A 57,671-nucleotide genomic window follows, 5' to 3' on the forward strand; every position below is an offset into this window, starting at 1 on the left:
GCAAGTTCAGAGGCTAATTGTTTTTGTTCTTTCCCTTGTCTAATCCCCTCTTTGACATACTCCAATACTTGAGAATCGCTCATATTTTGAGCCATCAAAGGAGAAAAAACGGCTCAGTTGTAATTCTTGGGGGATTAAGTTTAGTCAATTCCCTTCATGCATATACCTTTGCTAGCCTAAAAAGGAAGAAGCTCATATCCACTACTCCTCTAAATGATGCCCTAAATGCTTTGATTTTAGCATTAAATGCTTCCGCTGCTGCATTTGTACTCCTGTTCACAAAGAAGTTCAGAATCCTTTCATAATGATTCTCAATAGAGTTTGCTACTGTTGTGAATGTATCGTATCCATATTCTTCAATCTTATTATACCATAGTGCCAGCTTTGCTCTTGCTACATCCTTGTCATAGTTTGTGGAAAAGATCTTTCCCAACTCCAATGAGTAGTAATATACGTGCTTAATATCTTCAAACTGCTTGAAAAGTAATTCTGCCCTGATTTTCTGACTCTTGGTCCATTTATCAGGTGATTTAAATAATAAATATCTGCTTCTGGCCAATAATTGCCTGAGTGTATCTCCGTTTTCGAGTTCTTCTGCTTTATATACTTCCCCCTTCTCTTTTGCCGCTTTCATAGCTTTATTCTCCTCTTTTATCACTTGCCATCTATATGTAATGCGCAACTCTTGTACAGCTTCGTATACAAGTTTTTGTACATGAAACCTATCAATCACCTGCATGGCACGTGGAAAGCACGTTTTGGCAATCTTTTGCATGCCCCCTGCCATATCCAGTGTAATTTCTTTGACCTGATTACGCAGCTCCTGTGGCATCTTTGTAAGTACCGCAATGATATCATCGGTTTTAGTGCCCTGAATTACAGCTATAATAGAACCTTTCCTACCTCGCTTATCTCTATTTATTAAGATGGTATAAAGATCTCCCTTACTTAAAGCCGTTTCGTCAATACATAGGTGATAACCCATATTCTTTGGATAAAGGATATACTCTTGGGCATGTGCTCTCTGATCCCAATTCTGGAAGTCACTCAGGTGGTCTTTATATTGGCTTTGAAGCTGTTTGCCATCCATACAGTAATGCTCAGCTACACTTTGGCAGCTAACGGCGTGATTATCTAAGTAATTCTTTTAAAAAAGCACCGAACTCAGCGGTTATGCGAGTACCGGTGGCTACCAAACTCCAGTCACGACTATATGTCTGCCCAGTGGATGGATCTTCCCAGCGACGACGCTTGATACGTAAATAAACGGCTTTACCACGGATAGGGAAGTCCTGAACTTCAATCTCAGGGAGGAAACCTTTTGAGTGAAGATGGAGATCAGAGTACTCAGCAGGAATAGTGGCTTTCTCCTCTAAATAAAGAATAAAGCAAGTATCCTGAGAAACATGATTGACTAGGGTAAAGTAATCAAGGATTCCTGAAGGCAAGAACAAGCTTAAAGAAGCAACAGGATCAATCGTTTGGGAAGAGGATGTTTTCATGATGCAAAAATAAGAATTTTAACGCAATCCCCCAAGGTTTCAGACTGAGCCGAAAAAACTCCTAACAGTAGAATGAATAGAAATACGTTAAAGTTTTTTTGTGTCGTCATTACTAATCTTTGTGGGTTCTACATAACCGATTGGCATATCTACACAGGCACAGCCAAGCATATTTAAACGAACGGCAATCTTACTCTTCCCCCCAACAGTCACGAGTTCGCCGACAAGGCCGCTCAAAGGACCTTTTATCACACGAACTTTCTCACCACGCGCCAGTGGAGTATCATTCATACAGACTGTTTCATCGGAATAATCGAGCATGAAACGGAAACGCGCCATTTGCTCGTCAGGAATAACGGCAGGAGTGCTTTCACCACGCATCACCATATAACGGCTGACCGTGGAGAAGCTTAGGACTTCCATACGCTCTTTTGGATTGACATGAACAAAAACCATCATGGGAAGCAAGACTGTATCAACCATCTTTCGACGGTCGCTCCATTGATGGATCTGTTGCTGAACGGGAACAAAAGAATCAATTCCCATCTTAGACAAACGCTCGGATACCTTCTTCTCGTGATGCATTCGAACGAGTGCTACATACCAGCGTTTTGAGTGTGCTACGCCTTCCCCTGTCCCACTAATAGGCCCGGCATTTACTGATTTTGGTTTCGTTAAAATCATATTTTTTTACCCCATGTGATTCCGTTACTTCTTAGGTAACGGATAACACATACACGAAACGTACATTATGATGAAAATAGAAATCACGCACATGACAAAGGCGTAGAATGTGGAAAGGCCTAATACTCAACGGGGAAAATCTAGAGATTAGGCAATAAAAAGTATAGAGCATGGAAATAAGGTTATTTCATGTTCGGATAGTTTTTTGCTCTATGTTTCAGATAAAACTAAAAAAAGTGGAGGAATATTTGCTTTCTATTCGTGTTTTTGTCTATCTTTGCGTCAAATTTAATTCCGTTACCTAAGAAGTAACACACATATTTTAATTCTGATTATTAGCACTTTACTATTTTCACACTGCCTGTACAGCAATTTCTTACGTAAGATAAATTCCCTTTATTCACCTCCGTACGTTCTTTTAGCTCAAAGCCTTTCAAGTAGATTTGTGTCGTTTTTATAGATTTGTGCCCCAATGATTCACTAATCATTTCAATGGAAACTCCCCGATACTTCGCAGTCGTTGCCCAAGAATGACGAAGCGTATAGGAAGTGACAGGAGATTGCAAATGCAAGGTTCTTGCCAGGTCCTTCAGAGAATTATTAAATCGACGGAGAGCGGACTGATATTCCCGGTAACCTCTTTCATCCGTCCGTTTTTTATCCCCACGAAGAATATCAAACAGATAATCCGGACAGTCAGGATGAGAATCTTCTTTGCTACGGAGCTGGTTAATCATTTCCTTTGCCGTATTCAGCACTTCCACGCTCATTGGAGTTTTAGTTTTGATACGATTGTATCGCAACACATTCTGATCGAGTGCCGATTTCTCCAGATGGGCTAAATCAGCGAATGACATTCCGCAAAACTGGAACATCAGGGCGGCAATAGCTTGCGTACGGCGTAAACGTTCCGATTTGGGATCCTCATACAGAAGCTTATACAATTCCGTAGCAGGCAAAGCCTTTTTCTGGCGGACATCCACACCTGTATAGACATCATGAAACAGTCGCGGAACGTATGGCGCACTGCCCGCTTCCACTCCACGGTTATAAATACTACGAAGCATACGCATGTACGTAGAAATCGTATTGGGCTTCAAGCCACACTCATAAAGATACTGACCGTAACGTCGTAAACGCTCGCGGGTGATCTGTCTGAACGACACATTAGACGTGCCACAAAATTTGCTGAAAGAAAAGAGGGCATTCTTGTAGACATGCGCCGTAGAATACCGTCCCTCCTTCCGCAAACGACCGATGTAGAATTCCGCACATCGGCTAAATCCATTTTTGTTCATCATTTGCATCACTAATAATTTTATATATTATACCATTTGGCAAACAACAAAAAAACAAATCTTTTTGCAGACTTGAAGTACACTTGACAAATGCGATATTATTTTTTTAGATTATTAACCTATAAAAAAATATCCGGATGCTCACTAAACGGACATCCGGATATCACTCTCTTTCTACCTTCTGACTAATTACCTCTCTGAATAGTTTGCCAGATTGTAACATACCGGCTTCGTGCTATTACCTACACGGTAGATACCGAACTTAAAGTAATAACCATCATCGTCGTTACGTCCAATCATGATTTTCTCATTGTCCACAATGTGTTTCTTAACCTTTTTCCCTTTTTCCTGATAGTCCATCTGTACATCGAGCATACCCGGCTTTACAATTGTTTCTGCCTCTTTGCCATAGACTGTCCAATCGATATGAATACGGAATGTAATCCAACAATCTTTCGGAAAATCGGCGAAAGGCATTTTGTAAGCAATGGTCGATGCTTTATATGTAGATGTCACAGGTTTCATAACCGGTGTCTTTTCCGGATTTGAGTTGCAACGGTCGTCTTTATCAGTCAGCCATTTACGATCGGAGTTTGCTTTGATGTAAAACCATCCGCCGGAAAATCCGAATGCCAATGGAGGATAGCCACCTTGTTCCACCAGCCATCCGTTGGCCTTTCCGGCTTGATAAACGGGATTGCCTTGTTTGTCTTTCACCGGATTACCTTGCTTGTCCAGCTTGGGTTTCTTTTCGTATCCCATGTTTTTCTTAAAAATAGTAGTCTTGTCCAGTTCCATGAACTCATCAGCTGTCAGTTTCTTCACTTCACCCTGTGGAGTCTGTACCAAAGTACGATCCGGCATTCCATGCCATTGAGCAAAAATGGTGGAAACATCACTGCCTAATGTAGAAGGGATATATACCGAAAACTCATAATCGCGGGAAGCACCCTGCGGACAAATACCTTTTCCATGATGATATACAGTTTTCATTATTTGTGCTTTCTTATATGTATCGGCTGGTTTGCCTTTGAAATCATCGGAAGTTGCATAACAATAAGAAAATTCCGCACGCCCTTTTGTTTCCCCCGCTGCATATCCGGATAATGTGTTATCATCTTCTTTCAGTTCAAAACGATAAGAAGGTTTTCCGTTGAACATAAGGTTGAAATCACGTTGAATGGCATGCGCTTTTTTAGCTCCGACTGCTACCCAGCAACCATCTATAATCTGATTGACACATGCCGAATCTGCCTGTACATTTACACGCTCGGTCAGTGGCACCAAAGTCTGTGTTTCTATAGCCGGACCGGGTTTCTCGACTTGTTCAGCCATCGCCGTGCATCCTGATGCCAGCACGCAAATAATAAAAATGCTTTTCTTCATTCTATTCGATATTAAGTTTGTTGACGGTGCAAAAATACGAAAGGCAACCTCATCAGTTGCCTTTCGTTTGTCTCAAATGCTTTCACATTTGTGTAATTTTGCTGTCAACACCTGCCTGGAGGCTTAATTCGGTGCTTCATCGTTCAAATCTTCTTCAAGCATATCGACTTTCCGTATACTCATTTTTCCATCGGCGGTGATCGTTATAGAAAGCGGCATATACAAATCTGTCTGCGGATAACAAACACTTGCGGCATATACAATGCCCTGCGGAGTGGTCTTGTCGTATACAATTCCTTCCAATATAGATTTCGAGAGAAATTTTGCATCGACTACGGATGAAAAATCATTCTTAGTAAATGTCTTGTTCAATACCGTTTCGTTACCGCGTGTCAGGTGCAGCACTATTTTATTGTCGACATAAGTATCTCCCATCTCATTTGTTACATGAGGCAGACTTTCGTCCGGAGTACGTGAAACAAAGGAATGATAATCTTTTCCTTTGAACTTAAAGTTAGTTTCGCTCTTAGACGTCTGCATACGCTGCAATCCGTGAGCATCTATACTGTCTATTCTTGCCAGTAGCGACTGATTATCTGAAGTTCCTTTTTTACCGCCACATGCACTCACAGCCACTGCCAACGGCAATAAAAGCCAATAAACTAGTTTTCTCATACGTAAGTTTTCTGTTTATAAATAGATGGCAAAGGAACAAAAAGAGCGGGATATTTACAAGTGTAACCGACATTTTTCCTACATTTGAAGGAAAGAAGGAATGGAAAGGCTATCACAAAGGGGGGCTTGACAACAGTGGCAAACCGGCCAGTGCATTTAATGCTTTCAAGAGATAAGATTATTGAATCCTTTTTTATAACTTTACGCCGAATCCAAAATATTTTATACCTGAAAAGTAAAAATGAACATGAAACACCCCAAACAGTTATTAGCTGTACTTTTGATGGCCGCCGCCTGCACTATGCAAGCGCAACGCAGTGAGGCACTGCTGGAGAAGAACTGGAAATTCAGTAAAGGAGATTTTAAAGAGGCCAGTCAGCCGGAGTTCAATGATACTAAATGGGAATCGGTTGTTATTCCACACGACTGGGCGATTTTTGGTCCATTCGACATGAACAATGACCTCCAAAACGTAGCAGTGACACAGAACTTTGAGAAAAAAGCTTCCTTGAAGACAGGACGTACCGGCGGTCTTCCTTATGTAGGTACCGGATGGTATCGTACCAGTTTTGACGCCCCTGCCGACAAAGAAGTGACACTACTTTTTGATGGTGCCATGAGTGAAGCGCGTGTCTACATCAACGGAAAAGAAGCTTGTTTCTGGCCTTTCGGCTACAATTCTTTTCACTGTAATGTGACTTCCTTATTGAATAAAGACGGTAAAAACAATACGCTTTCCGTGCGTTTGGAAAACCGTCCGCAATCTTCGCGTTGGTATCCGGGAGCAGGTCTGTATCGCAATGTACACCTGATTGTGACTGACAAAATCCATGTGCCTGTATGGGGAACGCAAATCACGACTCCTCACGTCAACAAGGATTTTGCAGCCGTACGTCTCCAAACGAAGATAGACAATGCCGGTGAGAAAACAGCCATCCGTGTAGAGACGGAAATTCTTTCTCCGGAAGGTAAAGTTGTTACCCGGAAAGAGAATACAAGCCGCATCAATCACGGACAACCTTTTGAACAAAATTTTATTGTAAACGCGCCCGAACTCTGGTCGCCGGAAAGTCCGTCGCTTTACAAGGCTGTCTCTAAAATTTATGCGGATGATAAACTGGTAGATACTTACACCACACGTTTCGGTATCCGCAGCATTGAATACATTGCCGACAAAGGGTTCTACCTGAACGGGGAGCACCGCAAATTTCAGGGTGTATGCAATCACCACGATTTAGGTCCGTTGGGCGCCGCTATCAATGTTGCAGCACTGCGTCATCAGCTTACGCTATTGAAAGATATGGGATGCGACGCGATCCGTACTTCTCATAATATGCCGACTCCCGAACTCGTTGCGTTGTGTGACGAAATGGGATTTATGATGATGATCGAACCGTTCGATGAATGGGATATCGCCAAATGTGAAAATGGTTATCACCGCTACTTCGATGAATGGGCGGAACGTGATATGATAAATATGCTTCATAATTACCGGAATAACCCTTGCGTCGTTATGTGGAGTATCGGCAACGAAGTACCGACTCAATGCAGTCCTGTCGGTTATAAAGTGGCCAAATTCCTGCAGGATATCTGCCATCGTGAAGATCCTACCCGTCCTGTCACTTGCGGAATGGACCAGGTGACTTGTGTACTTGCCAACGGATTTGCAGCGATGATTGACATTCCGGGACTTAATTACCGTACGCAACGCTATCAGGAGTCATACGACCAACTCCCGCAGAATCTGATTCTGGGAAGCGAAACGGCTTCTACTGTCAGTTCACGTGGCGTGTACAAGTTCCCGGTGGAGGATAAGAAAGGTGCAAAATATGAAGATCATCAATGCTCTTCATACGATGTGGAGGTTTGTCCTTGGTCGAATATTCCGGACGAGGACTTTGCATTAGCTGACGATCATCATTGGACCATCGGACAGTTCGTATGGACCGGATTCGATTATCTGGGTGAACCGTCACCATACGATACGGATTCATGGCCTAACCACAGTTCAATGTTTGGTATCATCGACCTTGCCAGTTTACCTAAAGACCGCTATTATCTTTACCGTAGCGTGTGGAACAAGAAAGCGGAAACCTTGCATATCCTGCCTCACTGGACCTGGCCGGGACGTGAAGGTGAAGTGACTCCCGTTTTTGTGTACACTAATTATCCTACTGCCGAATTGTTTATCAATGGCAAAAGCTATGGAAAACAAAGCAAGAATAATAGTTCGCTAAAGAACCGCTATCGCCTGATGTGGATGGATACAAAGTACGAACCGGGTGAAGTGAAAGTAGTAGCCTACGACAAAAACGGAAAAGCGGTAGCTGAAAAAGTAGTCCGTACTGCCGGAAAGCCTCATCACATCGAACTGGTAAGCAACCGTAACGAACTGACTGCAGATGGAAAAGATCTGGCTTATGTGACTGTTAAAGTAGTAGACAAAGACGGTAACCTCTGCCCAGCCGATAATCGTCAGATAAATTTCTCGGTAAAGGGAACAGGTAAATATCGTGCTGCCGCCAATGGCGATCCGACGAACCTTGAACAATTCCATCTTCCGAAGATGCATGCTTTCAACGGCATGTTGACAGCTATCCTGCAAGCCGGTGAAACTGCCGGAGAGATTGTATTTACAGCAAAAGCAAACGGAGTGAAAGCCGGAAATATTCGTATTCAGACGAAATAAGGCATACGCTTCAGCATATAACAAACCCACCGGATTTCTTCACTGAAAAGAAGTCCGATGGGTTTCTTCATACAACTATCTCCGAAACTTGCTCACTTGTGCTCAATAAAAGCGACGTTATAAGTACTCTAGCTAAATAGCTTTCCAGAAGGCCTGAAAATCACGATACCTGCCGTAGCAGACCAATTCGTCTCCTTCTTCCACTTTCTCATTTCCCGGTAATTCATTCTTCACATGAAGCTCGGTCAGAGAGATACCCAGGCAGTTGGTGACCTTATTCGCCCGTTTCAAGCCTATCATTTTTAAATGAAACTCTTCATCCAGGTTTAACTCATTCACAAAATATCCTACAAATTTCTCCGGAACCGTGAACTTCACCACATAATAATCCTGATCGATGCGGAATCCTTCCATGTTAGTACCGAAGTCGAGCAGTTGTACCAGGCTGCGGGCAGCATCTTCTTCCGGAGTCAGGATTCGTTCCAGATCAAAAGCTTCAAGCACTGCTTTATGTACGGCATCAATAGCACGGGCAAAAATACGGGGAACCTTTTTCTGCTTCAACAGGGCAACGACTCGTATCGACGCACCAAAATTCTCTCCAATCGCTACAATAACTATATCCACACTATTCAATGGCAACACTGATAATGATTGTTCGTCAGTGGCATCAATGACAAAAGCTGTAGCAATCTTATCTTTGATGGAGTCTACACGACTTTCGCTTATATCCGCACCTATAATTTCGTGTCCCAAGGCGGACAGTTCTTCCGCCAACACATGGCCGTAATTTCCTAAACCAATAATAATATACTTCATAGCTTTAGTTTATTATGATGTTATCACTTGGATAACGGTATTTTGTATTCTTTTTCTGTTTGACGATTCCCAACATCAATGTTATTAACCCCACACGACCAATAAACATCAACAAAGACACCAATAGTTTGCTTGCGTCGCACAAATGAGGGGTCAGATTCAGACTGGAACCTACGGTACTAAGCGCAGAGACACATTCGAAAGTCAATGCCATAATGGAAACACCCGGTTCGAGTATGCTCAATGTGAAAATAAAAATGAATAAGACTCCCAATGACATGACTACTGTTGCATTGGAACGCCGGATTGAATCGTAAGACAATTCCCTGCCGAACACTTCCACTCGTTCAGTGCCACGCAATACGGCTACAAGATTCAGAACTACGACCGCAAAAGCATTCACTTTCACACCACCTGCCGTGGACTGTGATCCACCGCCCACCCACATCAGGAATAGATAAACCAACAATGTCTGCACGCTCAATGATGCCAGGTCGACACTGCTGAAACCGGCTGTTCGCGGACAAGTGGCATTAAAGAAAGCTTGTGTCCACTTATCTGCCACAGGCATACCGGCAAAAGAACCATTCCACTCAAAAGCAGCAATAGCCAATGTGCCGATTAATAAAAGCAGGAAAGTCATGATTAACACGATTTTCGTATTCAGGTTATAGAGGTGCTGCATTTTATGCCGATCCAGTTTGCGGGTACGAATCAATTTCCAGAAACGACGGAGGTGATACAATACAATATCCTTGAAATTGACAAGGATGGGGAAACCGATACCACCAAATATAATCAATAGAGAAACGGTAATAAACAGCCAATTGTGGTTAGTCATCACCATCGGATTTCCTAAATTGCCGGAAAGCGTAGAAAAGCCCGCATTGCAAAAAGCTGAAATAGAATGGAAAGCAGCAAAACCCAACTCTCCTTCCAGAGTCATTCCCAACGTTCCGTGAATACTAAACCAAATCGAAACCATGCCGATCCCTTCAATCACTAAAGTGAAACCTAATATATATAATAAAGTAGACAGCAAAGAACCTAATGAATTGGAACTAACCATATCACGCACAACAAGCTGGTTGTAAATGGAGGTATTCCCCATGAAGAACATGGCGAAGAAACTGGTTAATGTCATCACTCCCAATCCGCCAATCTGAATCAACAGGATAATGACAACTAATCCCGAAGTGGTGAATGTAGTAGACACGTCTACCGGTACCAAGCCCGTAACGCATACGGCACTGGTAGCCGTAAATAAAGAGTCTACCCAGGTGATACCATTTACCGTGCAGCGCGGAAGCATCAACAAGCCTGCTCCAATCAGAATAATAGCCATAAAACTGACTGCCAATATCAAAGACGGATTGGTACGCCGTCCCAACAGACGCACCAGCCCATTAGACAGATTGAGGAAAGAAAGAACTAACAATAACAGAAGATGATAAAACTTCCCATGTAAGAATTCCCAAATATGCAAAATAGCTCCTTCTTCTTCCGGACGATGGAATATAACAGGTACTAAAGTGAGATATAACAATCCACTCAATATCCAGGCTAATCGCCGGTATTGCTTTTTAGTATTCCGGTATTCCAGCGAGATATGTAAAGTGACATCAATCAGAAAAATGATCCAGACAGTTTTATACAATGTCTGCAAATTCGCCACTTCATCAATAGACAAGGGAAAGCCATGTTCATATACTACTCCGACAATCAATGATAAAGACGCCAGATAAGTGAGTGCTTCTATCAGCCCTAACAAAATACGTACATAGGGTTTTAGCAGTTTATTCTGATACAATAAAAACTTATGATAAATCTTCATATCATCTTTTTTAACGGGGTCGTGCAAACTTAACTAAAATAACAATCAAATGCGATTCTTTGTTGACAAAATTTTCTGAATATTAAAAATTTGAGTACTTTTGGCAACAGAAAACTAAAAAACTACAATATTATGAGTGAAAAAAGAAAACGGTATATTCTACCGGAAGAAGAAATTCCACATTACTGGTACAACATTCAGGCCGATATGGTGAACAAACCTATGCCTCCGTTGCACCCGGGAACCAAACAACCGCTGAAAGCAGAAGATTTATATCCGATTTTCGCAAAAGAGCTGTGTCATCAGGAGCTGAATCAGACGGATGCATGGATCGAAATACCGGAAGAAGTGCGTGAAATGTACAAGTACTATCGTAGCACTCCGCTGGTTCGTGCTTATGGTTTGGAAAAAGCACTCGGCACTCCGGCTCATATCTATTTTAAGAACGAAAGCGTAAGCCCTATCGGTTCGCATAAGTTGAACTCTGCATTGGCACAAGCTTATTATTGCAAAGAAGAAGGAGTTACCAACATTACCACTGAAACCGGTGCCGGACAATGGGGAGCCGCTCTTTCTTACGCAGCCAAGGTTTTCGGTCTGGAAGCTGCCGTTTATCAGGTAAAAATCAGTTATGAACAAAAACCATACCGCCGCAGCATCATGCAGACTTTCGGAGCACAGGTCACTCCTTCTCCATCTATGTCTACCCGTGCCGGTAAGGATATTCTGACTAAACACCCCACTTATCAAGGTTCATTGGGAACTGCTATTTCGGAAGCTATCGAACTGGCACAAATGACTCCCAACTGTAAATATACACTCGGTTCCGTACTTAGCCACGTGACTCTCCACCAGACTATTATCGGACTGGAAGCTGAAAAACAGATGGAAATGGCAGGCGAGTATCCGGATATCGTGATCGGTTGTTTCGGAGGTGGTTCCAACTTCGGAGGTATCTCTTTCCCGTTCATGCGCCACACCATACAGGAAGGGAAAAAGACTCGTTTCGTTGCTGCCGAACCTGCTTCTTGTCCGAAACTGACACGTGGTAAGTTCCAGTATGACTTCGGTGATGAAGCCGGATATACTCCGTTGCTGCCGATGTTTACTTTGGGACACAATTTTGCTCCTGCTCATATCCATGCCGGTGGACTTCGTTATCACGGCGCAGGTGTAATCGTTTCACAGTTGCTCAAAGATAATCTGATGGAAGCGGTAGATATACAGCAATTGGAATCTTTCGAAGCCGGTTGTCTGTTTGCGCAGTCTGAAGGTATTATTCCGGCTCCCGAATCCAGCCACGCTATTGCAGCGGCTATCCGCGAAGCTAACAAATGTAAGGAAACCGGAGAAGAGAAAGTGATTCTGTTCAATCTTTCGGGACATGGCCTGATCGATATGGCTTCTTATGACAAGTATTTGGCCGGTGATCTGGTGAATTATACATTGAATGACGAAGATATTCAGAAGAATTTAGACGAGATAGGAGATTTAGCTAAATAATAAATTACCTACCAGTTTCAAGTTTCACCACCGATTACACAGATTAACACAGATTTAATTGTAATTCGAAGATTGTCGATATAAAAATCCGTGCTAATCTGTATAATCGGTGGTATTTTTTCATTCCCTATATTTACTTTCTCTCTATTGAATACCTCCATATAAAAGATTTTGCTATCTTTGATGCCATTATTAATCTTATGAACTAATAATGAACAGCCTTAAAAAAACAACAATCTGTCTACTCTTTCTATGTATAGGGGTTAATTGCGTTTTTTCTGAAGTTCCGGAGCAAATTAACTTCTCTCATATTTCTATTAACGAAGGATTGTCACAAAGCACCGTATTCTCTATCGATCAGGACCAAAGAGGTAATATGTGGTTCGCTACCTATGATGGAGTAAACAAGTATGACGGGTATTCATTTACAGTTTATCAACATAATGAAGAGGATCCGAACAGTATTGCTAATGACATTTCACGAATCGTAAAGACTGACAGTCAGGGACGTGTCTGGATCGGTACGCGGGATGGTTTGTCATATTATGACGAAGAAAAAGACAAATTCAGAAATTTCTTCTACGAGAAAAAGGGCAAACGGCAACAAATCAACGGCATTGCAGAAATCTCACCGGAACAACTGCTTATAAGTACACAAGAAGGTCTGACTATGTTCGATATTAAAGAATCACGATTCGTTGATGATTCTTTTAGTACCGCTATGCACAAGCTTATAGCTTCAGCTCTTTACAGACAGGGGGATATTATCTATATCGGTACCCCGGTCGACGGGCTTTACAGCTATTCCATTCCTCAAAAGAAACTGGAAAAGATTACTCCGATAACGGAAACGAAACAGATTCAGGCCATTTTGCAGCAATCTCCTACCCGTATATGGGTAGCTACCGAAGGAGCCGGTCTGCTTCTGCTCAACCCGAAAACGAAAGAGGTCAAGGCTTACCATCATTCTTCTTCCAATCCTAAAAGTATCAGTTCCAATTATATCCGCTCTCTGGCACTGGATTCGCAAAATCGCTTATGGATAGGAACGTTCAATGATCTAAACATTTATCATGAAGGAAGCGATTCTTTCGTTTCCTATAGTAGCAGTCCGGTAGAAAACGGCAGTTTGTCACAACGTTCGGTTCGCAGTATCTTTATGGATTCGCAAGGAGGTATGTGGCTTGGGACCTATTTCGGGGGATTGAACTATTACCATCCTATCCGCAACAGATTCAAGAATATCCAGCGTATTCCCTATAAGAATTCTCTAAGCGATAACGTAGTCAGCTGCATTACGGAAGATAAGGATAAGAATTTATGGATAGGAACGAATGATGGTGGTTTGAATCTGTATAATACAAAGACACAACAGTTTACGCACTATATCTTACAGGAAGACGAACGGGAAATCGGTATTGGTTCCAATAATATCAAAGCCGTATATGTAGATGAACAAAAATCACTTGTATATATAGGGACACATGCCGGCGGACTGACTGTCCTCCATCGAAACAGTGGAAAAATGGAAAGTTTCAATCAGCTGAACAGCCAGTTGGTGAATGAGAATGTATATGCAATTCTTCCTGATAAAGGGGGAAATCTCTTATTGGGGACATTAAGTGCTCTGGTTAGTTTTAACCCGGAAAAAAAGAGTTTTACCACCATTGATAAGGAAAAGGACGGTACTCCATTTACTTCACAACGAATCACAATCCTGTTCAGAGATTCCCATAAACGGCTTTGGGTCGGGGGTGAGGAAGGTATATCTGTCTTTCAGCAGGAAGGAATCGAGATAGAAAAGGTGCCTATTCTGCCGGAATCATCTGTAACAAAGACGTTTACCAATTGCATTTACGAGGCTGCCAACGGTATCATTTGGGTAGGTACGCGTGAAGGCTTCTACTGTTTTAATGAGAAAGAAAAGAAAATCAAACGATATACTACGGCTAACGGTTTGCCTAATAATGTGGTATATGGTATTCTGGAAGATACTTTCGGACGTCTTTGGGTAAGTACCAACCGTGGTATTTCCTGTTTCAATCCGGAAACAGAGAGGTTCCGTAATTTTACGGAATCCGACGGATTACAGAGTAATCAGTTTAATACTTCTTCGTTCTGCCGTACTTCAAGCGGTCAAATGTATTTCGGGGGTATCAACGGGATCACTACTTTCCGCCCGGAACTGTTGCTGGATAACCCTTATACGCCTCCGGTAGTTATCACTAAACTTCAACTGTTTAACAAGACAGTTCGTCCGGATGATGAAACTGGTATCCTGACTAAAAATATCAATGAAACAGAAAGTATCACCCTGAAATCATGGCAAACTGCTTTCACGATTGAATTTGTAGTATCCAATTATATTTCCGGACAACATAACACTTTCGCTTATAAACTGGAAGGATATGACAAAGAGTGGTATTATCTGACAGATAAACGTACTGTCTCCTACTCCAACCTGCCACAAGGCACTTATCACTTTTTGGTAAAAGCTGCCAATAGTGACGGAAAATGGAATACTGTACCTACAATGTTGGAAATCATAGTTCTCCCTATCTGGTACAAGACCTGGTGGGCAATCATGATTTTCCTCGCCACTTTTATCGGGTTTATCACTTTCGTCTTCCGCTTCTTCTGGATGCGTAAGAGTATGGAAGCGGAACTGGAACTTGAACGCAGGGACAAGGAGCATCAAGAAGAAATCAACCAGATGAAGATGCGTTTCTTCATCAATATTTCGCACGAGCTTCGCACGCCGTTAACTCTCATCTTAGCTCCTTTACAAGAAATAATCAATAAGATTAGTGATCGCTGGACTCGTAACCAACTGGAATATATCCAACGCAACGCCAATCGTCTGTTGCATCTTGTCAACCAGTTGATGGATTATCGCCGTGCCGAATTGGGAGTTTTCGAGCTGAAAGTAAAGAAAGAGAATGCGCATCAACTGATACAGGATAATTTCTTGTTCTACGATAAACTGGCACGCCACAAGAAGATTACTTATACTCTCCACTCCGAACTGGAAGAAAAAGAGGAACTTTTCGATCCGAATTATCTGGAACTGATTGTTAATAACCTGCTTTCAAATGCTTTCAAATATACAGAAAGCGGGCAAAGCATTACTGTTACGTTGAAAGAGGAAAACAACTGGCTGGTACTGCAAGTTAGTGATACTGGTATTGGTATTCCTATCAACAAGCAGGGGAAAATATTCGAACGTTTCTATCAGATAGAGAGTGAGCACGTAGGAAGTGGTATCGGACTGTCATTGGTACAACGTTTGGTGGAACTGCATCACGGACGTATTGAGTTAGACAGTGAAGAAGGCAAAGGCAGTACTTTCTCTGTTTATCTGCCACAGGATATAAACATCTACAAATCTTCCGAATTAGCTTCTAATGACGCTAAAAATGAGGAGGACTAAGTTTATTCTACCAACTCGAAAGAGATGTATTTCATTGATACGGAAAAAGTAGAAAACGAAACGATCGAAACCGGTGACAAGAAACGTGGTACGATTCTTATCGTAGAAGACAATAATGAAATCCGCCATTATCTAAGTAGCGGACTTGCCGAACTTTTCAATACACTGGAAGCTGGAAATGGTGAAGAAGCCCTGGAAAAGCTGAAAGAGAATGAAGTGGACATTATTGTGACTGATGTCATGATGCCTGTGATGGATGGTATCAAGCTATGCAAGAATGTGAAGCAGAATATTCGTACCTGTCACATTCCTGTGATTATCCTGTCTGCCAAAAGCGAAACCAAAGATCAGATGGAAGGTCTGCAAATGGGAGCAGATGATTATATCCCGAAACCATTCTCGCTGGCTATCCTGACTACGAAGATACAGAATATGATGCGTACCCGCAGGCGTATGCTTGAACGGTATTCCAAATCTCTGGAAGTGGAACCGGAAAAGATTACGTTCAACGCCATGGATGAAGCTTTGTTGAAACGTGCCGTTGCCATCGTAGAAAAGAATATGGATAATATTGAATTCTCTACCGACGAGTTCGCCAGAGAAATGAATATGAGCCGTTCTAATCTGCACCTCAAATTGAAAGCTATCACAGGTGAATCGACTATCGACTTTATACGCAAGATTCGTTTCAATGAAGCGGCAAAACTACTGAAGGATGGCCGTTATACAATAGCAGAAGTCAGCACAATGGTAGGATTTAATACGCCGTCTTACTTTGCTACGAGTTTCAAAAAGTATTTCGGATGTTTGCCTACAGAGTATATTAAGAAGGCAAAGGGATAAACAACTAGAGAGGTAAATCCAAAAATATTATGATTTTTACGGATTGGATTCCATAAAAATCATAATATTTTTGGATTTGAAGAGAGTTTATACATAACAAACAACCCCAATGTATAAAACAGTACTTTTCTTTTTTCAGTAGGGTTTTGAGCTAAATTCATAGTTACAAGGATTAATCTAGCACAATAGTCTTTTTAATAATTCTTCTTGGAGCTATTATTTTCTTCGTTCCCTAATAAATTTGCGTTCCACTTAAGTGGAGCGATAGTTCAAATTAAGTAGTTCTATCGTTCGACTTAAGTGGAACGCAAATTAGAATGTAGAGCTAATTATTATTTATAGAAGATAGGAAACTAAACACAGTATTAAGACAACTTATCTCTTATTGACAACTAGCGTTTAGTTCGTCTCCGTACCGTTTCCCTCCCGTATCAAAATGAATTAGTTCATTTCATAAAAGAATAGGATGAAAGTTACATTATGATGTATAAAAAGCTTAATATCAGCCTAAAAACCGTTTTTCTAAACATTATTAATATATGATTCAACAATATTAATATCAAAAAATCATTTTTTGAACAAAGTGTGAACAGGACAAATCATCATTTCTAAATAAACAGATTACATTTGCAAACAGTAAAATATAACTTTTAATAATTAAAACCTAATAAAGTATGAAGAACATCTTTATTTGTTTATTCGCAATGTTCTTTCTGTCTAATTGCACAGACGACAAAGACGAATTAATCATTGGAGAACCCAACAACGACAAAGAAAACATTCTTCCCGATGAAGGTGAAGGAATTGAAAAAAAACTATTTGAAGTTATCAATCTAGATTATAAAGGTCTAGAAAAAGTAAAACAGTACTATGAAGCAGGAAACTATCAATTAGCTGCTAATGCATTACTAGATTATTATCGCATGCGTACAGATGTAGTAAACCCGAATGTAACTCTTTTAGGAACTACAGCATCAGCAGTGGAACTAAACATTGCAAATCAAGCTCTGGACTATCGCTTTTATGTAAGGAACTTCCCTGAAACTAGAGGAGAAACCGATGGAGTTAGAGACGAGTCGAAAGATATTTACTATTCTTTCAAAAATAGTGATGGAACAATAAATTGGGACTTAAAAGTTGACGGCATAACAGATAATGAGTTCAAATATCAGCGTCATCGTCATCAGTGGATGGTACCTCAAGCTAAAGCGTATTACATGACTAAAGACGAGAAATACATACTGTCTTGGAAAGAAGTTTTCACCGATTGGATGAAAAATTATCCATGTCCGGAAGTTATTAAGGATGAATATTTTCCATGGTCCGGATTACAAATCGCAGAGCGAGTTAGCTCACAAGCAGATTTAATGACCTATTATATACATTCTGCCAATTTCACTCCTGAATGGTTATCCATCTTTCTCACTCAGTATGTAGATCAAGTGGAGAGCATCCGCAAACTCTATAAACCGGAAGGTAATATATTAGTAACACAGTTATATTCACTTACTTTAGCTGGTGTTTTATTCCCGGAACTAAAGAAAGCAGAAGAATGGGTGGAAGAAGGTACCCGCAAATTAAACGAACAAATAAAAGAACAGTTCAATCCCGACGGTATACAAAACGAGCTTGACCCGAGTTATCATGTAGGTGCTATTTCAGACTTCTATAACGCCTACGAAGTGGCTAAAGAGAATAATAAAGCACATTATTTTTCAGCCGATTATATGCCGTCCTTACGTAAAGCAACAGAATTTGTGATGGACTTAGTTTATCCGAACTACTCTGTAGAAAATTTTAACGACACTCGTTCAGGACGTATGCAAAAGAGTATGTTGATAAAGAATTTCACACGCTATGCACAGATGTTTCCGGACAACGAAGGTATGAAATGGATGGCTACCCAAGGTAAAGAAGGTAAAAAACCAACTTATACATTAAAAGCATACGAATATTCCGGTTATTACATGCTACGTAATGGATGGGATCAAGACCCTAGTAAAGTGTCCATGTTCATTTTAAAGAACAACTATAATCCTAAAAAGAAATGGCATTGTCAAGCGGATAATAATACATTCAGCTTATTCCATAAAGGACGTAACTTCTTCCCTGATGCAGGTGTATATGCATATAGTGGTGATCCCGCCAGAGATAAATATAACCAAAGTTTCTGGCATAATACAATGACGATTACGACCACAAATATCAATAAGATGGAAGGCCATTATGTCCATAAAGGAACACAAGACAATACAAATTACATAGTTACAGAGAATGAACCATACGAAAATTCATCTCTAACCCATAGACGTTCTGTATTCCACGCCAACAAAGAGTTCTTTGTGCTTGTTGATGAATTATACATGAAAAATCCTGAAGAAGCGTATAATACAGGCAAATACAATTTGAATTTCAATCTTTGTGCACCTGAAAATGAAATAACTTTCGACAATTCGAATTCCAAAGCAGCCCATGGCATACATACTAACTACAGTGATAATAACAATATTGTTATTTATACATCATCTGAAGATTATGATTCATCTGCAACTTTTAAAAGCAACGTATCCAATGATCATGGTGTGGTTAATATTGAAAATCGTTTAGGATATAAAATTTCACTTAGAAAGAACAAAGATAGAAAAACAATTCGTGCTATTACCGTCATATACCCGACTTCCAATCCAACAGGTACCACAATTAATGCTGAATTTACCGATGGAGGTTACACAGGAAAAGCTGTTGCTATCAAAGTCACGGTAAATGGTACTCCTTATGAGTTAAGCTATACAATACCAGAAAATAATAACTAATATCATAACACTATGAATTTAAAAAAACTAACCTCTAGATTCCTGGCAATCTTATCTATAGTAGTCCTGACTCTTACAGGCTTCTCATGCACGGATACAGAGACTACCAACACAACTGGCTTTGCCATCTATTATTACAGCCTCACTGATATAGGTCCATCAATGAATGCAGTGATTGAAAAGCCTACATATACAGGAGGTGAACCGACAGATTTCGTTATCACCGGAATCACTTTTAATGGTGAACCATACACATCCGAATCATTTATCATTGACAGCAAGGATGGTAGTGTTCGAATTGTTAACTCTGATAATCTACCGGTGGGATTATATTCCATCTCTGTAGGATGTAATAGCAATGGCAACTACCATGAATTCAAAGATGCCATACAAGTAAAAATGTTGCCCAGCGTTCCCGATGGAATTAAAGTAGAACCTGATTATATTGAAATCGACTTTGAAGAAATTGGAGAATCGAAAGCTACTGCAAAAGTAATAACAGAAGGTGAACACGTCACAATCCCCAGCGGCGGTTATGCAATAGCAGATGGTCCGGAGAAAGAATTCTTCAAGATTTCTCAAAGTGGAGTTATTTCTATTAATCCAGATGAAGAGGCTATAAAGAAGATGAAACCGGGTTTGCACAAAGTATCATTAAAACTGACTACTTTAGCAGGAGAAGGTATATTTGCTGATGCTATCACATTCAATCTGACTTCCAAACCAATAGATGTAACATATAACGCTACCAATAAAGGTATCATGGAGAAAGAGTCTGAAACGAACGGACAAACTGAATATATCAGTCCTATACCTGTCATTGAAGGTTCAACAGAGGAAGCTAAGTTCAGTATAGCTAACATTATTCCGGAAATAGCAGAAGGAAAAGTGACTATCAATGAAACAACCGGAGCTATATCAATCGCTAAAGGACATGGTATCACAGAAGCCGGAAACTATGAAATCACTATAAAAGTTTCCAACAAATTCGCTCCTGAAGGTGTAGAAATGCCAACTAAATTCACAATTCAAGTAGTTGATGAAATCACTCCTATATCAGGATTTGAATACGCAGCTTTAGAGATAGCACAATACGCGCCTATATCAGCTCAACCCAAAGAAGGAATGCAAGGAAACTATGTCACCTATTCATTCGTAGACCTTGACCAAAAGCTTGAAGGACAATTGACTATCAATCCGAGTAATGGTAAGATCACTGCAAAAAAAGGAAATAGTATACCAGAAGGCAGATATGAAGTTAAGGTACAAGCTGATAACAGTAAGGGAAATCCGACTATCACAACTTTCTTATTAACAGTTACTCCAAATCCTAATAATATAGTGTATGTATATTACGGTAATAACCTCGGATTGGATAAGGCAACAGAAGCTTCACAATATCGTATTAGAAGTGCAGCAGAATTGGGTAGTTTGGTTTTAACTCCAGAAACGAATTTAGATGATAAAGGTATTGTTTTCAAATGGAAGATAGCCACTAAATTCAATTTAGACGATCCTAATCAAACAGGATATCCTATGATTGATGAAGCAACAGGTGTAATCCGATTCTCCCCGGATAATTTCAAAGAAGCTGATGCTCCTATGGCTTATCTAATAGTAGAAGCCACAGCCGGAGAAGGTGATCTTGCAAGAACTTTTAAAACTTTCATTGCATTTGACTTTAATCCTAGTACAAATTCTATTAGAATAGAATATACTCCATTTGTATTCAAAGTAAATCCAAGAAAGGGAGGAATTTCTGTAGAACCTACGTTAGTCGGAGTAACAGATGTTTCACAATTTGTAATGGATTATCGTCGTTCATTCCGTTATCAAAATCTGGAAGGACCTAAAACACATAAATCGGGGGCAATCAGCACCAACAATAACAATACAAATCCTCCAACTCCAGCTGATCCAACCTATTTTATGAACCAAGTATGGCGTAATTATTACGGATCAACAGCACCCAATTATGGGGCAAGAGCACCTATGTCCTATTATGATGGAATTTCTAACAAAATTAATAAGAAGTTATCAGATGCATTAGGTTATGTCGACCCGACCAAAGGATGGGCTGTTACCATTAATCCCAACAAATGGTTTGGTGATCCTACGTATGGAGAAGAAAACGGACAATTTGCCAATGGTATTATGACTGGTCAAATGACCTATAGAACAGATGGAGATTCAGGCAAATTAAGCTCTGATAAGAATTGTCCCAAAGCATTCCCATTATTGATATGGTTTGATGAAAATTTCTAAATTAAAAGACATTACAATTATGTACAATATATCTACAAAAGCAATAAGCAAAAGAGGGTGGTTCACCCTCTTAGCTCTCATAGCTACAATCTGTGTTTCGGCACAAAACGTCAAAGGTGTGGTAGTAGACGAAACAGACATGCCTATGATTGGTGCTACCGTCATGGTAAAAGGAAGTCAAACCGGAACGACAACTGATTTTGATGGTAACTTCACTATCCAAGCCCAAAAAGGTTCAACACTGGTATTCAGCTATATTGGTTATAAAAATCAAGAAGTGAAAATTGCGCAAACAGACAAAAAGTTAAACATTAAAATGGAACCGGACAATGCAGTGCTTGATGAAGTTATTGTAGTGGGTTATGGTTCTATGAAAAAAAGTGACTTGACTGGTTCTGTAGCTTCTGTTGCCGCCAAGGATATAGAAGAATTTAAAAGTAGTTCTGTTATGGCAGCTTTAGGAGGTCAAGTGGCCGGTGTACAAATTACCCAAACTGACGGAACTCCAGGCGCAGGATTTGATATTAAGATTCGTGGTGTAGGAACATTAAACGGTGACGCTACTCCCCTTTACATTGTTGACGGTTTCCAAGTTGACAACATTGACTACTTGGCAAACTCTGATATTGAATCTATTCAAATTCTAAAAGATGCTTCTTCATCAGCTATTTACGGTGCGCGCGCAGCTAATGGTGTAGTGATGGTAACCACTAAATCAGGTAAGGTAGGTAGACCAGTAGTCAGCTACAATGGTTCTGCTACTTATCGTAAAATCACCAAACAATTAGACTTGCTCAACGCCTATGAATTTGTAAAACTACAGGGAGAACTAGATACCAAGTTTATCCCCGGTTATTACCGCAACGAAATCAATCCCGAAACAGGGGAGTATTACAAATATCGTACTTTGGACGACTATATTGGAGTAGAATCTGTAGATTGGCAAGGAGAAACTTTCAGTCCTACTTGGTCGCAAGATCATAACATTTCCGTAACAGGAGGTAATGACGGTACCAAATACTCTGCTTCTTTCTCTCATTACAAAGAAAACGGTATTTTCAGAAATAGCGGTTTTACTAAAACAACCGGTAAAGTTCGTATCAATCAGAAGATTAATAAGTATATTACAGCCGATGCTACTATCAATTATTCCAATACATTGAAAGAAGGTGCCGGAACTTCCGGTGATGGAGGACGTTTCAATATGTTAGGACAGATATTAAGATCACGTCCTACAGGAGGTCTGGCTAAAACCAATGAAGAATTACTAGCCAGTGCCATCGACCCGGCTATGTTGGAAACAGGCGAAAGTCTGGCACAGGTGAACCCCATCCTACAAGCTGAAAATACGACAGACAACAAGCGCTCTGAAATGTGGAGTGCCAATTTGTCTCTTACTGCAAAAATCACTAAGAAATTAACATTTAAGACAGCTGGTACATACAATACGACCAACACCCGTAGAGATGTATTCTACAAAACTCAGACAAGACAGGCCTACACTAATGGTCAAATGCCTTATGGAGAAACTCAGATGGGACGCGAAAAACGTTGGACCAATTACAACCAGTTAACATGGGTAGAAAAAATAAAGCAACATCGTTATGAAATAATGTTAGGTGAGGAACTCGCATACAGAAGTTCCGAATTCTTATTGGGACAAGCAAAAAATTTCCCTTCAGATAATATCGGTAATGACAATCTAGGTCTAGGTGCAGTTCCCAGTAAAGTAAACACCTCGTTTGGAGATAAAACCATGTTATCATTTTTTGCGCGAGGAAATTATTCATTCAACGACAAATATATGCTGACAGCTACTGTACGTGCGGATGGTTCTACTGTTTTCTCATACAAAAATAAATGGGGATTTTTCCCGGCTTTCTCCGCTGCATGGCGTATCTCGGAAGAAAAATTCATGAAACAGAATCTTCCTTTTGTATCTAACATGAAACTTCGTTTAGGATGGGGTATTGTAGGTAACGACCGTATTGCTAATTTCCTGTCATTAGACCTCTATACACAAAGTAAATATGGTATTGGTAACACAACTTCCACTGTACTGACTCAATCTCACCTAAAGAATAAAAATTTGAAATGGGAAGGTTCAAGTACTACCAATCTAGGTGTTGACCTTGGGTTCTTTGATAATCGCCTGAATGTTACAGCTGATTTCTTTATCAAGAATACCAAAGACTTGCTACTTGCACAAAACCTAGCGTATGTTACCGGATTCTCATCACAAATGCAGAATATTGGTAAAATCCAGAATCGCGGTATCGAATTGGCTATTAATAGCACTAATATCCAAAATCGTAATTTCACCTGGAGTACAGACTTCAATATTTCATTCATTCGCAATGAACTGAAAGCTTTATCTTCCGGTGCCAATTATGCAGAAGCATATTCTAACTTCGATAGAACCAATTATACTCAATCAGACTATCGTGCCATAGTAGGCGAATCATTAGGATTGATTTACGGTTATGAATTCGATGGTATTTATCAAGTAGACGATTTCTACACTTCAGCCGCTACAGGAAAACTCATCTTGAAGCCGGGTATTACAAACAACACACGTTATGATGGTGGGGCTGCTCCGGGCGTAGTAAAATACAAAGACCAAAACGGTGACGGAAAGATCACTACCGCCGACCGCACAGTCATCGGTAATGCCATGCCGAAATGGTTTGGAGGTATCACCAACTCTTTTAGTTTCAAAGGAATAGATTTTAGTTTCATGTTACAATACAGCTATGGCAATGATGTGTTCAACGCAACCCGTCAGTTTGCAACCGGTTCACAAGACCAGCGCTACAATATGCTGGCAGAAGTTGCCGATCGTTGGAGTCCTACCAATGCATCTAACAAAGTACCCTCAACGAAAGGGTATGTAAAGGGAGACGTGTACTCACGCTTCGTAGAAGACGGTTCGTTCCTACGACTGAAGAACATGACATTAGGATACAGCCTGCCGAAAAAATGGATTAACAAAATCCACATATCCAAACTACGTATATATGGTACTGCACAGAACTTGTTCTGCATCAGCGGATATAGCGGATATGATCCGGAAGTCAGCACAGCAGCCAGCAATCCTATGACTCCCGGTCTGGATTGGGGTGCATATCCAAAGAGCAGAGTATTTACATTCGGACTTGATGTTCAATTTTAAACGAGTATAACAATGAAAAAACTAATATATTATATATCAGCATTGGCTTTATGCACATTGTCTTTCACTTCATGTTCCGATTTATTGGATGAAGATCCGAAATCAGATATTAGAAAGAACCAATATATGAACAATGCATCTGAAGCCAACAATGTATTGTTAGGAGTTTACCGCAACATGGTGGCAGATAACCTTTATGGTATGAACCTATCATGCATATTTGATTTAACTAATGACCTGGCACAATGTGAAGGAAACAGTACCAGTAGTTTCCGTGAATATCCGGCTAATGCATTCAATCCCAACAATTCGTATGTACAAAATACATGGGCATCCTTATATAGTGCTATTTATAGCGCCAACGACTTTATAGAGCGTCTGGAAGTTAAAATGGTTACATACAATCTAAACGATCAAGCACTCGCCACTATGTATTTAGCGGAAGCAAGAGCATTGAGAGCATTATATTATTTTGAGTTGGTACGTTGGTATGGTAACATTGCATTAATTACTAACACATCCGAATCATCTAAAAATCCGTCAGAGTTCGTTCAAGCAGATCCTCGCGACGTATACAAGTTCATTGAAGAAGATCTTAAATTTGCTATCGAAAATTTACCGTTTGAATCGGATGACACCCTGCGTGCTAACACTCGATTCCGTTTTTCTAAAGGCGGTGCATTGGGATTGCTGACTCGTGTATATGTCACCTGGGCAGGCGAACCCATTAAAGATACCGAGAAATGGAAACAAGCTGCATTGACGGCAGAGAAGCTTATCAACTCCGGTAAACATCGTATGTTGGATAATTATGAACAACTTTGGGAAAATACATGTAATGGCACATGGGATCCGGCGGAAAGTTTAATTGAGGTAAGTTTCTATGCAAATTCTGTTACTGGTACAGCCAGCGAAGACCCGGTAGGGCGTATTGGTAAATGGAATGGAGTCAGAGTTACCGAAATTCCAGGAACACGAGGACGTAATGCTGCCAACGTTAAAGTAGTACATACATTCTTCCTAGATTGGTTAAACAAAGAAAAAGGAGATAAACGCCGTGATCTTTCCATAGCCAATTACAAATATGATCCAGATAAATCTTTCTGGGCAAAACCGGAGGAAGTAGACAAACCTACAGCCGGCCAAAAAAATAAGCAAAATTATACTCCGGCAAAATGGGACACTGAAAAGTATGTAAAAGAATACAACTTCTTACTGAATAACGATAAATCAAATGTCAATTGGTATATATTACGCTATGCAGACGTATTACTCATGTATGCAGAAGCACTTAACGAATGGCATCATGGTCCCAACAATGCAGCATTAGCAGCTCTTAATATGGTTCGCCGCCGCGGATATGGACTTCCCTATAATGAAGCTAATGCAACTGTTGATTTAAAATCAACATCATACGAAGGATTCCAGGAATATATCCGTAATGAACGTGCCTACGAACTTGCTTTCGAAGGAAATCGCCGCCAAGATTTAATACGTTGGGGGATGTATTATGAAACAATAGTAAATACTTATATAAAATTAATTGGTTGGTATCCGGAAGCAAACTATGTAGCTTACCAATATACCCAAAAGAATAAACACGAACTACTCCCTATCCCAGCTCGTGACATGAGTTTGATGGAAAACTTCAAGCAGAACCAAGGATGGGGCGACTAATCTTTTTCTGATAAAAAATTCTATAATTTCTCTCCAATATGCCCAATTAAAGGCATATTGGAGAAAATTAAAACCTTTTTCAACAAAATCAAAACTTAAAAAGCAGAGTTCAAACACCTTTTGGACAATCCTGCAACGGAAAGTTTTGCCTTTCGGTTACTTTTGCATCAGTTACAAAACTTCTAAAAACAATCACTTAAAATGAATAACATGAAAATGAAACTTGTTCTCTTTGCTTCGGTTAGTATTGCACTCGCGTCGTGCCAGACAACCTCAAAGGAAGACTACAGTTGGATAAAAAAAGGACTGGATGTAGCTTCTGCCCAATTACAACTTTCTGCTGAAGAGGTTAGTGGTACGGGAATGTTGCCACGCTCCATCCGTACCGGCTATGACATGGATTTCCTTTGCCGTCAGTTGGAAAGAGATTCATTAACATTCAAAGATTCACTACGCGCACAACCCGCTGCTGACCAACTAGGCAAACGCCGCCTCTGCAACGTTTATGACTGGACGAGTGGTTTCTTCCCCGGTTCATTGTGGTATGCATACGAACTGACAGGAAACGATACACTGAAAACTCAAGCCATCCAATATACAAATCTGCTGAATCCGGTACGCTATTATAAAGGTACACATGATTTGGGATTCATGGTCAACTGCAGCTATGGCAATGCAGAACGTCTTTCACCCAACGACACTATTGCCGCTGTAATGAGAGAAACTGCCGATAACCTCTGCGGTCGTTTCAACGACTCTATCGGCGCTATACGTTCATGGGATTTCGGAACATGGAATTTCCCGGTTATTATCGACAATATGATGAACCTTGATCTTCTGTTTAATGTAGCAAAAGCGACAGGTGACAATAAATACAAAGACATTGCTATCAAGCATGCTATGACTACCATGCATAATCACTTCCGTCCGGATTATACCTGCTGGCATGTAATAAGCTATAACAACGACGGCACAGTGGAAAGCAAACAAACTTTCCAAGGAAAGAACGATGATTCTTCATGGGCACGCGGACAAGCGTGGGCTATATATGGATATACCGCTTGCTTCCGTGAAACCAATGACAGCATTTTCCTGAACTTTGCAAAGGATATAGCCGATATGATTATGGACCGCGTAAAAACGGAGGATGCCATTCCCTACTGGGATTATGATGCTCCTGTAACTAAAGAAACTCCACGTGACGCTTCTGCCGCTTCTGTTACCGCTTCAGCATTGATCGAACTAAGCACAATGGTTCCCGACGGACAAAAATATCTGGATTATGCGGAAAAGATTCTGAAGAGTTTGTCAAGCGACGCATATCTTGCAAAAGTGGGTGACAACCAAGGATTCATTCTGATGCACTCTGTCGGCTCACTGCCCAACGGTTCTGAAATCGACACTCCACTGAACTATGCTGACTATTACTATCTGGAAGCATTGAAGAGATTCATGGAATTGAAGAAGTTGAGGGTTGAGCATGGAGAGTTGAGAATGATCCAATAATACAAAAGCAAGAGTGTTCTCAATCGTAAATAGTAAATCGTAAAATCGTAAATTATATCATGAATAAAACTTTAAAGTATATCGTTCTGCTGGCAATCGCTTGTTTTGTAGGCAAAGCTAGTGCCCAAGAACTGAAAAGCGAAGTCTTTTCAATTCTTAACCTGGACTATCCGGGATTGGAAAAAGTGAAAGCTTTGCATCAGGAAGGTAAAGATGAGGATGCTGCCAAAGCATTATTAGACTATTACCGTGCACGTACCAATGTAAAAACTCCGGATATCAATCTGAACAAAGTGACTATCAGCAAAGAAGAACAGCAGTGGGCAGATGACGGATTGAAACATACATTCTTCGTACATAAAGGTTATCAGCCTTCTTACAACTACGGAGAAGACATCAACTGGCAATACTGGCCGGTGAAAGACAATGAACTCCGTTGGCAATTGCACCGCCACAAATGGTTCACTCCGATGGGAAAGGCTTATCGCATATCCGGTGACGAGAAATATGCTAAAGAATGGGCACATCAGTATATCGACTGGATTAAAAAGAATCCGTTGGTAAAGATGGACAAAAAAGAATATGAGCTGTTAAGTGATGGAAAAATCAAAGGTGAAATAGAAAACGTACGTTTCGCATGGCGCCCGCTGGAAGTTAGTAATCGTCTGCAAGACCAGACTTCACAGTTCCAGTTATTCCTCCCTTCTCCTTCTTTCACTCCGGACTTCCTGACAGAATTCCTGGTAAACTATCACAAACATGCTATACATATCCTTGCTAATTATTCCGATCAAGGTAACCACTTGCTGTTTGAAGCTCAACGTATGATCTACGCCGGTGCTTTCTTCCCTGAATTCAAAGATGCTCCGGCATGGAGAAAAAGCGGTATCGATATTCTGAACCGTGAAATTCATGTACAGGTATACGAAGACGGCGGACAGTTCGAACTCGACCCACATTATCATCTGGCAGCTATTAACATTTTCTGTAAAGCTTTAGGTATCGCAGATGCCAACGGATTCCGTAAGGAATTCCCTCAAGATTATTTGGATACCATTGAAAGCATGATTATGTTCTATGCAAACATTTCTTTCCCTGATTATACCAATCCATGTTTCAGCGATGCTAAGTTGACAACAAAGAAAGAAATGGTGAAAAACTACAAAGCATGGGGTAAACTATTCCCGAAAAACCAAGCTATCAAATACTTCGCAACCGAAGGTAAAGAAGGCGCATTGCCGGATTATATGTCTAAAGGTTTTCAGAAAACTGGTTTCTTTGTATTCCGCAATTCATGGGGAATGGATGCCACTCAAATGGTAGTAAAAGCCGGCCCGAAAGGAGAATGGCACTGTCAGCCGGATAATGGTACATTCGAACTTTGGTTCAACGGCAAGAATTTGTTCCCGGATTCAGGTTCGTATGTATATGCAGGTGAAGGCGAAGTGATGGAACAACGCAACTGGCACCGTCAGACTTGTGTTCACAACACGGTAACGCTGAACAACAAAAACTTGGAAACTACAGAATCCGTTACTAGATTGTGGCAACCGGAAGGTACTATCCAAACTTTAGTGACCGAAAATCCTAGTTACAAAAACTTGAAACACCGTCGTTCCGTTTTCTTCGTTGACAACACTTACTTTGTCATTGTAGACGAAATGATCGGTAGCGCCAAAGGTTCCATCAATCTTCATTATCAAATGCCAAAAGGAGAAATAGCCAACAGCCGCGAAGACATGACATTCCTGACACAATTTGAAGACGGAAGCAACATGAAACTGCAATGTTTCGGTCCCGACGGTATGACGATGAAGAAAGAACCGGGTTGGTGCTCAACTGCTTATCGCAAACGTTACAAACGTATGAATGTATCTTTCAACGTGAAGAAAGACGGCGAAGAAGCTGTTCGTTACATCACAGTTATCTATCCAGTTAAGAAAAGCGCAGATGCCCCTAAATTTGCAGCTAAGTTCAAGAACAAAGCGTTCGATGAAAACGGACTGGAAGTAGAAGTGAAAGTAAACGGAAAGAAACAGTCATTAAAATACAAACTATAATAAAGCTGACTAAAAAGTCGGTCGCATCTCAATTTCTCCTCCTTCCGGAAGTGAAGGGAATTGGAGATGCAACCGACTTTTTAGTCACTCTCCTTCATCATTATGGAAAACTATTACACCCCCTCTGCCCTACTCCTCCCACTAGCTGCACTAAGTCTCGCTTCCTGCGGCAATCAAAAGAAAGAAGAGACCAGACAACCGAACATCATCTTCATGATGACGGATGACCATACCACCCAAGCAATGTCCTGCTACGGAGGAAATTTGATTCAGACTCCTAACATGGATCGGATTGCCAACGAAGGTATCCGTTTTGACAACTGTTATGCTGTCAACGCTCTTTCAGGACCTTCACGTGCGTGCATCCTCACCGGTAAGTTCAGCCACGAGAATGGTTTTACCGATAACGCCAGTACGTTCAACGGAGACCAGCAGACATTCCCCAAACTGCTTCAACAAGCCGGATATCAGACTGCAATAATTGGTAAATGGCATCTTATCAGTGAACCGCAAGGATTCGATCATTGGAGCATCCTTAGCGGCCAACACGAACAAGGTGACTATTACGATCCTGATTTTTGGGAAAACGGGAAGCATATTGTAGAAAAAGGATACGCCACGGATATTATTACTGATAAAGCCATTGAATTCCTCGAAGGTCGCGACAAGAACAAACCTTTCTGCATGATGTATCATCAGAAAGCTCCGCACCGCAACTGGATGCCTGCTCCCCGTCATCTGGGTATATTCAACAATACTACTTTCCCGGAACCGGCTAATCTGTTCGACGACTATGAAGGCCGCGGAAGAGCAGCCCGTGAACAGGACATGTCTATCGAACATACACTGACAAACGACTGGGACCTCAAATTGCTGACTCGTGAAGAAATGCTGAAAGATACCACCAACCGTCTTTACAGTGTATACAAACGTATGCCTGTTGAAGTTCAGGATAAATGGGACTCTGTATATGCCGGGCGCATTGCCGAATACCGCAAAGGTGATCTGAAAGGCAAATCATTAATCAGCTGGAAATATCAGCAATATATGCGTGATTATCTGGCAACAGTTCTGGCAGTAGACGAAAATATCGGCCGCCTGCTGAATTACCTCGAAAAAATTGGTGAGCTGGACAACACAATCATTGTCTACACCTCCGACCAAGGTTTCTTCCTTGGCGAACATGGCTGGTTTGACAAACGCTTCATGTATGAAGAATGTCAACGCATGCCGCTTATTATCCGTTATCCGAAAGCAATTAAAGCAGGAAGTACCAGTAATGCCATCAGCATGAATGTGGACTTTGCTCCTACTTTCCTCGACTTTGCCGGAATAGAGATTCCATCAGATATTCAAGGGGCCTCCCTGAAACCCGTATTGGTGAATGAAGGCAAAACTCCTGCCGATTGGCGCAAAGCTGCTTATTATCATTACTACGAATACCCTGCTGAACATTCTGTGAAGCGTCATTATGGTATACGCACGCAAGACTTCAAATTGATTCATTTCTACAACGACATCGATGAATGGGAAATGTATGACATAAAAGCTGACCCAAGAGAAATGAACAATGTCTTCGGCAAACCGGAATATGCTGAAAAGCAAAAAGAGCTGATGCAACTGCTTCAGGAAACTCAAAAACAGTATAAAGATACAGACCCGGATGAAAAGGAAAAGGTTCTTTTCAAAGGTGACAGAAGATTGATGAAAAATCGCTAAATGATTATTTTGCGGAGTGCCCTGAAAGGGCTTAATTATATAGCGTAGGGCAACGCCCTACGTAAAAACGACAATCTGAATTTGCGCCCTGAAAGGGCATAATTGTATACAGTTCCGCCCTTTCAGGGCTTGTGGCTGGTGTGCTTTTTTCGTAGGGCGTTGCCCTACGCTATATAATTAAGCCCTTTCAGGGCACCCCCAATAAATATATAATTGTAAGAACCGATAAATTCTTATTTAACCGATAAATTCTCATTTAACCGATAAATTCCCATTTATATAAATAAAGATTAACCAAAAACAATTATATCATGGATAGAAGAAAGTTTTTAAAAAACACAGGCTGGTCTTTCCTCGGACTGGCAGCTTCGGGCAGCTTGCTCGGTTCTTGCGCAGCAGGAAGCAAAGAGGCTAAGAAAATTATGCCATCAGCCAGCAACCTCAAAATGTATTGGGGCGACTTACACAACCACTGTAACATCACATACGGACACGGCGACATGCGCGATGCTTTTGAAGCAGCGAAAGGACAATTGGATTTTGTTAGTGTTACTCCTCATGCTATGTGGCCGGATATTCCCGGAGCAGATGATCCCCGCCTGAAATGGGTAATCGATTACCACACGGGAGCTTTCAAGCGTTTGCGTGAAGGCGGTTATGAGAAGTATGTAAAAATGACAAATGAGTATAATAAGGAAGGTGAATTCCTGACTTTTGTAGGATACGAAGCTCATAGCATGGAACATGGAGACCATGTTGCGTTGAACTATGATTTGGACGCACCACTTGTAGAATGTACTTCAATCGAGGACTGGAAAGAAAAAGCAAAAGGACATAAAGTATTCGTTACCCCGCACCACATGGGTTATCAGGGTGGTTATCGCGGTTACAACTGGAAATGCTTTACCGAAGGAGATATTACTCCATTCGTAGAAATGTATTCCCGTCACGGTCTGGCAGAAAGCGATCAGGGAGACTACCCCTATTTGCATGATATGGGACCACGCCAATGGGAAGGAACCATTCAATATGGTCTTGAATTGGGCAATAAGTTTGGTATCATGGCTTCCACCGACCAGCATTCCGGTTATCCGGGAAGCTATGGTGACGGACGCATCGGTGTTTTGGCTCCGTCACTGACTCGCGATGCCATTTGGGAAGCTCTACGTACCCGTCATGTATGTGCCGCAACCGGTGATAAGATTATTATCGACTTCCGCCTCAACGATGCTTTCATGGGTGATGTAGTTCGCGGTAACAGCCGTCGTATCTATCTGAATGTCACAGGTGAAAGCTGTATCGACTACGTAGATATTGTAAAGAACGGGCAGATTTTAGCTCGTATGAACGGTCCGTTGACTCCCGTTGCTCCGGAAGGTGATACGGTACGTTGCAAAGTTAAAGTTGATTTTGGTTGGAATCGTGAAGAGAAATACGTACATTGGCAGGGCAAACTGTCGGTAGACAAAGGACAGATTCATAGTGTAACTCCTTGTTTCCGTGGCGCAGCATTCACTTCTCCGCAAGAAGGTGAAACTGAATTCCACACACATGTCAACCGTATTGTATCCGTTGGCGACAAGGAAACCGAACTGGATATGTACAGCAGCAAGAATCCGAATACGACTACAGCAGCCATGCAAGCTGTAATCCTTGATGTGGAAATGCCAAAAGACGGTAAGGTCATTGCCGAATTCAATGGCAAGAAGTTTGAACATACGTTGGGCGAGTTGCTTGAAGGTTCACGTTCACACTTCATGATCGGTTGGTTGAGCGAGGCTATTCTCTTCAATCGTGCCATGCCGGAAAGCTGTTTCACTCTGGAACATTACATGGAAGATAAAGAGCCACAGCGAGATACGGATTACTACTATGTACGCGTTCGCCAACGTGACGGACAATGGGCTTGGAGTTCACCGATTTGGGCGGAAAGAGTGTAGTTTTTAAGTATTAAGTATCAAGTATTAAGTATTAACGTGGTATGGAGAAAGAATACGCTATAGGAATTGACCTTGGCGGAACTTCAGTAAAATACGCCCTTATTGATAATGAAGGCGTATTTTACTTTCAAGGGAAGTTACCGTCGAAAGCCGATGTATCAGCAGAAGCTGTCATCGGACAGTTGGTTACTGCTATCAATGAAGTGAAAGCCTTTGCACAAGAAAAAGACTACAAAATTGATGGTATAGGAATCGGAACACCAGGCATTGTGGATTGTACGAACCGTATTGTTTTAGGAGGTGCGGAAAATATCAACGGCTGGGAAAACATTCACTTGGCAGACCGTATTGAAACGGAAACCGGACTTCCTGCTTTATTGGGAAATGATGCCAATCTGATGGGACTGGGAGAAACAATGTACGGAGCCGGTCAGGGAGCCACTCATGTTGTTTTCTTGACGGTAGGAACGGGTATTGGCGGTGCAGTAGTCATCGACGGCAAATTGTTCAACGGTTATGCCAACCGGGGAACGGAGCTGGGACACGTGCCTCTCATTGCCAATGGCAAACCGTGTGCTTGCGGTTCCGTCGGCTGTCTGGAACACTATGCTTCCACTTCTGCTTTGGTACGCCGCTTCAGTCAACGAATAATAGACGCAGGCATCTCCTACCCAGATGAAGAGATTAACGGAGAATTGATTGTCCGCCTTTATAAACAAGGAGATCCGATTGCAAAAATATCATTGGAAGAACACTGTGACTTTTTGGGACACGGAATTGCAGGCTTTATCAATATCTTCAGTCCGCAAAAGATTGTGATTGGTGGAGGACTCTCCGAAGCAGGAGACTTTTACATTCAGAAAGTAAGCGAAAAAGCACGTAGTTATGCCATCCCCGACTGTGCTGTGAATACTCAAATCATAGCTGCCGCTCTTGGAAACAAGGCCGGAAGTATTGGAGCTGCGTCACTTGTATTTACTCAATTATCTGCTCCAAACCTGATTAAATTATGAGAAAGAATTTAGGAATGTTGGCGCTGATTATGGCGTTCTGGTTCACCATCTCGTTTATTACTAATATTCTGGGACCACTCATTCCGGACATTATCCACAACTTCAATCTAAGTGACCTGGCGATGGCGGGATTTATCCCGACCTCTTTCTTCCTGGCATACGCCATCATGTCTATCCCTGCCGGATTACTTATTGACCGTTTCGGTGAAAAACCGGTATTATTCGGTGGCTTCCTGATGCCGTTCATCGGCACCATCCTGTTTGCCTGTATGCATACGTATCCGATGTTATTAGCTTCTTCTTTCATCATCGGATTAGGAATGGCCATGTTGCAAACTGTATTGAATCCGCTCCAGCGTACTGTAGGAGGAGAAGAAAACTATGCATTTATAGCCGAACTGGCACAATTCATGTTTGGCATCGCTTCTTTCCTAAGCCCTCTGGTATATACTTATCTGATTCGTGAACTTGACCCGGCAACCTATACAGCCGGTAAAGGTTTCTTTATCGACTTGTTGGCCGATATCACCCCACGGGAAATGCCATGGGTATCTCTTTACTGGGTATTTACCATCCTGTTGTTAGTAATGCTGATTGCTGTCGGTGTCTCCCGCTTTCCCAAGATTGAACTGAAAGAAGATGAGAAAAGCGGGTCTAAAGATTCATATCTGGCTTTATTCAAACAGAAATATGTATGGTTGTTTTTCCTGGGGATTTTCTGCTACGTAAGCACGGAACAGGGAACTTCTATCTTTATGAGCACCTTCCTGGAACAATACCACGGAGTCAATCCGCAAACTGATGGTGCGCAAGCCGTGAGCTATTTCTGGGGATTGATGACAGCCGGCTGTCTCGTAGGTATGATTCTACTCAAGTTGATTGACAGCAAGCGATTGCTGCAAATCTCCGGAATCCTGACCATCATCCTATTATTATCGGCATTGTTCGGAAGCAAGGAAGTATCTATGATCACTTTCCCTGCTGTCGGATTTAGTATTTCCATGATGTATTCCATCGTATTCTCATTGGCTTTGAACTCTGCTTCACAGCATCACGGTTCATTCGCCGGTATTTTATGTTCGGCAATCGTCGGTGGTGCCGGTGGTCCGATGATTGTGAGTACGCTGGCAGATGCAACATCCCTCCGCACAGGTATGCTGTTTATCCTTGTTTTCGTAGGATACATCACCTTTATCGGTTTTTGGGCACGCCCACTGATTAATAACAAGACCGTTCGTCTGAAAGACTTGTTCAAACAACGTTGAACGCTGAACAACAAACGACGAATAAAAAAATGCAAAGTTATATGATGAAACAACGAATATCTATTTTTCTCTTGTTCACCATTCTGCTATCCGCCAACGGGTATGCGCAAAAAGCAATCATGCGCCTGACTCAACAGACTTTGATGCACGAGGTACGCGAAACGCCTTCACCACTGGACGGGCAGCATATCACTGTCAATCCTCCTCGTTTCATGTGGCCGGACAAATTTCCTCACTTGGGTGCCGTATTGGACGGAGTGGAAGAAGAAGACTACAAACCGGAAGTGACTTACCGCATCCGGATTGCACGCGACCCGGAATTCAAATCGAAAGTGATAACCGCTGAAAGGAAATGGGCCTTTTTCAACCCATTCAAACTGTTTGAAAAAGGAAAATGGTATTGGCAATATGCCTACGTTGACAAGGATGGAAAAGAAGAATGGTCGCCCGTTTCTCATTTTTATATAGACGGGCATATACGTACATTCAACCCGCCTTCTCTACAAGAGGTGTTAGCCAAATTACCCAAGACGCATCCCCGTATCTTGCTTGATGCCAAAGATTGGGACAATATCATCGAACGGAATAAAAACAATCCGGAAGCACAGGCTTACATCCGGAAAGCTGATAAATGTCTAAATCATCCGCTGAAACACTTGGAAGAAGAAATTGATACGACCCAGGTTGTCAAGCTGACAAACATCGTTCAATATCGTTCCGCTCTGATTCGGGAAAGTCGTAAGATTGTAGACCGGGAAGAAGCGAATATCGAAGCCATGGTACGTGCTTACTTGCTAACGAAAAACGAAGTATACTACAAAGAAGGTATAAAGCGTCTTTCCGAAATTCTTTCATGGAAGAATAGTAAGTACTTTGCGGGAGATTTCAACCGTTCCACCATTCTGTCTATGAGTACTTCCGCGTATGACGCATGGTATAACCTGCTGACTCCGGATGAAAAGAAACTACTCTTAAGAACGATTCGTGAAAATGGAAAGAAATTCTATCATGAATATGTCAATCACTTAGAAAACCGTATTGCTGATAACCATGTTTGGCAAATGACTTTCCGTATCTTGAATATGGCTGCATTTGCTACGTATGGCGAACAGCCGATGGCTTCCACCTGGGTGGATTATTGCTACAATGAATGGGTATCCCGTCTGCCGGGTCTCAACACGGATGGAGGATGGCACAATGGCGATTCTTATTTTCAGGTCAATCTCCGCACATTGATTGAAGTTCCTGCTTTTTATTCCCGTATCAGCGGATTCGATTTCTTTGCTGATCCCTGGTATAACAACAATGCGTTCTACGTCATCTATCAACAACCTCCATTCTCAAAATCCGCCGGGCAAGGAAACTCACATGAAAGTAAGATGAAGCCAAACGGTACACGAGTAGGTTATGCAGATGCCTTGGCACGCGAATGTAACAATCCATGGGCAGCCGCTTATGTACGCACTATTTTGCAGAAAGAACCGGATATAATGGAGAAGACTTTCCTCGGAAAATCCGGAGACCTGACCTGGTATCGCTGTACAACAAAGAAAGCGCTCCCCAAAGAAGGTCCTACTCTTGCAGAATTACCGATGGCAAAAGTATTCAATGAAACGGGAATCGGTACGATGAATACTTCTTTGGGAGATACAGACAAGAATGCAATGCTGTCGTTCCGTTCCAGTTCCTACGGTTCCACTTCCCATGCACTAGCCAATCAGAATGCTTTCAATACATTCTACGGAGGTAAAGCCATTTTTTACAGTAGCGGACATCGCACTGGTTTTACAGACGATCATTGTATGTATTCTTACCGTAATACTCGTGCGCACAACAGTATTTTGGTGAATGGAATGACGCAGAAGATCGGGACGGAAGGATATGGCTGGATTCCACGGTGGTATGAAGGAGAGAAAATCGCTTACATGGTAGGAGACGCTTCCAATGCTTATGGTAAAGTGACTTCTCCCCTATGGTTGAAACGTGGCGAATTATCCGGCACGCAATATACGCCCGAAAAAGGATGGGATGAGAACAAATTGGATATGTTCCGTCGTCATATCATCCAATTGGGAACTACCGGAGTTTTTGTGATTTATGATGAATTGGAAGGAAAAGAAGCCGTAACATGGAGTTATCTTTTACATACCGTAGAACTGCCTATGGAAATACAGGAACTGACGGATGAAGTGAAAGTTATTGGTAAGAATAAAGCCGGGGGTGTCTCTGTTGCCCATCTTTTCAGTTCGGCAAAAACGGAACAAGCGATGGTAGATACTTTCTTCTGTGCGCCAACCAACTGGAAAAATGTGACGAACGCACAAGGGAAAGCGTTGAAATATCCTAATCACTGGCATTTCTCTTCTACAACAGTTCCGTGTAAAACCGCCCGTTTCCTGACAGTGATGGATACGCATGGAAAGAACCGCCCGGATATGCAGGTAGTTCGCAAAGGTAATACCATTCAGGTAGGCGACTGGACTATTACTTGTAACCTGACAGAAAAAGGGAAAGCTGCCATCTATGTAAGCAATAAAACGGAAAAGGTTTCTTTAAACTATGATGCCGGTAAAAAGGAAGGTGCAACGATAGTCACAGATCAGGTAAAAGGCAAACAGGTTAACAAAGTCCTGACAGACTATTTACCGGATTTTGAGATTTAATTTCTCCCCGCTTTAGATGAAGAAACATATACTCCTATAAAAACGTTATATTTGCAGAGTAATATTAAATAAAGAAGTAACCATGAAATATATCGGAGCACATGTAAGCGCGTCCGGGGGCGTAGAGTTCGCCCCCGTTAATGCGCATGAAATAGGAGCAAATGCTTTTGCGTTATTCACCAAGAATCAACGCCAATGGGTAAGTAAACCTTTAACAGAAGAAAGTATCAGTTTCTTTAAAGAGAATTGCGAGAAATACGGTTTTCAGCCGGAATATATCCTGCCACATGACAGTTATCTTATCAACCTGGGACACCCGGAAGAAGAGGGACTTCAAAAAAGCCGTACCGCTTTTCTGGACGAAATGCAACGTTGCGAACTGCTTGGATTGAAACTTTTAAATTTCCATCCAGGCAGTTCTCTCAACAAAATTTCAATAGAGGATTGCCTGTCGCTCATCGCAGAAAGCATTAATATCGCTTTAGAAAAAACAAAAGGCGTAACAGCCGTTATTGAGAACACTGCCGGGCAAGGAAGTAATCTAGGTAGCGAATTCTGGCAACTGAAATATATCATCGACCGGGTAAACGACAAGAGCCGGGTGGGTGTTTGCCTCGATACCTGCCATACTTATACGGCTGGTTATGATATTGTCAATGAATATGATAAGGTATTTGATGAGTTTGACAAGGAAGTGGGATTCAACTACCTTCGCGGTATGCACTTGAATGATTCAAAAAAAGCACTGGGCACCCATGTAGACCGTCACGATAGTATTGGTGAAGGATTGATCGGAAAAGCATTTTTTGAAAGATTGATGCGAGATTCAAGATTCGATAATATGCCGCTGATACTAGAAACACCGGATGAAAGTAAATGGAAAGAAGAAATTGCATGGCTAAAGAGCATGGAATAATGTTTTCACCACAGAGGACACGGAGGACACAGAGGTGAATTTAGTTTATGACTTACGCTTGTGACCCTAATTTTGATGCATAATCCTCCTCTATAAAGTTGAAAAAACATGAAAACATCTGCCACCTGCAACCAAACGCGTGTAATGCACTAGTTAATAAGTAGTTGGAGCGTGGCAGATACTGTTGCAGATAGGTTGCAGATCAAAGTATCTGCAACACAGTATAAGCCTTGCATAAGCTAATTCTCCAGGAGGGCAAAAGTTTATTGTATACATTAACTTCCCGTTTCCAGGCGGGAAACTGTCGTTTCCGGCATTAGAAATTACAGTTTCCACGGTAGGAAACGAGAGTTTCTAAGGCGGGACACTACAGTTTCTACGTAAGGATACTGTCGTTTCCCCGTAGAGACACCACAATTTCTCCATAGAGTGATCCCAATTATCCCATAGCTTTACATAAAGGAATCAAGGCTTTATCTTTGATTATATAACGTGTTGCAGATACTTTATCTGCAACCTATCTGCCGCAGGTATCTGCAACGTTCCAACTACTTATTAACTAGTGTATTACACGCGTTTCGTTGCAGGTGGCAGATGTTTTTATGTTTTTCAACTTTATAGTAGGAAAAACTTTCGTTCATTTCTGCACCGTTTCATTCTTTTTTAGACTGTTCTAAATTTATACTGCCAACACCTATACTCAATAAATATTCGCCATACTCACTAAAGGTTCATACAGTTTCTCTATATCCTGTGAGTCCATCTCTATTTGGACCTGATCTCCAGGCATTAATTTCTGTCCTTTGGGAGGCCAATTCTTACGGTCACGATGCACATTTATAATTACGCAACGTTCCGGTAAACGAAGTTCATCCACAATCTTGCCATCCAAATAGGACCCGCTCATTACTTCTACAGACAATGTATAACGGGGCTCTTCCTTAAAGGCAGGTGAATGAATCATATCATCATATAAAATTACATTGAACGGTTTTATCTGAAGCATTTCCGTAAAGTAATAGGTTAATCCACCTACAACAATGGAAGGATAAAAGACTTCCAAATGTCCTGTAATCTCGGTTATTAAGACAATAGCCGTCAGAGGTGTACGAATGACTGCTACAAGAAATGCCGACATACAAATCAACATGATATAACTGATATTCTCATAAGCAATCACACCCTGTTGAACCATAATCAATCCCACTATTTGCCCCAAAAGTCCTCCTGTCACCAGTGTAGGGATAAAACTTCCTCCCGGTAAACCCGAAGAAAAAGAAAAGGTGCTAAAAACGAAATGCAGCAACATCATGCCGACAATCCAAAGAATATGTGTATCCGGATGCATGGCCTGTGATAGCAAGAACTGTTCCCCTCCTCCCGTCAGATTAAACTCGGCCATAGAAATCAGAAAAGCAATAAAAAGCAAATACAGCATTTTCACGTATTCAGGATGCCTAATAGCGGGATAAATACGTTTCATCTGAAGAGTAGTGACAGAAAAGAATTTTCCAAAAACAGAAACTACTGCCGCCAACAAAAGAAACAGTTTCACCTGTCCCCAAAAAGTCATTCCAGGCACAATGGCATCTATATGAAAATAAGGATTGATGGGAAAAATCCAACTGGCAACCCCGCCTGCCACGACTCCTGCCAAAAGCGTGGTAATGGCTGTTTTAGGTGCATCGAACCGCTCGATAGATTCGATAACCAACAATGAGGAAGCTAATGGGGCAGCAAAAGCAGCCGCCAATCCGGCACCTGCACCGGCAGACAATAATTGTTTCCGTTCGCCACTAAGCACCCTCCCCCATTTTGATACCAAATATCCGACATACGAACCTATCTGTACGGAAGGTCCTTCACGCCCCAAAGACAATCCGGTACTTAATGCAAGTATCCCACCCACAAACTTCGCAACCAATTCCAGAAAAGGATGCTTATAATCAACCCTCCCATTAATAACTCCACGTGTTTGCGGAATCCCCCCGCCGGTAATAAGCGGCATTTTCTTCACCAGCCAGGATACAAATACAAGTATTCCCCACATCAACAGGAAAAGAGGGATATACCAATACCACTTGGGATGAGAATCAAAAAAATCATGGCGGAGATTAAAGAAGAACTGTAATAGGTAATGATAAGGCACGGCAACGAGTCCCGTCAGTAATCCTACGAAGATACTGACAAAGTAAAGTCGTGCATCAATTAACTTCAATTTAAAGATTCGCCAACGACCCTTATCCTTCAATTTACCAAAGAAATCAAACATTCGACAAAGTTTTCATTGTTTACGTACGACACAACAACAATCAAAACTCTATTGTGGTTTCAAGCAGACGAAAATTTAATCTTTAATTATCGTCCCATCATATTCAGACGAAGTATAGCGTGTACCATAAAGTATGAACCCAGTGCATTATAGTCTGTGTCGCGAATGGCAGTAGCAGTAATTGTGCGTATCATTGAAACGTCCTGACGGAGAATATCGTATATTTTGAAGCGGAGAAGTAATTGTTTCCGCTTCAGAAAAGCTTTCGACAACTGACAGTTCCACATCAGGTTTTCGCGGGCATAACCACTATAACCATAACCGGAACGTTGAAAACATGTAAGATCACTGAACAGTTCTATGTTCCACGGAAAATAATACTGCATTTCTGTTCCAAAACGATAATCATAAGTCTCCGTACGTGTCTCTTTTACATTATTATGGGAATTATTATAAAGTAACTCCGCACGGGCACTGATTTCCATTTTTTTTGTCCGGTAAGTTAATTGCAGGCGTTGGCGGGCTGTCAAATGTTTCACTGTGCTTTTCACAGGAGCTTCTTTGTTTATTGTGCTATATCCGTTCTGATTTCTGCATTGCAAATATGAATAAGTACGAAACCTCCAATTCCGGTTCTTAAAAGGAGTATTAAGAGAAAAAGACCCCATAATACGCCAGTTTCCGTTCATATTAAGGGGAGTAGTGGTCCGCACACCAGATTCACTGTCATAAGTCACCTGATTGGTAACACTATTAATAGTGTTCTCCGCCAAAACAGAAGCAACCATATTCCGTTGATGCTTGGCATTATATGAATTAAAGTTCAGCGTAAACGTATTCGTATAGGAAGGTTTCAATGAAGGATTACCAACCCTGATATTTAACGGATTGGTGCGGTCTGTTATCGGTTGAAGATCGCGTATATTGGGCTGGCGACTTTTCCCCCGATATACAATCTGCAAACGGGTACGCTTGGAGAACTTATAGCGGAAATTGACGGTAGGAGAAACATTAAAGACTGATTTTTCCAATGGTTCTTCCAACGATTCTTTTTTCTCTAAAAGAGAATGGCTGACAGACTTTTGGGGTTCAAAGTCAGCACCTATATTATAGTTGTATTTCTTCCGGGAAGTGCGGATAGCAAGATTAAACAGGTGATTGCTGTACTGATTCTCAAAACAGTTACTTGCGTCTTCGTCATAATCAGGAGCAAATTCTTCCGTCTTCTTATCCCAGTTATAAACAAACCGGTCGGAATTGTTAATCCGATGCTGATAACTGTAACGAAACTGAAGAAAATGAAGCCAGGGCAAGGGTTCCACGTACACCAGTTGCAGTCGGTAGTTATAGCCGTCCACCTTATCTTCAATCCTCTGATTCTTAACATTCTTCGTGTTATTCTTAAAGTAATGCGTAGTAGAAAGATTCGTTCTATCGGTTGAAGAAGCATTTGTTCCATAATCAACCTTCAAAGCGATGTTTCTTCCCATCCGGCTAAGTTTCCGGCTAAGCTGAAGCATCATGGTCATGTTATAAGAAGAGCTATGAGTGGTTCCGGATGATTTCCTTTCATTCAGCAATACGTCATTGCCCCACCCTTGCTGGAAGCCACTACTGCCTCTGTCATTAACAGCCGTACGATATTGAGGACGGAAAATCAATGTTGTAACGGAGTCCATTTTCCATTCTAAAAAAGCATTTGCTACGAGATTATCATTTCCCTGGCGATTGTGTCCGGTACTTTCAGTAATAGATTTGTCTTTACGAAGATAATTATCGACTGTAGTACGACTATCCTCCAACCGGTCTGTTCCCACATATTGAATGTTCGATCGGAGTTTGACACGCTGCCAGTCATAAGTGACGTTCACTCCCAAAGAACGGGAAGTGGTCAGTCCTTTTTGAGTGCGAAGATTACCGGAGGAACTGGCAGATTCTCCTTGCATCTCCGAAAATCCCTGATTGTTTGTATTATTCAGATTCCCGATAACCGTCAATTGAGAGTTACTCCGGAAACGATTTAAAGTATTAGCTAGTTCATAACGGTCTTTGCTTCCATATCCGCCCATGAAATTCTCCATCCAGCCCCGTTTCATATTTTTCTTGACCGACAGGTCAAGAATCATTTCCTCTTCGCCATCATCAATACCAGTAAGACGGGCAAGATCGGACTGGCGTTCGTAAGCTTTCAGTTTCTCTACCATCTCTACAGGGAGATTTTTAAGTGCTGCCTTCGGGTCGTCGGAAAAGAACTCCTTCCCATCCACCAGAATCTTTTTCACTTCCTTTCCATGAATCAACAGTTTGCCATCCTCGTCTATTTCGCCGCCGGGAAGTTGTTTCACCAATTCTTCCAGCATAGAGCCTTCAGGAGTACGATAGGCCGAAGCATTAAAGACGGTAGTATCTCCTTCGGTCACAACCATCGGTGCTTGTCCCACAACAACGGTTTCTGTTAATGAAATGCTCTCCGGAGTCAAAGAAATATCGCCTAAAATCGGTGTTTTGTTATCTGTTGAAGCTGATATAGTCCGAAAAACAGGGGTATATCCGATATAAGAAATATGTAACAGAATGGATTTACTTTTAGGAATAACGACGGCTAACTGAAATTTGCCTTGTGCATCTGTTGCCCCACCCGCCAGTAAGGTACTATCCGGTAAAGCCAAAAGCCGGACCGTAGCAAACGGTACCGGCTGATTGGTTTCAGTATCAATCACACGACCGGAAAAACGCTCTTTGCCGGACTGAGCAAAAACAGTCAAACTAATCAGTAACAAGACATAACAAGTAATCAAACGGTACTGAAAAGAATAAATATGGCTGCCTATGTTCAAATTGTGTTGATTTAGTAAAATAAAACTATAATAAAATAAACCTAATCTTTATTTCTGGGCTTGACGCGGAGCACGAGTTTTTTGTCCCTGGTGGTGTCCCTGTCCCGGTTTCTGACCTTTTCTGCGGTCAAATTCCTTTCTGAATTTATTAGCATTCATCTTTTCCTGCTGATAAATCTTCAAAATCTGCTTCTGCGAAAGTATCTTGCTGAATTCATTGTAATACTTTTCACGAATATCCAGCATTTTACGACTTTGAGTAAACTGGTTCCGCAACATGGTTGCAATCTCGTCGTCAGTCATGGACGGACGTTCTTTCTTAGCATTAGCGTCTGTGCCTTGTGCTTTAGTTTTCTCTGTTCTCGCCTTATGAGTCATCATACGACATTCACGCAATTCTTTCAGATACTTCTCGTATACCGGAGTAAATTTAGCTGCCGTTGCATCATCCAACATCAACGTATTTACTATTTGTTTAGTCTGCATCTGCACCATTTGTTCCGGTGTAGGACGCTGTTTTTTTTGTTTGTTATCCGTATTCTGTGCAGACAAAGTCATCTGGCTTCCCATCAGGAGAACGGCCAAAATTACATAAATAAATTTAGTCTTCATAATCTTCACGTTTAAAATAATTAATTGAGTTACTTAATTCAAAAATATATCATTTTCAGAGAAGCTGACGAGCTCTTCCAACTCCTCATCTGATAGTTCTTTAATCCATTTATCTACCGGTTCCGTACCATTGGCTAATACTTTCGAAGAAGATGTTGTCACCTCATCTGCCTGTCGCAAAGACGGAACAAACAGAAATCCGACCCATACGGCTGCTATGGTAATCACCGTAGAAATAATCAGCTTCGTATGAGACTTCCGCTGTTGCTTCACTCCGGCACGTTCCATCACCTTTCGTTGCACGTCCTCGAAGAATCCATCGGGGGTACGGTAAGGTGTCCGTTTTCCAATATCATCAAAATCAAAATCCTTTTTCATCGTTCTATCTGTTTAATATATATTCCTTTATCTTCTCTTTCGCATAGTGGTAATTCACTTTTAGTGTATCCACTTTACTATCCAGTACACGGGCGATCTCTTCATATTCAAGTTCATCGTAATAACGCAAGTTGAATACCAGCCGTTGCTTTTCCGGCAGACTTAAAATAGCTTCCTGAAACTTTACTGCCAACTCATTCTCATAATCAATGTAATCGGAAGCCTTCAACTTGCCCATCAACTCTTCCTGAACATCTTCTGCGGAAACAACTCCCTCATCTTTACGTCCGTTAAGCAAGCGTAAACTCTCATTCGTTGCAATCCGGTAAATCCAAGTTGACAGCGAACTTTCTTCGCGAAACTGATCGATATGCCGGAATACCCGGATAAAGACTTCCTGAAGCACATCTTCCGCATCTTCATGAGATACAACCAGTCTACGGATATAATTATATATCGGCACCTGAAAAGAGTCCATCAGCATCTTGAATCCCCGTTCGCGATTCGAGGCACAAGCTTCACGAATTTTATTCTCGTTTATCATCAATTCTTTTTCTGAACTTTATTAGTTAGAACGCAGAAGACTGACGAAGTTAAATATGGGATTTGGTATTTTGCTTTTATTAACAAGAGAGGGAGAACTGGCGGAAATCATTGTCGGTATATACGATAGGAATAAACGCATGATTCCTGATGACGTTCTGATGAAGGTAGAAAATTATAGTGACGCTATATGCTCGGGATAGTGACGGTATCATTGTCTCATACCGTCACTATCTTTGCCGGATAGCGTCACTATGTTTTTAGTAGAAATACTCTATTTATAAGCTGTAAACAAGGAGATGATTACCAGAACTTATTGTGTTCCGCACTATATTCAAAGCCTGCGGCTTTCAACTGATTCACTAATTCATCCTTGTTCACATTCATATCTTCACAAAGTTCGTCAAGTGAAGAATAGCAGTCGCGCAACTTCATATTGATGACGCTGAACAACATCATCGGATCTTTCGGTAATTCCATAACATACAATCTTTTAAACCGGGTGCAAAGGTACAGCAATCCTGTTGAATGGCAAAATAAATCAATCTCCTATTTCTTCTATCTTCAAAGAGATTTTTTCTATTAGTTTGCTGATTTCTTCTTCCAATGGGATCACATTGAAGTCTTTCCAAAAGTTCTCATCGTATTTGAAATATGTGTCGGAGAAGATTGTACGAGTAGGCAATCTTTCTATACGGGGAAACGCGACTACCTGTCCGGTTTCCACCTTGCAAGTAATCATCTCAAACCAGATATGAAGATCGCGACTGCCAAACAGCATTTTTGTACGTTTCACTTTGAAATGAAGATCGCCCCGGATATGATGTATGTAATAAGTTCCTTGCCACGGTTTATAAGAAATGGTATATACCACTTTTTGAGGAATCATGCGTATGTTGCGTGCGCGCCTTTCGACGAACATACCCGCCGCATTTTTCACATATACAGGATGAACTTCCAGACGGGCTTGCAATAAGGCGCTCGTTTCAGAATCAAGGAATAGTTCTCCGCAAAAAAGAGGTTCACTGATTCCTTTTTTCTGTTCAAAATGCACCACATTTACAAACCGGTCTTCTAAAAATGTCACGCCCTCCGAAGTATAGGTATAAATGCTATTCTCGATACTGGGAATCAGGAATTCGGGCATATCTTTTATGATATCCATCTGAATACAAGCCTGAATTCCCGACTTCACTTTTACCAATAAGCTATCTTTCGCTTCCACATTGCTTAGCCGACTCATTTTCAACAGCTTCACTTGATCTGGCACTGCTGAATGTGAGGATGTCTTATAAACCTTGAACACTGCTTCCGACAAGTTTTGAAATTTGTTTTTCAACTGAACTCCTTCACGATAAAAGGTAGTCAGATACACGGGAGTATGCGAATAGTTCTGTTCCCTCCGTTCAATCATTTCCCGCAAAAGTTTCTTTGGTTCACTTCGACGAATCACTACTTCCTGCAAAGGAACTACTTTAGGTTCGAGACTAAGTATATTGTGCCGTCCAATCAACAAAGCAAACTCTATATCTTGTGAAAGATAACCTATATGAGAAAAGGTAATCGAATCGTTTTTTAAAGAATCGGGTAAGGACAGCTTAAAATCTCCATTCTGATTTGTTATGCTGCCGATAGATGTCCCCCTCACTCCAACAGTAGCTGAAGAGATGGGCACACCCGTCTCCTTATCCAGCAAAGTGCCGGTAATGGAAAAGTTAATAGGCTGCTTCGGAATGAAATCCTGTTGTATATGAATCTTTTTCTCCGAAGGGAGAGTAATCAGAATATGAGTACCAATCACCTGAAACTCCAAACCGGTATCTCCTACTATATCGTACACCGCTTGGCGAATAGATCGTTCTCCTCCCTTTATCTTCACGACAGCATCATTATCAATAACTTTACTGTCATAAATAAACATATATCCCGACTGTCGGGAGACATTACCTAATAATGAATAAACAGTGCCTTTTGTCTTTGGAAGCCGAACTATCCGTTCCAATACATCGCCCCCATCCGCTCTCATCGTATCGACTACGAAAAAGAGTATGAATAGAATGGATAGATAGCGATAAGCCTGTTTCATTTTCTCAAGTTTAAATGAGTTTTATTCTGATAACAAAAGAATATCCCCTTGCTGGGCACATTGCAGACCGAGTGCGCTAGCTATCAGAGTAGCTACGACTTCAGAAGACTCGTCAGAAAATTCAACCGTCAACCTGCGTTCCTCCAATGCAGGTGAAGCCACTTGAATCTGCAAACTATCCGAATTCAGATTCATCACTTTCAGAATGTTCGCCAAAGATTCATCTTTAAAACGTATGTGTTTAAAGAAGCTCCCCCACTCTTCATTCTCTTTATCCGCATCGAGAACGACTAATCGTTGCGATTGCACCACTACTGCCTCTCCCGCTTTTACATAACATTCCTGATTTCCTTTTTTTAGAGTAACTTTCACGATCCCTCTTTGTACAGATAAGCGGAACGGAGCATGTTCATCGCTCTGTACACTGAAAGCGGTTCCCAAAACTTCAATTTTAGCTTGTTCCGTATCAATCCAAAAGGGTTGTCCCTGCTTCTTTGCTACGTCGAAGAAAGCATTTCCCTGCAAACTCACTTCCCGTTTATCAGCAATAAAGTGCTCCGGATATAATAAGGAGGTTTCCTTTGCCAAAAGTACCACAGAACCGTCTTCAAGAGTCGTTGCCAAAGTGGAAATGCCTTGATTTTCCTGTGTAAGAAAATTCTGTGCCGGTTCTCTTTCAGAACCGGTCATCCAATACAAAGCTCCCCAGATGACGCCTATCAAAACGGCGGCAACTGCTCCGTATCTGATCCATAGTGAATGTTTGCGTATAGGACTTCTCTCATCAACTTTCGCAAGTAAACGGTCATTGTCCAGGCGATTATACAATCGGTTCCATGCCTGATCTGTCTTTATTTTATAAATTTCTGTTTTCATCACTTCATGTGAATATAAGTTTCAACTTCTTCTCGTAATGTCCGGAGGGCTTTTGTCATTTCAGCTTCTACTGTTTTTACTGAAAGAGAAAGCTGTGTCGCTATCTCCACATATTTCCGCCCCTCCAAACGATGCATCTCAAAAATCTGTCGTCTGCGGACTGGCAGCTTTTCAAGAGTGTTATTTATGAATTTCTGTAATTCCTCATACTCCATCTGTTGATGAGGATCTGTCGACTGCTCCGGATTGGAAGTGTTCAATACTGCTTCACGGTATCTATTCCTAACTTCTTCGTGTTCACAATACTGCAAAGATTGATTGCGAGTCGCCCTGTACAGATAGCTTTTAACGGACTGGAAAATCTGTAAGCGCACCCTTTCTTTCCAAAGTACATAGAAAAGCTCTTCTACAATCTCTTCCGCTACCGCCATCTGCCCGGTAATGCCTGCCGCATAACAGCAAAGAGGAAAATAGTAACGGCGAAAGAGTTCCTCAAACGCTTTTATGTCACCTTCCTTTATCTTTTTTAGTATGAGCAGTTCATCCAGCATACTTGCTTTTCTTTATGATTGACTTCAAATATAAGAAAACTATCCCTGTTTCAATTCGATTGCTTTTTCAATTTATCCACTGCGTGCTCCAAAGATTCCGTAGGTTCGATGATATTGTAGTTTCCCCAAAAGTCAGGATTCCAGTATTCGTCTACTTTATCATAAAATATTTGATTCAGGCTGAAAGCTTCTTTGTTGGGTATATTCTCCAATACTCCTTCTTTTCTATCGGTCACTACCATTTCGGAAGCTACCGTATAGCTTGTGGAAAATAACTTCCGCTTCCAGTCACATTTAAAACGGATCGTATTACGAATATAGTTCAGATACGTTTTTCCATCTACATCTTTATAAGTGACCAGGTAAGAGAGTTCTTGCGGTTTGAATCTTAAACCGAGAGGTTTCTTATACAGAATTGCGGTGGTCGCCTTCGATTTATTCTGCATATCCAGACTCATTTCTATACGGGTGAATGACAACCGTTCACGATCGATATACAATTTACCGTATAATAAAGCGTACATCAGAATGACTTTCGGGCGGAAATTAATAACATACTGCATACGATTATCTATAAGCATGGATTCTGCCATCCAGAATTCGTAATTATTCAATTCTTCAAAATCGAGTAACGCTCCCTTGTTCTTCACGACATCCAAAGTGACGCCCAGATTAGGTCCACCCACAACTTTGACAGCTAATGTGTCACTTGCTTTCTGACTAAGCAGACGACGTCCCTTCTCCACTCGCACTTTGTCATAGTTTATATTTCTATTGGTATAGGCTGTTTTGGACACATCGAGCACTGCCTCCGATATACCGATATATCGACGCCCTTTCTGTACGGTTTCCCGGTAAAATCCTGTCAGCATATCACGCTTATCACTATAATTTAAAGGGATCTTATTGATTGCTTTCTCTACAATTATACGTGGATTTTCGGCAAATACCACCACTTCATTCAATAGATTGGAATGAGGCGTCAACCAAACTGTCAACATAGCGGCTGTTTCTTTCTCCAAAGAGATATGAGTATTTACATAACCGATATGTGAAATGTCCAGTTCACGCGGCGCTTCCGTTTTTTTAATCTTCAAAGCAAATTCTCCTTCCGCATTGGTCACAGTACCGATATTGCTACCATGCACCGATACATTTACGTTCTCCAGAGCTTTTTTATTTTGCTTGTCTTTCACCATACCAACAATCGTAAGATAATCTCCGGCATCTCCTTGCGCCCACACAGGATAGCTACAAAGCAGCAAACAAACTGATAGCCATCCAACCAAGTGTTTTTCTACATTCTTCATACTGATGCTTTTTAAAGGTAAATAAATTGCGTTTCTACTAATAAGAGCGCTCAAACCGGAAATACCCTACAGCTTTTACAAAAAAAAGAAAAAGAAATCAGATTTCAATACCATATCCGGAAATTAATAGTAATTTTCCCGGCAAATTAATGATAAAAGCAATCACTATGATACGCAAATTAGACAAGACCGAATACGCCCTAGCTGCATCGTTAGCATTAGAGGTATATATACAATGCGGAGCGGAAGACTTCGATGAAGAAGGTTTGAATTCATTTAAAAGCTTTATCTCCAGCGAGCAACTGATGAATGAATTAGTGATTTACGGTGCTTTTGAGGATAAAAATCTGGTCGGCATCATGGGGACAAAGAATGAAGGAAAACATCTATCCTTGTTTTTTATCAGGAATGAATACCACCGTAAAGGTATCGGCAGACAATTATTCAATTTTGCGATCAATCACTGTCCGGTAAATGAAATGACAGTTAATTCATCCACGTACGCTATTCCTTTTTATCAAAGTCTGGGTTTCGACAAGATTGCCGGGAAACAATGTACCAACGGGATAACCTATACTCCGATGAAATTTACGATGAGTTGCCTCAAAGAATAATTCTCGGTAGTCACTGATATAATTGTTAATTATGCTTGTGAATATGTATTTCATATAAAAATAGTTTCTACCTTTGCGACCGTTATGATGAAGTACATATTCTGTATACTATTAGGCGTATTTCTGAATTGGGGATTCCATCTGATTTCCGATGAAGCACAGGAGGCATACCGGTTAGAAACCGGTAGTACCAGCATACAAACCTATACCAATTCATACACCTCCAAAACTAATATCATACAGCTGGATAAAGAACAGAAACTAGTCAAAACAAAAGAATACACCGGAAAACAAGATTACAATAACGATAATGGCGTTTTAAATCCATTCTCCTTCCGACACCTCTCTCCTTTAAAGATACTACGATTCAATATTCCTTCTGTCACTATCCGTATACTAAGCTCTCTGAAGATTCAGCTTCCTCAAAACCAATGGACAGGTTTTTCATATTATACCAATCTTTTTAAATATTCTGATAGATATCATATCTATTCATTAGGTCACATACTCATTTAGCCATTTTATATTTTTCCGGCATAAGACTATTCCAGTCTTTGATGCCTCACTTTCTGTTTGCATCCTCCATTTAAGTGAAAAGAGTATTCACTATGGTCTGGAAGCCAATAACATTCTTTTTTTACCATAACAACCAAAGTATATAAAATGGACTTTTTATTGGATTTCATCCTTCATATCGATCAATATATGGTTATGATTGTGCGTGATTATCATGCCTGGACGTATGCCATTTTGTTTTTTATAATCTTCTGTGAAACCGGATTAGTGGTCACTCCTTTTCTTCCCGGTGATTCTCTACTCTTCGTTGCAGGAGCTATTTCTGCCTTACCTGACATGCCTATCAGTGTGCATATACTCGTTATCATTTTATTTGCCGCTGCCGTATTAGGCGATTCCTGCAATTACATGATCGGACATTTCTTCGGTCGAAAGCTTTTTAATAATCCCAATTCCAAGATATTCAAACAAAGTCATCTGGAGAAGACACACGAGTTTTATAAGAAATATGGTGGGAAAACAATTATTCTGGCCAGATTCGTCCCGATAGTACGCACGTTTGCTCCCTTCGTAGCAGGAATGGGAAAGATGAACTATTACTATTTTATGATGTATAATTTAGCGGGTGGTGCGGCTTGGGTTGGCATATTCTGCTACGCCGGTTATTTCTTCGGAGACCTTCCGTTTGTACAAGAGAACTTGAAACTGCTGATCGTTGCCATCATATTCATCTCTATATTGCCTGCAATCATAGAGGTAGTACGAGCCAAACTAAAGTCTTAAAACGCCAAACTATAATCTGTATTCATTTGTTACTAATATAAATAGAGAAGAAAAAACAATTTAAAGTTTTTACACTTATGAAAAATTCTTTTTTTAGCCGGTTTACTCCAAAGGAGCCCAAATTTTTCCCATTGCTGAAACAACTTTCAGAAGTGCTTTGTGAAGCATCCGTTGTTTTAACAGAAAGCTTGCAACATGACTCACCTACAGAACGTGCAGACTACTATAAGAAAATCAAAGAGCTGGAACGTGAAGGGGACAAACTGACGCATCGGATTTTTGATGAATTGGGCACTACATTCATCACTCCTTTCGACCGTGAAGATATTCATGACTTAGCTTCCTGCATGGATGATGTCATCGATGGAATAAATAGTTGTGCCAAACGAATCTCTATTTACAATCCCCGTCCTATCTCGGAGAACGGCAAAGAATTGAGCCGTTTGATTCAGGAAGAAGCGACCTACATCTGTAAAGCCATGGACGAACTTGAAACATTCCGTAAGAAACCGACTCTTCTCCGGGAATATTGCTCAAAATTACATGAAATCGAGAATCAGGCAGATGACGTATATGAATTCTTTATCACCAGGCTATTTGAAGAAGAAAAAGACTGCATTGAACTGATAAAGATCAAAGAAATCATGCATGAACTGGAGAAAACGACCGATGCCGCAGAGCACGTAGGCAAGATTCTGAAAAACCTGATTGTAAAGTACGCATAAAGTAAGCCGGAACACATGGAATTATTAGTGACTATCATTATTCTGGCTCTGATATTCGATTATATCAACGGCTTTCACGATGCAGCAAACTCAATAGCTACAATCGTATCTACCAGGGTGCTTACCCCCTTTCAAGCTGTACTATGGGCTGCTTTCTTCAATTTCGTTGCTTTTTTCATTGCCAAATACATAATAGGCGGATTCGGTATTGCCAATACAGTATCCAAAACGGTGGTAGAACAATATATCACTTTACCTATTATATTGGCAGGAGTGATAGCAGCCATCACCTGGAACCTGGTAACATGGTGGAAAGGTATCCCGTCTTCATCCTCACATACGCTTATCGGAGGATTTGCAGGAGCTGCCATTATGGCAAACGGGTTTGAAGCAATTCAACTTAATATCATTCTTAAAATTGCAGCTTTCATCTTTCTGGCTCCTTTTATCGGAATGGTGATTGCTTTCGGTTTCACTCTGTTTGTTCTTTACATCTGCCGGCGTGCACATCCTCATACAGCTGAAGTCTGGTTTAAGAGGTTGCAGCTCGTTTCTTCCGCTCTCTTCAGCGTCGGACATGGTTTGAATGATTCACAAAAAGTAATGGGTATCATTGCCGCTGCCATGATAGCCGCCCATTCTATGGGATTGGGTATGGGTATCAACAGCATCAATGACCTTCCCGACTGGGTTGCTTTTTCGTGCTTCACCGCTATCTCACTCGGCACCATGTCCGGAGGTTGGAAAATAGTAAAGACAATGGGAACCAAAATCACCAAAGTAACCCCATTGGAAGGAGTAATTGCCGAAACAGCCGGTGCTTTCACTCTCTACATTACGGAAATGCTGAAAATCCCCGTTAGTACAACACATACTATCACAGGTGCAATCATCGGAGTAGGTGCAACCAAACGCCTCTCTGCCGTTCGCTGGGGAATAACAAAAAGTCTCATGACTGCCTGGATTCTTACAATTCCGGTCAGTGGACTCCTGGCAGCAGCTATCTATTATATTGTTTCCCTCTTTTTATAGAGGAAAACAATATAATGAATAATTGACTGCCGACACTCTCGAAAAAGAAAAGAGCTGAACATCCATGTCCCTTGGCTCTTTTCTGTCTAACTATCAGGAAGAAAAAAATGAATAAATCCATCACTAAATGTCACATTTACCAACTTTGATTGCCGACCTTGCGCTGATATTAATATCGGCCAGTGTAATAACCTTGCTGTTCAAATGGATGAAACAACCTTTAGTCTTAGGTTACATCATTGCCGGATTACTAGCGGGGCCTTATATAAATATTTTCCCCACAGTGGGAGATATCGAAAATATCAATATATGGGCGGAAATAGGTGTTATATTCCTGCTCTTTGCACTTGGACTGGAGTTTAGTTTTAAAAAGCTCATGAATGTAGGTTCCACAGCTTTTATTACGGCCACCACCGAAGTCGTCAGTATGTTGCTCATAGGTTTTCTGGTAGGACAATTGTTAGGATGGGGCACAATGAATTCCATCTTTCTTGGGGGAATGTTGTCTATGTCGTCTACCACAATTATCATCAAGGCCTTTGATGATTTGGGGTTACGCAACCAGCGTTTCACGGGCATCGTATTCGGTACTCTGGTAGTGGAAGACCTGATTGCCATTTTAATGATGGTACTTCTTTCTACAATGGCGGTAAGTCAGGACTTTGTGGGTGAAGACTTATTGATTAGTGTTCTCAAAGTCGTTTTCTTTTTAATCCTGTGGTTTCTCATCGGTATTTTCGTTATTCCGGCTTTTCTTAAAAAAGCAAAGAAGCTGATGAATAATGAGACGCTTTTGATTGTTTCGATCGGTCTTTGTCTGGGAATGGTGGTATTGGCCACCTATACAGGCTTTTCAACGGCGTTAGGTGCATTTATCATGGGATCTATCCTTGCCGAAACCATCGAAGCCGAACACATCGAACATATCATACAACCGGTAAAAGACCTCTTCGGAGCTATTTTTTTCGTATCAGTCGGTATGCTGGTGAATCCGGCTGTATTGGTAGAATATGCCTGGCCTGTTATCATCATTACTCTGGTTACCATTATCGGTAAAGCCATTTTCTCTTCATTTGGCGTACTCTTATCCGGAGAACCGCTAAACACTTCTATCAAATCCGGATTCAGCCTGGCACAAATCGGAGAGTTTGCTTTCATCATTGCCGGACTGGGTGTTTCGCTCAAAGTGCTCGATCCGTTTATTTCACCTATTATTGTGGCTGTATCTGTTATCACCACTTTCACGACTCCTTATTTTATCCGTTTAGCCAACCCTTTTGCCGAATGGCTTTACAAAATATTGCCTACTAAAGTACAGGAGACATTAGATCGTTATGCTTCCGGCAAGAAAACCATGAACCACGATAGTGACTGGAAGAAATTACTAAAAAACATGATTGGCAGGGTTATTATTTATAGCGTATTGCTCACTGCTATCTGGCTGCTGTCTATACAAATCATTTATCCCGCCATCAGTGAAATGTTTGCTCCTGTTACCCTATGGATTAAGCTGGTGATGTGTCTGGGTACCCTTTTGCTTATGACTCCTTTTTTGTGGGCACTCATCTCCAACAAATACAACTCTTCTGAATTATTCCTGAAGCTATGGAGAGATGAGAATTACAATCACGGACGACTGGTTTCTCTCGTTCTAGGCCGTGTATCTGTTGCTCTTTTCTTTATCACTAGCGTAGTTATCAGCTATTTCAAGCTGAACTGGGGAATAAGTGTGATTATTGCCATAGCTGTTGTGGCATTGATTCTTATTCTTAGAGAAGACCTCACGCAATATTCACGATTGGAAACGAGATTCCTAGCCAATCTTAACCGACGGGAAGAGGTTGCTAAAAAACGACACCCGCTAAAAACAAGTTTCAATAGCGAGTTCAATGACAAGGACCTTGATTTGACGTCTGTCGTGGTATCGCCTTATTCCGATTACATCGGCAAGTCTTTAGGAGAACTTTCATTCAGGCAAAATTTTGGAGTGAATGTGGTTGCAATCACGCGTGGTGATTTGAATATATACATTCCGAAAAGTTCTGAACCTATTTATCCGCAGGATAAACTGACTGTAGTCGGTACGGATATGCAATTGCAGGAGTTCAGAAATAGAATTGAAGATGTAAAAAACACAATAGATACGGATGCAGTAGATAAAAAGATGACGCTCCACTCTTTCACTGTAGATGATGAATTCCGTTTCTTAAATAAAACCATTGCACAGTCTCATTTGGGAGAAAAGTACGACGGTATCGTTGTGGCTATTGAACGGAATAATGAATTGATCCCTCTGGATAAAGATACGGCTTTCCAATTAGGAGATCTCGTTTGGATTGTGGGTAACCGCGAGAAGATTAGAGAAATACTGTAATAAAGTCCGGGTTCAAATAAATCACATTACATATAAAACAAAAGAGAGCTGTAAACATTTAATCTACAGCTCTCTTATTTTGATTTATTGTATATTCAGCGATCTTTACTTCACTTCCTCAAAGTCAGCATCCTGAACGTTATCTCCATGCTTGCTATTATCTTGCTGACCAGCATCACCGTTCATATCAGGACCAGCCTGTGCACCACCTTGTGCACCACCCTGTGCGTACATTTCAGCACTTGCAGCCTGGAAGGCAGTATTGATCTCTGCCATAGCAGTATCAATAGCAGCCAAGTCCTGTGCTTTGTGAGCATCTTTCAACTTCTGCAAAGCAGCTTCAATCGGAGCTTTCTTATCAGCAGGCAACTTATCACCTAATTCCTTTAACTGATTTTCAGTCTGGAAGATTACGCTGTCAGCCTGGTTCAGCTTATCGATTTTTTCACGTTCTTTCTTATCTGCTTCAGCATTAGCTTCAGCTTCAGCC

General features: G+C 41.2%; 39 protein-coding genes and 1 pseudogene (1 of these 40 running past the window's edge). 21 read left to right on the forward strand and 19 right to left on the reverse strand.

What is annotated here, in order from left to right:
• Positions 1–154: 154 nt before the first annotated feature.
• The 6 genes from HMPREF9009_RS20765 to HMPREF9009_RS20790 form a co-directional block, all read right to left on the reverse strand.
• A complete protein-coding gene (locus HMPREF9009_RS20765) occupies positions 155–1,090 on the reverse strand; it encodes an ISAon1 family transposase (protein WP_049703145.1) in 936 nt (311 codons plus the stop codon).
• Positions 1,091–1,130: 40 nt separating this feature from the next.
• Positions 1,131–1,502, reverse strand: coding sequence for an ISAon1 family transposase N-terminal region protein (locus HMPREF9009_RS20770; RefSeq protein ID WP_008640050.1), 372 nt, complete (start codon positions 1,500–1,502; stop codon positions 1,131–1,133).
• An 87-nt stretch (positions 1,503–1,589) separates the two neighbouring features.
• On the reverse strand, positions 1,590–2,186 hold the full coding sequence (locus HMPREF9009_RS20775) for a UpxY family transcription antiterminator (protein WP_008021472.1): 597 nt from the start codon (positions 2,184–2,186) through the stop codon (positions 1,590–1,592).
• Positions 2,187–2,521: 335 nt separating this feature from the next.
• Positions 2,522–3,487 carry a tyrosine-type DNA invertase cluster 3b gene (locus HMPREF9009_RS20780; RefSeq protein WP_049703410.1) on the reverse strand — a complete coding sequence of 322 codons (966 nt, stop codon included), beginning with the start codon at positions 3,485–3,487 and terminating at the stop codon, positions 2,522–2,524.
• A 186-nt stretch (positions 3,488–3,673) separates the two neighbouring features.
• Positions 3,674–4,870, reverse strand: a complete 1,197-nt coding sequence (locus HMPREF9009_RS20785; RefSeq protein ID WP_049703146.1) for a heparin lyase I family protein — start codon at positions 4,868–4,870, stop codon at positions 3,674–3,676.
• A gap of 123 nt (positions 4,871–4,993) precedes the next feature.
• The gene (locus HMPREF9009_RS20790; protein WP_008643053.1) at positions 4,994–5,545 is read right to left on the reverse strand and encodes a DUF4738 domain-containing protein; all 552 of its coding nucleotides are present in this window, start codon (positions 5,543–5,545) and stop codon (positions 4,994–4,996) included.
• A 241-nt stretch (positions 5,546–5,786) separates the two neighbouring features.
• On the opposite strand from HMPREF9009_RS20790, the gene galB reads away from it, so the two are divergent.
• Positions 5,787–8,234 (forward strand): beta-galactosidase GalB, encoded by a 2,448-nt coding sequence (gene galB, locus HMPREF9009_RS20795; protein WP_151922173.1) that lies wholly within the window; start codon positions 5,787–5,789, stop codon positions 8,232–8,234.
• A gap of 132 nt (positions 8,235–8,366) precedes the next feature.
• On the opposite strand, the gene HMPREF9009_RS20800 is transcribed toward galB, so the two are convergent.
• Complete coding sequence (locus HMPREF9009_RS20800) at positions 8,367–9,053, reverse strand: potassium channel family protein (RefSeq protein WP_049703147.1); 687 nt, start codon at positions 9,051–9,053, stop codon at positions 8,367–8,369.
• Positions 9,054–9,057: 4 nt separating this feature from the next.
• Positions 9,058–10,887 carry a TrkH family potassium uptake protein gene (locus HMPREF9009_RS20805; RefSeq protein ID WP_008021450.1) on the reverse strand — a complete coding sequence of 610 codons (1,830 nt, stop codon included), beginning with the start codon at positions 10,885–10,887 and terminating at the stop codon, positions 9,058–9,060.
• Between the two features lie 132 nt (positions 10,888–11,019).
• Between HMPREF9009_RS20805 and HMPREF9009_RS20810 the strand changes: the two genes are divergently transcribed.
• From HMPREF9009_RS20810 to nfo, 14 genes and pseudogenes are all read left to right on the forward strand, one after another.
• Positions 11,020–12,390 carry a TrpB-like pyridoxal phosphate-dependent enzyme gene (locus tag HMPREF9009_RS20810; protein ID WP_004316593.1) on the forward strand — a complete coding sequence of 457 codons (1,371 nt, stop codon included), beginning with the start codon at positions 11,020–11,022 and terminating at the stop codon, positions 12,388–12,390.
• A gap of 211 nt (positions 12,391–12,601) precedes the next feature.
• A pseudogene (locus HMPREF9009_RS20815) lies at positions 12,602–16,663 on the forward strand (two-component regulator propeller domain-containing protein).
• A 674-nt stretch (positions 16,664–17,337) separates the two neighbouring features.
• Positions 17,338–19,476: a heparin-sulfate lyase HepC gene (gene hepC, locus HMPREF9009_RS20820; protein ID WP_049703148.1), complete on the forward strand. Its 2,139-nt coding sequence runs from the start codon at positions 17,338–17,340 to the stop codon at positions 19,474–19,476.
• Between the two features lie 12 nt (positions 19,477–19,488).
• The gene (locus HMPREF9009_RS20825) at positions 19,489–21,741 is read left to right on the forward strand and encodes a surface glycan-binding family protein (RefSeq protein ID WP_049703149.1); all 2,253 of its coding nucleotides are present in this window, start codon (positions 19,489–19,491) and stop codon (positions 21,739–21,741) included.
• Between the two features lie 19 nt (positions 21,742–21,760).
• Entirely contained in the window at positions 21,761–24,913 is a 3,153-nt protein-coding gene (locus HMPREF9009_RS20830; protein ID WP_049703412.1) for a SusC/RagA family TonB-linked outer membrane protein, read from the forward strand.
• A gap of 12 nt (positions 24,914–24,925) precedes the next feature.
• Positions 24,926–26,590, forward strand: coding sequence for a RagB/SusD family nutrient uptake outer membrane protein (locus HMPREF9009_RS20835; protein WP_049703150.1), 1,665 nt, complete (start codon positions 24,926–24,928; stop codon positions 26,588–26,590).
• Positions 26,591–26,791: 201 nt separating this feature from the next.
• Positions 26,792–28,096: a DUF4995 domain-containing protein gene (locus tag HMPREF9009_RS20840; RefSeq protein ID WP_049703151.1), complete on the forward strand. Its 1,305-nt coding sequence runs from the start codon at positions 26,792–26,794 to the stop codon at positions 28,094–28,096.
• A 59-nt stretch (positions 28,097–28,155) separates the two neighbouring features.
• A complete protein-coding gene (gene hepC, locus HMPREF9009_RS20845) occupies positions 28,156–30,156 on the forward strand; it encodes a heparin-sulfate lyase HepC (protein WP_049703152.1) in 2,001 nt (666 codons plus the stop codon).
• A gap of 102 nt (positions 30,157–30,258) precedes the next feature.
• On the forward strand, positions 30,259–31,875 hold the full coding sequence (locus HMPREF9009_RS20850; RefSeq protein WP_049703153.1) for a sulfatase family protein: 1,617 nt from the start codon (positions 30,259–30,261) through the stop codon (positions 31,873–31,875).
• 311 nt (positions 31,876–32,186) lie between these two features.
• Complete coding sequence (locus tag HMPREF9009_RS20855) at positions 32,187–33,815, forward strand: PHP domain-containing protein (RefSeq protein ID WP_004312967.1); 1,629 nt, start codon at positions 32,187–32,189, stop codon at positions 33,813–33,815.
• A 41-nt stretch (positions 33,816–33,856) separates the two neighbouring features.
• Complete coding sequence (locus HMPREF9009_RS20860; protein WP_049703154.1) at positions 33,857–34,828, forward strand: ROK family protein; 972 nt, start codon at positions 33,857–33,859, stop codon at positions 34,826–34,828.
• A complete protein-coding gene (locus tag HMPREF9009_RS20865) occupies positions 34,825–36,093 on the forward strand; it encodes a sugar MFS transporter (protein WP_049703155.1) in 1,269 nt (422 codons plus the stop codon). The genes HMPREF9009_RS20860 and HMPREF9009_RS20865 overlap by 4 nt, the downstream gene beginning before the upstream one ends.
• A gap of 41 nt (positions 36,094–36,134) precedes the next feature.
• Positions 36,135–38,756 carry a DUF4962 domain-containing protein gene (locus tag HMPREF9009_RS20870; RefSeq protein ID WP_083444238.1) on the forward strand — a complete coding sequence of 874 codons (2,622 nt, stop codon included), beginning with the start codon at positions 36,135–36,137 and terminating at the stop codon, positions 38,754–38,756.
• An 82-nt stretch (positions 38,757–38,838) separates the two neighbouring features.
• Positions 38,839–39,672, forward strand: a complete 834-nt coding sequence (gene nfo, locus HMPREF9009_RS20875; RefSeq protein WP_049703156.1) for a deoxyribonuclease IV — start codon at positions 38,839–38,841, stop codon at positions 39,670–39,672.
• Between the two features lie 700 nt (positions 39,673–40,372).
• On the opposite strand, the gene HMPREF9009_RS20880 is transcribed toward nfo, so the two are convergent.
• From HMPREF9009_RS20880 to HMPREF9009_RS20925, 10 genes are all read right to left on the reverse strand, one after another.
• Positions 40,373–41,944 carry a ClC family H(+)/Cl(-) exchange transporter gene (locus HMPREF9009_RS20880; RefSeq protein WP_049703157.1) on the reverse strand — a complete coding sequence of 524 codons (1,572 nt, stop codon included), beginning with the start codon at positions 41,942–41,944 and terminating at the stop codon, positions 40,373–40,375.
• Positions 41,945–42,030: 86 nt separating this feature from the next.
• The gene (locus HMPREF9009_RS20885) at positions 42,031–44,781 is read right to left on the reverse strand and encodes a TonB-dependent receptor (protein ID WP_049703158.1); all 2,751 of its coding nucleotides are present in this window, start codon (positions 44,779–44,781) and stop codon (positions 42,031–42,033) included.
• Between the two features lie 48 nt (positions 44,782–44,829).
• Positions 44,830–45,393 (reverse strand): hypothetical protein, encoded by a 564-nt coding sequence (locus HMPREF9009_RS20890; RefSeq protein ID WP_049703159.1) that lies wholly within the window; start codon positions 45,391–45,393, stop codon positions 44,830–44,832.
• A gap of 33 nt (positions 45,394–45,426) precedes the next feature.
• Positions 45,427–45,771 (reverse strand): hypothetical protein, encoded by a 345-nt coding sequence (locus HMPREF9009_RS20895; protein WP_004316888.1) that lies wholly within the window; start codon positions 45,769–45,771, stop codon positions 45,427–45,429.
• 4 nt (positions 45,772–45,775) lie between these two features.
• Positions 45,776–46,315 carry an RNA polymerase sigma factor gene (locus HMPREF9009_RS20900; RefSeq protein WP_004302175.1) on the reverse strand — a complete coding sequence of 180 codons (540 nt, stop codon included), beginning with the start codon at positions 46,313–46,315 and terminating at the stop codon, positions 45,776–45,778.
• Between the two features lie 302 nt (positions 46,316–46,617).
• On the reverse strand, positions 46,618–46,794 hold the full coding sequence (locus HMPREF9009_RS20905) for a DUF4250 domain-containing protein (protein WP_004316890.1): 177 nt from the start codon (positions 46,792–46,794) through the stop codon (positions 46,618–46,620).
• A 61-nt stretch (positions 46,795–46,855) separates the two neighbouring features.
• Positions 46,856–48,400 (reverse strand): carboxypeptidase-like regulatory domain-containing protein, encoded by a 1,545-nt coding sequence (locus tag HMPREF9009_RS20910; protein ID WP_049703160.1) that lies wholly within the window; start codon positions 48,398–48,400, stop codon positions 46,856–46,858.
• A 21-nt stretch (positions 48,401–48,421) separates the two neighbouring features.
• Positions 48,422–49,276 carry a FecR family protein gene (locus tag HMPREF9009_RS20915; protein ID WP_008644528.1) on the reverse strand — a complete coding sequence of 285 codons (855 nt, stop codon included), beginning with the start codon at positions 49,274–49,276 and terminating at the stop codon, positions 48,422–48,424.
• Complete coding sequence (locus HMPREF9009_RS20920) at positions 49,276–49,827, reverse strand: RNA polymerase sigma-70 factor (protein ID WP_008021410.1); 552 nt, start codon at positions 49,825–49,827, stop codon at positions 49,276–49,278. The genes HMPREF9009_RS20915 and HMPREF9009_RS20920 overlap by 1 nt, the downstream gene beginning before the upstream one ends.
• A gap of 50 nt (positions 49,828–49,877) precedes the next feature.
• On the reverse strand, positions 49,878–51,137 hold the full coding sequence (locus HMPREF9009_RS20925; protein ID WP_049703161.1) for a carboxypeptidase-like regulatory domain-containing protein: 1,260 nt from the start codon (positions 51,135–51,137) through the stop codon (positions 49,878–49,880).
• 167 nt (positions 51,138–51,304) lie between these two features.
• On the opposite strand from HMPREF9009_RS20925, the gene HMPREF9009_RS20930 reads away from it, so the two are divergent.
• From HMPREF9009_RS20930 to HMPREF9009_RS20955, 6 genes are all read left to right on the forward strand, one after another.
• The gene (locus HMPREF9009_RS20930; protein WP_049703162.1) at positions 51,305–51,751 is read left to right on the forward strand and encodes a GNAT family N-acetyltransferase; all 447 of its coding nucleotides are present in this window, start codon (positions 51,305–51,307) and stop codon (positions 51,749–51,751) included.
• An 84-nt stretch (positions 51,752–51,835) separates the two neighbouring features.
• Complete coding sequence (locus tag HMPREF9009_RS20935; RefSeq protein WP_049703163.1) at positions 51,836–52,267, forward strand: hypothetical protein; 432 nt, start codon at positions 51,836–51,838, stop codon at positions 52,265–52,267.
• Between the two features lie 147 nt (positions 52,268–52,414).
• Positions 52,415–53,050 carry a DedA family protein gene (locus HMPREF9009_RS20940; RefSeq protein WP_004316898.1) on the forward strand — a complete coding sequence of 212 codons (636 nt, stop codon included), beginning with the start codon at positions 52,415–52,417 and terminating at the stop codon, positions 53,048–53,050.
• Between the two features lie 77 nt (positions 53,051–53,127).
• Entirely contained in the window at positions 53,128–53,775 is a 648-nt protein-coding gene (locus HMPREF9009_RS20945; RefSeq protein WP_049703164.1) for a DUF47 domain-containing protein, read from the forward strand.
• Between the two features lie 15 nt (positions 53,776–53,790).
• Positions 53,791–54,807 carry an inorganic phosphate transporter gene (locus HMPREF9009_RS20950; protein WP_008644519.1) on the forward strand — a complete coding sequence of 339 codons (1,017 nt, stop codon included), beginning with the start codon at positions 53,791–53,793 and terminating at the stop codon, positions 54,805–54,807.
• 127 nt (positions 54,808–54,934) lie between these two features.
• Entirely contained in the window at positions 54,935–57,181 is a 2,247-nt protein-coding gene (locus tag HMPREF9009_RS20955) for a monovalent cation:proton antiporter family protein (protein ID WP_049703165.1), read from the forward strand.
• A 105-nt stretch (positions 57,182–57,286) separates the two neighbouring features.
• Here HMPREF9009_RS20955 and dnaK read toward each other — a convergent pair whose 3' ends face one another.
• On the reverse strand, positions 57,287–57,671 hold the final stretch of the coding sequence (dnaK, locus tag HMPREF9009_RS20960; protein ID WP_004313949.1) for a molecular chaperone DnaK. Its footprint extends 1,529 nt past the window's final position; the window shows 385 of its 1,914 coding nt (coding positions 1,530–1,914); the start codon falls outside the window, past its right edge; its stop codon occupies positions 57,287–57,289.

This window comes from Bacteroides sp. 3_1_13, assembly GCF_001185845.1.
GTDB lineage: Bacteria > Bacteroidota > Bacteroidia > Bacteroidales > Bacteroidaceae > Bacteroides > Bacteroides xylanisolvens.

Excerpts from the sequence above, each read along its gene's own strand:
- HMPREF9009_RS20785 (WP_049703146.1), bottom strand. The coding sequence starts at position 4,870 with ATGAAGAAAAGCATTTTTATTATTTGCGTGCTGGCATCAGGATGCACG.
- galB (WP_151922173.1), top strand. The coding sequence starts at position 5,787 with ATGAACATGAAACACCCCAAACAGTTATTAGCTGTACTTTTGATGGCC.
- HMPREF9009_RS20860 (WP_049703154.1), top strand. The coding sequence starts at position 33,857 with ATGGAGAAAGAATACGCTATAGGAATTGACCTTGGCGGAACTTCAGTA.
- HMPREF9009_RS20890 (WP_049703159.1), bottom strand. The coding sequence starts at position 45,393 with ATGAAGACTAAATTTATTTATGTAATTTTGGCCGTTCTCCTGATGGGA.
- HMPREF9009_RS20870 (WP_083444238.1), top strand. The coding sequence starts at position 36,135 with ATGATGAAACAACGAATATCTATTTTTCTCTTGTTCACCATTCTGCTA.
- HMPREF9009_RS20905 (WP_004316890.1), bottom strand. The coding sequence starts at position 46,794 with ATGGAATTACCGAAAGATCCGATGATGTTGTTCAGCGTCATCAATATG.
- HMPREF9009_RS20925 (WP_049703161.1), bottom strand. The coding sequence starts at position 51,137 with ATGAAGAATGTAGAAAAACACTTGGTTGGATGGCTATCAGTTTGTTTG.
- HMPREF9009_RS20955 (WP_049703165.1), top strand. The coding sequence starts at position 54,935 with ATGTCACATTTACCAACTTTGATTGCCGACCTTGCGCTGATATTAATA.
- HMPREF9009_RS20940 (WP_004316898.1), top strand. The coding sequence starts at position 52,415 with ATGGACTTTTTATTGGATTTCATCCTTCATATCGATCAATATATGGTT.
- HMPREF9009_RS20805 (WP_008021450.1), bottom strand. The coding sequence starts at position 10,887 with ATGAAGATTTATCATAAGTTTTTATTGTATCAGAATAAACTGCTAAAA.
- HMPREF9009_RS20790 (WP_008643053.1), bottom strand. The coding sequence starts at position 5,545 with ATGAGAAAACTAGTTTATTGGCTTTTATTGCCGTTGGCAGTGGCTGTG.
- HMPREF9009_RS20765 (WP_049703145.1), bottom strand. The coding sequence starts at position 1,090 with ATGGATGGCAAACAGCTTCAAAGCCAATATAAAGACCACCTGAGTGAC.
- HMPREF9009_RS20775 (WP_008021472.1), bottom strand. The coding sequence starts at position 2,186 with ATGATTTTAACGAAACCAAAATCAGTAAATGCCGGGCCTATTAGTGGG.
- HMPREF9009_RS20800 (WP_049703147.1), bottom strand. The coding sequence starts at position 9,053 with ATGAAGTATATTATTATTGGTTTAGGAAATTACGGCCATGTGTTGGCG.
- HMPREF9009_RS20935 (WP_049703163.1), top strand. The coding sequence starts at position 51,836 with ATGATGAAGTACATATTCTGTATACTATTAGGCGTATTTCTGAATTGG.
- HMPREF9009_RS20865 (WP_049703155.1), top strand. The coding sequence starts at position 34,825 with ATGAGAAAGAATTTAGGAATGTTGGCGCTGATTATGGCGTTCTGGTTC.
- HMPREF9009_RS20900 (WP_004302175.1), bottom strand. The coding sequence starts at position 46,315 with ATGATAAACGAGAATAAAATTCGTGAAGCTTGTGCCTCGAATCGCGAA.
- HMPREF9009_RS20770 (WP_008640050.1), bottom strand. The coding sequence starts at position 1,502 with ATGAAAACATCCTCTTCCCAAACGATTGATCCTGTTGCTTCTTTAAGC.
- HMPREF9009_RS20855 (WP_004312967.1), top strand. The coding sequence starts at position 32,187 with ATGGATAGAAGAAAGTTTTTAAAAAACACAGGCTGGTCTTTCCTCGGA.
- HMPREF9009_RS20915 (WP_008644528.1), bottom strand. The coding sequence starts at position 49,276 with ATGAAAACAGAAATTTATAAAATAAAGACAGATCAGGCATGGAACCGA.
- HMPREF9009_RS20830 (WP_049703412.1), top strand. The coding sequence starts at position 21,761 with ATGTACAATATATCTACAAAAGCAATAAGCAAAAGAGGGTGGTTCACC.
- HMPREF9009_RS20810 (WP_004316593.1), top strand. The coding sequence starts at position 11,020 with ATGAGTGAAAAAAGAAAACGGTATATTCTACCGGAAGAAGAAATTCCA.
- HMPREF9009_RS20910 (WP_049703160.1), bottom strand. The coding sequence starts at position 48,400 with ATGAAACAGGCTTATCGCTATCTATCCATTCTATTCATACTCTTTTTC.
- HMPREF9009_RS20780 (WP_049703410.1), bottom strand. The coding sequence starts at position 3,487 with ATGATGAACAAAAATGGATTTAGCCGATGTGCGGAATTCTACATCGGT.
- nfo (WP_049703156.1), top strand. The coding sequence starts at position 38,839 with ATGAAATATATCGGAGCACATGTAAGCGCGTCCGGGGGCGTAGAGTTC.
- hepC (WP_049703148.1), top strand. The coding sequence starts at position 17,338 with ATGAAGAACATCTTTATTTGTTTATTCGCAATGTTCTTTCTGTCTAAT.
- HMPREF9009_RS20945 (WP_049703164.1), top strand. The coding sequence starts at position 53,128 with ATGAAAAATTCTTTTTTTAGCCGGTTTACTCCAAAGGAGCCCAAATTT.
- HMPREF9009_RS20895 (WP_004316888.1), bottom strand. The coding sequence starts at position 45,771 with ATGAAAAAGGATTTTGATTTTGATGATATTGGAAAACGGACACCTTAC.
- HMPREF9009_RS20930 (WP_049703162.1), top strand. The coding sequence starts at position 51,305 with ATGATACGCAAATTAGACAAGACCGAATACGCCCTAGCTGCATCGTTA.
- HMPREF9009_RS20950 (WP_008644519.1), top strand. The coding sequence starts at position 53,791 with ATGGAATTATTAGTGACTATCATTATTCTGGCTCTGATATTCGATTAT.
- HMPREF9009_RS20825 (WP_049703149.1), top strand. The coding sequence starts at position 19,489 with ATGAATTTAAAAAAACTAACCTCTAGATTCCTGGCAATCTTATCTATA.
- HMPREF9009_RS20840 (WP_049703151.1), top strand. The coding sequence starts at position 26,792 with ATGAATAACATGAAAATGAAACTTGTTCTCTTTGCTTCGGTTAGTATT.
- HMPREF9009_RS20920 (WP_008021410.1), bottom strand. The coding sequence starts at position 49,827 with ATGCTGGATGAACTGCTCATACTAAAAAAGATAAAGGAAGGTGACATA.
- HMPREF9009_RS20850 (WP_049703153.1), top strand. The coding sequence starts at position 30,259 with ATGGAAAACTATTACACCCCCTCTGCCCTACTCCTCCCACTAGCTGCA.
- HMPREF9009_RS20880 (WP_049703157.1), bottom strand. The coding sequence starts at position 41,944 with ATGTTTGATTTCTTTGGTAAATTGAAGGATAAGGGTCGTTGGCGAATC.
- HMPREF9009_RS20835 (WP_049703150.1), top strand. The coding sequence starts at position 24,926 with ATGAAAAAACTAATATATTATATATCAGCATTGGCTTTATGCACATTG.
- hepC (WP_049703152.1), top strand. The coding sequence starts at position 28,156 with ATGAATAAAACTTTAAAGTATATCGTTCTGCTGGCAATCGCTTGTTTT.